General features: G+C 46.6%; 52 protein-coding genes. 27 read left to right on the top strand and 25 right to left on the bottom strand.

The features are described 5' to 3' along the window. Window positions 1–27 precede the first annotated feature (27 nt). The 5 genes from CLV25_RS07395 to CLV25_RS07375 all read right to left on the bottom strand — a co-directional run bounded on the left by CLV25_RS07395 (window position 28) and on the right by CLV25_RS07375 (window position 4939). Window positions 28–1290, bottom strand: coding sequence for a PDZ domain-containing protein (locus CLV25_RS07395; RefSeq protein ID WP_131839000.1), 1263 nt, complete (start codon window positions 1288–1290; stop codon window positions 28–30). 156 nt (window positions 1291–1446) lie between these two features. Further along, window positions 1447–1902, bottom strand: coding sequence for a cupin domain-containing protein (locus tag CLV25_RS07390; protein ID WP_131838999.1), 456 nt, complete (start codon window positions 1900–1902; stop codon window positions 1447–1449). Window positions 1903–2072: 170 nt separating this feature from the next. Continuing rightward, window positions 2073–3110, bottom strand: coding sequence for a RelA/SpoT domain-containing protein (locus CLV25_RS07385; RefSeq protein ID WP_131838998.1), 1038 nt, complete (start codon window positions 3108–3110; stop codon window positions 2073–2075). A gap of 386 nt (window positions 3111–3496) precedes the next feature. Continuing rightward, window positions 3497–3931 (bottom strand): hypothetical protein, encoded by a 435-nt coding sequence (locus CLV25_RS07380; protein WP_131838997.1) that lies wholly within the window; start codon window positions 3929–3931, stop codon window positions 3497–3499. 450 nt (window positions 3932–4381) lie between these two features. Then, complete coding sequence (locus CLV25_RS07375; protein WP_131838996.1) at window positions 4382–4939, bottom strand: thioredoxin family protein; 558 nt, start codon at window positions 4937–4939, stop codon at window positions 4382–4384. A gap of 541 nt (window positions 4940–5480) precedes the next feature. Here CLV25_RS07375 and CLV25_RS07370 point away from each other — a divergent pair. Together CLV25_RS07370 and CLV25_RS07365 are read left to right on the top strand one after the other, a co-directional pair. Continuing rightward, window positions 5481–6905 carry a M20/M25/M40 family metallo-hydrolase gene (locus CLV25_RS07370; protein WP_131838995.1) on the top strand — a complete coding sequence of 475 codons (1425 nt, stop codon included), beginning with the start codon at window positions 5481–5483 and terminating at the stop codon, window positions 6903–6905. 702 nt (window positions 6906–7607) lie between these two features. Continuing rightward, complete coding sequence (locus tag CLV25_RS07365; protein ID WP_131838994.1) at window positions 7608–9968, top strand: type IA DNA topoisomerase; 2361 nt, start codon at window positions 7608–7610, stop codon at window positions 9966–9968. 77 nt (window positions 9969–10045) lie between these two features. On the opposite strand, the gene CLV25_RS07360 is transcribed toward CLV25_RS07365, so the two are convergent. Together CLV25_RS07360 and CLV25_RS07355 are read right to left on the bottom strand one after the other, a co-directional pair. After that, window positions 10046–11578 (bottom strand): sulfatase, encoded by a 1533-nt coding sequence (locus CLV25_RS07360; RefSeq protein ID WP_131838993.1) that lies wholly within the window; start codon window positions 11576–11578, stop codon window positions 10046–10048. A gap of 13 nt (window positions 11579–11591) precedes the next feature. Beyond that, window positions 11592–12983: an alpha-L-fucosidase gene (locus CLV25_RS07355; protein ID WP_131838992.1), complete on the bottom strand. Its 1392-nt coding sequence runs from the start codon at window positions 12981–12983 to the stop codon at window positions 11592–11594. Between the two features lie 217 nt (window positions 12984–13200). Between CLV25_RS07355 and CLV25_RS07350 the strand changes: the two genes are divergently transcribed. Next, on the top strand, window positions 13201–13425 hold the full coding sequence (locus tag CLV25_RS07350; protein ID WP_131838991.1) for a DUF3820 family protein: 225 nt from the start codon (window positions 13201–13203) through the stop codon (window positions 13423–13425). A 131-nt stretch (window positions 13426–13556) separates the two neighbouring features. After that, on the top strand, window positions 13557–14843 hold the full coding sequence (locus CLV25_RS07345; protein ID WP_131838990.1) for a cysteate synthase: 1287 nt from the start codon (window positions 13557–13559) through the stop codon (window positions 14841–14843). 439 nt (window positions 14844–15282) lie between these two features. Here the strand turns inward: CLV25_RS07345 and CLV25_RS07340 are convergent, their stop codons facing one another. From CLV25_RS07340 to CLV25_RS07320, 5 genes are all read right to left on the bottom strand, one after another. Further along, complete coding sequence (locus tag CLV25_RS07340; protein ID WP_165877024.1) at window positions 15283–16803, bottom strand: TolC family protein; 1521 nt, start codon at window positions 16801–16803, stop codon at window positions 15283–15285. A 10-nt stretch (window positions 16804–16813) separates the two neighbouring features. Further along, the gene (locus tag CLV25_RS07335) at window positions 16814–17413 is read right to left on the bottom strand and encodes a TetR/AcrR family transcriptional regulator (RefSeq protein WP_131838988.1); all 600 of its coding nucleotides are present in this window, start codon (window positions 17411–17413) and stop codon (window positions 16814–16816) included. A 275-nt stretch (window positions 17414–17688) separates the two neighbouring features. Continuing rightward, entirely contained in the window at window positions 17689–18303 is a 615-nt protein-coding gene (locus CLV25_RS07330; protein WP_131838987.1) for a lipoprotein signal peptidase, read from the bottom strand. A gap of 190 nt (window positions 18304–18493) precedes the next feature. Then, window positions 18494–19600, bottom strand: a complete 1107-nt coding sequence (locus CLV25_RS07325; RefSeq protein ID WP_131838986.1) for a TlpA family protein disulfide reductase — start codon at window positions 19598–19600, stop codon at window positions 18494–18496. Between the two features lie 69 nt (window positions 19601–19669). Then, window positions 19670–21130, bottom strand: coding sequence for a S41 family peptidase (locus CLV25_RS07320; RefSeq protein ID WP_131838985.1), 1461 nt, complete (start codon window positions 21128–21130; stop codon window positions 19670–19672). A gap of 192 nt (window positions 21131–21322) precedes the next feature. Between CLV25_RS07320 and CLV25_RS07315 the strand changes: the two genes are divergently transcribed. After that, the gene (locus CLV25_RS07315) at window positions 21323–21796 is read left to right on the top strand and encodes a hypothetical protein (protein ID WP_131838984.1); all 474 of its coding nucleotides are present in this window, start codon (window positions 21323–21325) and stop codon (window positions 21794–21796) included. 362 nt (window positions 21797–22158) lie between these two features. On the opposite strand, the gene CLV25_RS07310 is transcribed toward CLV25_RS07315, so the two are convergent. Beyond that, window positions 22159–22404 (bottom strand): hypothetical protein, encoded by a 246-nt coding sequence (locus tag CLV25_RS07310; RefSeq protein ID WP_131838983.1) that lies wholly within the window; start codon window positions 22402–22404, stop codon window positions 22159–22161. Window positions 22405–22584: 180 nt separating this feature from the next. Here CLV25_RS07310 and ybaK point away from each other — a divergent pair, with 180 nt between their 5' ends. The 7 genes from ybaK (at window position 22585) to efp (ending at window position 28890) form a co-directional block, all read left to right on the top strand. After that, entirely contained in the window at window positions 22585–23076 is a 492-nt protein-coding gene (gene ybaK / locus CLV25_RS07305) for a Cys-tRNA(Pro) deacylase (protein ID WP_131838982.1), read from the top strand. Window positions 23077–23177: 101 nt separating this feature from the next. Continuing rightward, window positions 23178–24131: an SPFH domain-containing protein gene (locus CLV25_RS07300; RefSeq protein ID WP_131838981.1), complete on the top strand. Its 954-nt coding sequence runs from the start codon at window positions 23178–23180 to the stop codon at window positions 24129–24131. Then, entirely contained in the window at window positions 24131–24574 is a 444-nt protein-coding gene (locus CLV25_RS07295) for an NfeD family protein (protein WP_131838980.1), read from the top strand. The genes CLV25_RS07300 and CLV25_RS07295 overlap by 1 nt, the downstream gene beginning before the upstream one ends. Before the next feature lie 222 nt (window positions 24575–24796). Next, entirely contained in the window at window positions 24797–26158 is a 1362-nt protein-coding gene (locus tag CLV25_RS07290) for a TolC family protein (RefSeq protein WP_165877023.1), read from the top strand. Window positions 26159–26161: 3 nt separating this feature from the next. Next, window positions 26162–27493, top strand: coding sequence for an efflux RND transporter periplasmic adaptor subunit (locus tag CLV25_RS07285; RefSeq protein ID WP_131838978.1), 1332 nt, complete (start codon window positions 26162–26164; stop codon window positions 27491–27493). 66 nt (window positions 27494–27559) lie between these two features. Further along, window positions 27560–28255 carry a tRNA (adenosine(37)-N6)-threonylcarbamoyltransferase complex dimerization subunit type 1 TsaB gene (tsaB, locus tag CLV25_RS07280; protein ID WP_131838977.1) on the top strand — a complete coding sequence of 232 codons (696 nt, stop codon included), beginning with the start codon at window positions 27560–27562 and terminating at the stop codon, window positions 28253–28255. Between the two features lie 65 nt (window positions 28256–28320). Further along, window positions 28321–28890: an elongation factor P gene (gene efp / locus CLV25_RS07275; protein WP_131838976.1), complete on the top strand. Its 570-nt coding sequence runs from the start codon at window positions 28321–28323 to the stop codon at window positions 28888–28890. A gap of 68 nt (window positions 28891–28958) precedes the next feature. Here the strand turns inward: efp and CLV25_RS07270 are convergent, their stop codons facing one another. Further along, window positions 28959–31280: a GAF domain-containing protein gene (locus CLV25_RS07270; RefSeq protein WP_131838975.1), complete on the bottom strand. Its 2322-nt coding sequence runs from the start codon at window positions 31278–31280 to the stop codon at window positions 28959–28961. 159 nt (window positions 31281–31439) lie between these two features. Between CLV25_RS07270 and CLV25_RS07265 the strand changes: the two genes are divergently transcribed. Beyond that, window positions 31440–32213 (top strand): histidinol-phosphatase, encoded by a 774-nt coding sequence (locus tag CLV25_RS07265; RefSeq protein ID WP_131838974.1) that lies wholly within the window; start codon window positions 31440–31442, stop codon window positions 32211–32213. 341 nt (window positions 32214–32554) lie between these two features. Here CLV25_RS07265 and CLV25_RS07260 read toward each other — a convergent pair whose 3' ends face one another. Beyond that, window positions 32555–33313, bottom strand: coding sequence for an acyl-[acyl-carrier-protein] thioesterase (locus CLV25_RS07260; RefSeq protein ID WP_131838973.1), 759 nt, complete (start codon window positions 33311–33313; stop codon window positions 32555–32557). Window positions 33314–33496: 183 nt separating this feature from the next. Continuing rightward, complete coding sequence (locus CLV25_RS07255; protein ID WP_131838972.1) at window positions 33497–33820, bottom strand: transcription initiation factor IIE subunit alpha family protein; 324 nt, start codon at window positions 33818–33820, stop codon at window positions 33497–33499. A gap of 1006 nt (window positions 33821–34826) precedes the next feature. Between CLV25_RS07255 and CLV25_RS07250 the strand changes: the two genes are divergently transcribed. The 12 genes from CLV25_RS07250 (at window position 34827) to CLV25_RS07195 (ending at window position 45242) form a co-directional block, all read left to right on the top strand. Further along, window positions 34827–35177 (top strand): NADH-quinone oxidoreductase subunit A, encoded by a 351-nt coding sequence (locus CLV25_RS07250; RefSeq protein WP_131838971.1) that lies wholly within the window; start codon window positions 34827–34829, stop codon window positions 35175–35177. After that, window positions 35168–35716 carry an NADH-quinone oxidoreductase subunit B gene (locus CLV25_RS07245; protein WP_131838970.1) on the top strand — a complete coding sequence of 183 codons (549 nt, stop codon included), beginning with the start codon at window positions 35168–35170 and terminating at the stop codon, window positions 35714–35716. The genes CLV25_RS07250 and CLV25_RS07245 overlap by 10 nt, the downstream gene beginning before the upstream one ends. Further along, entirely contained in the window at window positions 35709–36164 is a 456-nt protein-coding gene (locus CLV25_RS07240; protein ID WP_131838969.1) for an NADH-quinone oxidoreductase subunit C, read from the top strand. The genes CLV25_RS07245 and CLV25_RS07240 overlap by 8 nt, the downstream gene beginning before the upstream one ends. A gap of 4 nt (window positions 36165–36168) precedes the next feature. Next, window positions 36169–37293, top strand: a complete 1125-nt coding sequence (locus CLV25_RS07235; protein ID WP_131838968.1) for an NADH-quinone oxidoreductase subunit D — start codon at window positions 36169–36171, stop codon at window positions 37291–37293. 116 nt (window positions 37294–37409) lie between these two features. Beyond that, complete coding sequence (nuoH, locus tag CLV25_RS07230; protein ID WP_131838967.1) at window positions 37410–38495, top strand: NADH-quinone oxidoreductase subunit NuoH; 1086 nt, start codon at window positions 37410–37412, stop codon at window positions 38493–38495. 11 nt (window positions 38496–38506) lie between these two features. Continuing rightward, entirely contained in the window at window positions 38507–38986 is a 480-nt protein-coding gene (locus CLV25_RS07225; RefSeq protein ID WP_131838966.1) for a 4Fe-4S binding protein, read from the top strand. Further along, a complete protein-coding gene (locus CLV25_RS07220; protein WP_131838965.1) occupies window positions 38983–39495 on the top strand; it encodes an NADH-quinone oxidoreductase subunit J family protein in 513 nt (170 codons plus the stop codon). Before CLV25_RS07225 ends, CLV25_RS07220 begins: the two co-directional genes overlap by 4 nt. 3 nt (window positions 39496–39498) lie before the next feature. After that, window positions 39499–39813 carry an NADH-quinone oxidoreductase subunit NuoK gene (gene nuoK, locus CLV25_RS07215; protein WP_131838964.1) on the top strand — a complete coding sequence of 105 codons (315 nt, stop codon included), beginning with the start codon at window positions 39499–39501 and terminating at the stop codon, window positions 39811–39813. Between the two features lie 3 nt (window positions 39814–39816). After that, complete coding sequence (gene nuoL, locus CLV25_RS07210) at window positions 39817–41748, top strand: NADH-quinone oxidoreductase subunit L (protein WP_131838963.1); 1932 nt, start codon at window positions 39817–39819, stop codon at window positions 41746–41748. Window positions 41749–41750: 2 nt separating this feature from the next. Next, window positions 41751–43244 (top strand): complex I subunit 4 family protein, encoded by a 1494-nt coding sequence (locus CLV25_RS07205; protein ID WP_131838962.1) that lies wholly within the window; start codon window positions 41751–41753, stop codon window positions 43242–43244. 17 nt (window positions 43245–43261) lie between these two features. Beyond that, entirely contained in the window at window positions 43262–44674 is a 1413-nt protein-coding gene (locus CLV25_RS07200; RefSeq protein WP_131838961.1) for an NADH-quinone oxidoreductase subunit N, read from the top strand. Window positions 44675–44939: 265 nt separating this feature from the next. Then, on the top strand, window positions 44940–45242 hold the full coding sequence (locus tag CLV25_RS07195) for a hypothetical protein (RefSeq protein ID WP_131838960.1): 303 nt from the start codon (window positions 44940–44942) through the stop codon (window positions 45240–45242). Window positions 45243–45578: 336 nt separating this feature from the next. Here the strand turns inward: CLV25_RS07195 and CLV25_RS07190 are convergent, their stop codons facing one another. The 8 genes from CLV25_RS07190 to CLV25_RS07155 form a co-directional block, all read right to left on the bottom strand. Then, the gene (locus CLV25_RS07190; RefSeq protein WP_131838959.1) at window positions 45579–45809 is read right to left on the bottom strand and encodes a YdeI/OmpD-associated family protein; all 231 of its coding nucleotides are present in this window, start codon (window positions 45807–45809) and stop codon (window positions 45579–45581) included. A 318-nt stretch (window positions 45810–46127) separates the two neighbouring features. After that, window positions 46128–46670, bottom strand: a complete 543-nt coding sequence (locus tag CLV25_RS07185) for a cupin domain-containing protein (protein WP_165877022.1) — start codon at window positions 46668–46670, stop codon at window positions 46128–46130. 354 nt (window positions 46671–47024) lie between these two features. Beyond that, window positions 47025–47567, bottom strand: coding sequence for a hypothetical protein (locus tag CLV25_RS07180; protein ID WP_131838957.1), 543 nt, complete (start codon window positions 47565–47567; stop codon window positions 47025–47027). 343 nt (window positions 47568–47910) lie between these two features. Beyond that, window positions 47911–48537, bottom strand: coding sequence for a hypothetical protein (locus CLV25_RS07175; protein ID WP_131838956.1), 627 nt, complete (start codon window positions 48535–48537; stop codon window positions 47911–47913). An 884-nt stretch (window positions 48538–49421) separates the two neighbouring features. After that, the gene (gene ygiD, locus CLV25_RS07170) at window positions 49422–50231 is read right to left on the bottom strand and encodes a 4,5-DOPA-extradiol-dioxygenase (RefSeq protein ID WP_131838955.1); all 810 of its coding nucleotides are present in this window, start codon (window positions 50229–50231) and stop codon (window positions 49422–49424) included. Between the two features lie 151 nt (window positions 50232–50382). Further along, on the bottom strand, window positions 50383–50946 hold the full coding sequence (locus CLV25_RS07165; RefSeq protein WP_131838954.1) for a YceI family protein: 564 nt from the start codon (window positions 50944–50946) through the stop codon (window positions 50383–50385). A 792-nt stretch (window positions 50947–51738) separates the two neighbouring features. Continuing rightward, complete coding sequence (locus CLV25_RS07160) at window positions 51739–52314, bottom strand: Crp/Fnr family transcriptional regulator (protein ID WP_131838953.1); 576 nt, start codon at window positions 52312–52314, stop codon at window positions 51739–51741. Between the two features lie 233 nt (window positions 52315–52547). Then, a complete protein-coding gene (locus CLV25_RS07155) occupies window positions 52548–53618 on the bottom strand; it encodes a serine hydrolase domain-containing protein (protein WP_131838952.1) in 1071 nt (356 codons plus the stop codon). Between the two features lie 589 nt (window positions 53619–54207). Here CLV25_RS07155 and CLV25_RS07150 point away from each other — a divergent pair. Next, window positions 54208–55131 (top strand): CPBP family intramembrane glutamic endopeptidase, encoded by a 924-nt coding sequence (locus tag CLV25_RS07150; RefSeq protein WP_131838951.1) that lies wholly within the window; start codon window positions 54208–54210, stop codon window positions 55129–55131. Between the two features lie 293 nt (window positions 55132–55424). Further along, window positions 55425–56654: a glycoside hydrolase family 27 protein gene (locus CLV25_RS07145; RefSeq protein ID WP_243649606.1), complete on the top strand. Its 1230-nt coding sequence runs from the start codon at window positions 55425–55427 to the stop codon at window positions 56652–56654. An 80-nt stretch (window positions 56655–56734) separates the two neighbouring features. Here CLV25_RS07145 and CLV25_RS07140 read toward each other — a convergent pair whose 3' ends face one another. Continuing rightward, entirely contained in the window at window positions 56735–57457 is a 723-nt protein-coding gene (locus CLV25_RS07140; RefSeq protein ID WP_131838950.1) for a hypothetical protein, read from the bottom strand. Window positions 57458–57671: the final 214 nt, after the last annotated feature.

The following is a 57671-nucleotide window of genomic DNA, read 5'->3' as shown; positions in this document are numbered from 1 at the left end:
GTATGCTACGCTTAGAAGAGGATTATATTAATGACAAATCAAAACAGACTTCATTCTTTTATTCCCTCTAAGATATATCAGTTCAACAGTACCTCTCGTTTTATATAGTCGATCCATCATGCTGATTAAGCTTTGCTCGGAAAGGTTATCGACGCTTATGCCATTTACCGATATAACCCTATCATTTGGCCTAAGTCCTCTATTATATGCTTCGGAATTTTCTATGACGTGCTTAACCACGATTCCTTTTTTTGCAACAAATAGGTGCACTCCCATTTCGTGCATATTCCGTTGCATAACAACAGACTGTATCTTTAAGTACATTATATTGTTCTTAAAATCAACTACTGGACTAAACATTTTAAAGAATTCTACACCTACTAGGCCCTGAACGATGCCCTTTGCCTCTTGGGGTAAAGAGGTATTGCTTACAACCATGGTTGGGTTTAGGAGTTTAGCTCCTCCAATGGATGCCTGGTTACATTCCATTCTGTAGAAATCTATTTCTTTGCCAAAATTCGATACGCCAAGAATCTTGTTTACCCTATATACCTTCCTCAAACTGTCAATAGTTCGATTGTTGCAGTAAAGCGCAATTAGCCCCCAATAGCCGGTATCAAGCAAAAAATTCCCGGAAACCTCAAAGCCATTATCTAAAGATGCCTTAACCGCAATCATTCGTACAAATCCGCGTTGAATAATCCTAATTTTTTGATACCCGCTACCACTAAACTCATGGTGAAAGATTATCTGCTTTTTATCAAAATTAAACTCTACAATACTATCCTTAAATATATGAACATTGAATAGGCCATCGTATCTTGCTCTGTCTGCGCTCGAAAACTTCAGCATTCCGTAATACCCTTCGGCAGCATACCCTCCTACTTTGATGCTTACTTTCGCCTTAGAAACATTCACCTGATGATCTACACCAATACCAAACATTTTATGCTTAGACGATGTGACTGGTAATGCCAGTTCCTTCCTACAAAATGTATCTGAGAATAGGTTATAGTAGGTTGTCAGCCCTGAATCGAATATAAATTCGCCTTCATGCCTCCCATTTACTACCGCTCGAAATGAAATTGTCTTGTTGTCATAGGTAAATGGAATAGCCATATCGGAACCTTCTTTTTTTTCAGATAGCGAATTCGGTAGAACTAGCGTACCTTCAGTACTTGTACCTACAAAAGAAAGAACCGCTTTAGCAACCAAAAAGAATAGAAAAGTATAACTCATTAATAATAATATAAAGTTATTTTTTCGTGCAAAAGGCAAGCTTATTCCCATGCTAAGCGCAAGCTCTGCCTACGCTTTCTACCTTTCGGCCTCTGTCCATAAACCTTAAGGCAAGAAGCTCTTTTAGGCAAAGGTTCTTGCCTTCGCCTATTCTATCATTGCAGGCTTTAGCATGCAATGATAGAATAGAGGCTGCTGGGCATTCTTTTACAAATCTTCGTAAGACCACACCTTATCTTGCCCAGATTCACCTGCGAAAAATAAAACCCTTCCATCTGCTGGCATAAATACTACATCAGGTAAGCTGGCTGTTCCAATGTCTAAATATTTTAGGGTTTCACTATCTGATGTATTCCTTAATTGGTGTACTCCTTTTTCACCAGCCGGAAATCGTAGGATATCGCCCGGCTTAACCTTTAGTACTCCACTATCCGCTAGCACTTCTCCATGCCCTTCTATAATGTAGAAAATTTCCTCGTTGCATGTATGGTAGTGGAGTGGCCAATTGGCTTTCCCCGGCTTAATCTCATATATATCGCAATACAGCTTGTTGATGTGCTCTTCAGCAATTACTCTTTTTCTACTATGTTCTATTTCATCAGCTTTCGACCAGCTATTCCATTCTACTTCCTTCTCGTTAATTTTTAGTGTTTCATGCTTCATATGAATTGTTTTAATGCAAAATTTTCTCTGTTAGGCAATGGCTCTTGCCTTAGCCTATTCTGCAGGCTATAGCCTGCAGAATAGATTCGACTTAGGTGCAGCCTTAGCCGAACAAGGGCTTCCGCCTACCACTTCACTCGCTTGTTGACTATACCGTGTGTTAGCAGGCGTTATTTTCTTATCAATTCAAGTTTCTCACAATTAGAATTTATCTTTTCCAGAGCATTAATAAATTCAGATGTGTCAAGAAAATAGCTAGGATAAGCCTTTTTTAGTGATAATATTGAAGATGCGGATACTAAAACTACTGCATTCTCATTTTCATTTATTTCTTTCTCTAACTTAATGTAAAGTTCTGTTGCAAGTTCGAATTCGCTTTTTTTAAAAGATACAATCTGGACATTTTTCTTTACAATATTGATATTTATCAAGTAATAGTCACCAGACTTTTTACCTTCAATTTGTTTTGCAGATATACGTAAACCTTTTAAAATAATAATGATATTTAATTTAGCAGTCATGTTGTAGCACATTTTCATTAACTCTTCCATTGTATAATTCTTATGTTGCTTCAACACTGCCATATTTTCTTTTATTGCAAATAAAGAACTTACTATCTTAAAAAAATCTAACCAATCGTCAGGCCCTTGGCTACTTTTTAATGATGTTTTAGTTAGAATACCTGCTGTTTCCACTGCAGTTGCCCAATTATGTTGAAGTTTAGTCCTGATTTGCAATTCTAATTGAAGCCCATTGTAATATTTACTTCTAGATTTATATTCGTATACATAATGTATACTTCTATAACCAGAGTCTTTTGGTTCATCTGTATAATCTCTTGTTTTCCTTAACCTATGGTATTGCTTATTATTTTCAATAATTGTTTTGAGTTTAATTAAATCTTTTGTGTCTTTCAGCACAGCTCGATATCCACCAATATCTTGCATTCCTCCAAGTCCCATGTTATCATTTAAATCAAGTTTATACTCAATTGAGCTTAATCGTTTTAATCTCTGAGAAACAAGAATTGGTTCTATCTGATTATCGACCATTAATTTCTCTAATGATTTTCTCATTACATTTAATGGATGCAAATGGTCTGTTCTCCATAAATTCAAAGTCTCAAGAGCAATTTCAATTTCTTCTTTACTTTTTGCTGAAATCAATGCCTTACCTGCATTTGTTATCTGCTTTTTGCTAAATCTCATGAGGGTCTTGATTTATTTAATGCCTGCTAACTCATTTATATATGCCCCTTTCTCCTCCAAAATCTGCACACACCCACCCAATTTTGTAGTGGTATATATACCTTCTCCGCAAAAGAGGTACATCTATCATCTAACCGCAAACCCATAACCCCGAACGAGGCGTAAACGAAGTAATCTTCTACTACCATGCTTACTTTAGGCTTACGATTATAAATTAGACCTGAAATATAGCTAAATATTCCTTCGAATATACCTTATAAGCTAATACTCTAAAAATGTGATGTGCTTTTGGCTATACGGCCTTCATCTAGCAGGTGCTGTGCTTTTTCCCGAGAATAACATGGTAGGCTTAGCTCCGCGAATACTCCTCTTCTACGATTCCCTAATTAGCTTCGAAGCACGTAAGTGGGGTTTCGACAGTAGCTTACGGAGCTTCTACGGTGCTTTACACCCTTTCGAGATAGGTTTACGGTGTTTCTAGAGTAGCTTACGCCTTTTCGAATATGGTTTACGTCATTCTGAAGATAGTTTTCTGCATTCTGAAGGTAGTTTTCTACATTCTGAAAGTAGTCTTCGGCATTCTGAAGATAGTTTTCTGCATTCTGAAGGTAGTTTTCTACATTCTGAAAGTAGTCTTCGGCATTCTGAAGATAGTTTACGAGCTCGTAAACCATTTTCAGAAGCTCGTAAACCATTTTCAGAATGGCGTAAACTTCTTTCGAAACGGCGTAAACATCTCTCGAAGCTCCGTAAACTACTCTCGAAGCTCCGTAAAGTATATTCAGAAAGCCGGAAACCATTGTCGAAATGGTGCACGGCAATTTCAGAGGGATTTGGAGGGCCAGCTAAAGAACGCTCGTTATACTTTTGGGGACAGCGATACGCTTAACCATATCGTTTACGTTAGCTGAAGATGCGTACTATTATGGTGATGGCAGATACTTTACTTTATCATTATACCCATTCTTTGTTTGGCGAAGGTTTCTGCTTATAGCTGTTAAGCGATGGGACGAATAGCCCTATTTTTGTAAGAAAAGACTGATTGTAAGCATCAACGCATGATTGAAATGGGTTATCCTTCCGCCTAAGCGGGTGGTAGAGGTGGGTTAAGAACGCTAAGTGGAATGGAAGATGCTTATTTAAACGAACAAGCCCATCCCCTGCCCCCTCCCAAAGCAATGTGGTTAACCAAACGACATCAACTAACAGGGCAATAGATGTCCATAGCATTATTGCATGGCCTCTATTTCTAATCGAAATATGCTACTAGCTTATCCTTTCCACTTAATGTTGCACCCGATGCTGGGCTGCTGATGCTCGTCCACCTTTTTGCCTGCAAGAACCGCATCAATGGCCCTACGCAGGTCGCTTCCATCAACCGGAATGGAGTTGGAGGGGCGCGAGCTGTCGAGCTGACCTCGGTAAACCAGCTTCATCGTTCCGTCGAATAGGAAAAAGTCGGGCGTGCAGGCGGCATGGTAGGCGCGCGCCACATCTTGGGTGTCGTCGTATAGGTATGGGAATGGGTAGCCTAGGCGTTGGGCCGTTTCGGCCATCTTTATGGGCGAATCATCGGGGTAGCTCTCTACATCGTTCGAGCTTATGGCAATTATGCTCACCCCTTGGGGCAGATAATCGTTGGCAAGGGCTACCAGCTGCGGATTTACGTGCTTCACAAAGGGGCAGTGGTTACATATAAACATTACGAGCGTTGCCTTTTCGGACTTCAGCTCGTCGAGCGAGCGAATTTGTCCGGTCGAAGGCTCAACAAGCATAAACTTGGGGGCTAATGTGCCTAGCGGTAGCATGGTTGATTCGGTTGCTGACATAGCTTTCGTATTTGTGTGTGTTATAAGGAACATAAATAAGAGGGAATAGTTCAGGCATGCTTAGGTCGATACGCAGGGATATCGCTTTTAAAAAAATCAGCTATCATAATGGAGGTAGACATAAAGATACCAACAGGTCGTAGCACAAAGCGTATCCCCCTTTGGAGGGGGCAGGGGGAGGAAAATAGACGTTAGAGGTAAAAACTTGATGCCAATGGTAGCTGTACACTTCTAAAAATCCACCCCCTATCCCCCGCCAGCGGGGGATATCCTTCGAAATAGAATAGTGTAAATCTTAAAGAGAAATACCAGAATCGATACTATTTTAGTAGTATTGTACAATTCTTTTTTAAAAAAAATTTCGATTTGTAACCTAATCTAAAAGTATGCGTCAAATGCCTATCAATTGGGAATACTGGTAAATGGAATAGTCAACATCAACCTCCGCATATTCATATTTCTATTGACATTTTGAGCATTCGTACAGGATGCTCGCAAGCTGTATTAATCTGCAGACATAAAAACAAACAAATATTCGATTATGAAGGTACGTATTCTAGTTCTTCTTCTTTTTCTTTCGGCTTCGGCCTTTGCACAGGAAAAGGCATCCGTTTCTAACCTCCGTAAGGTTGTAGAGGTATTGGCAGCCGACTCGCTAAGGGGTCGAGCGTACAAGAGCAAGGAGCTTTTGGTTGCTCAACGCTATATTTCGGAACAGTTTAAGCAGGTTGGCCTTAAACCAATAGGCAGCAGCTTTATCCAAAGCGTAGAGTGGCACGATCAGTATGGCGGCGAGCTGAAAATATCCAACATTGTAGGTGTGATTGAGGGTAACGATCCCGTGCTAAAGAACGAGTACATTGTTGTAGGTGCCCATTACGACCATGTGGGCTATAGCGCCGATAAGGATACGGTAATATACAACGGTGCCGACGACAACGCCTCGGGCGTATCGGGCATCATCGAGCTATCGCGCATTATTCTTGCCAGCGGAGCAAAGCCCGATCGATCGATACTGATTGTTGCCTTCGATGCCGAGGAGGCCGGGCTTGTCGGATCGAGAAAGTTTGTCGAAAATTCGCCCGTTCCCCTTAAAAGCATCAAGGCAATGCTAAGCATCGATATGATTGGCCATGCCAACCTTATTAAAGGCTTGGAAATTGCAGGCGTTGGCTCGCTAAAGGATCTTGACATACCCCAATCGCTCTTTACCGCCACCGACAGCCTAAGGGTTAAGCTGCGCAGCAACCCTTCCTTCCGTATAAACCATACCGATACCCAATCATTCTTTAAAAAGGGCATCTCAAACCTATACGTCAATACCGGTCTTAAGGCAAACTACCATAAACCAACCGATGATGCCAATACGCTCGACTATACGGGTATGGCATTTGCGGTAGATAACATCACATCGCTAGTTTTGTACCTTGCAAAGCAGCCCACGCTGCACTATACTAACCCTATTCCTCGTTTAGCCGTAGGGGTTGCCGCATCGTTTGGCACAAATCACTTTAAAATGATGAATGGGCCAATCGATAACAAGGCGATGCTCACCTACAGCGCAGGAATCTCTGTACTTTATAAGGCATGGAAGAAGGCATCCGTTAATGCCGATATCCTTTTTAAGAATAAGACCAGCCGAACGGAGCTAGGACAGGTAAATATGCCTAGCCTGTACATTCCTGTTCATCTTGTGCTTATAAATCCGTACAACACCGCCCGCTTTTTTGCTGGTGTTGGCCCCTACTACAGCTATTCCTTTGGGCGTTACGTAAAAGGCGATAAGCTAAAGCTCAGCAACCGCGAACGCGACGACTATGGCCTGGATATAATGATGGGCTGTGTTGTTATGAAGAACCAGATTGCTTTCCATAGCACCTATGGCCTAAAAAGGTTGATGGATAACCAGCCCTTGATGCACTATCGCAGCTTCGAGATCTCGTTTACCCGCTACTTAAGGTACTAGATTCCATGATATTTATAATAAAGAGGCTGTCTAAAAGGGGTATCACGTATCGCGATATGCGTATCACGACAAGTTAGACCATAATGCAGTAGGCTGTGGTAGCATTTCGTTATACGTGATACGTGTGTCGTGATACTTTTTAGACAACCCCTTATTTGTTTTGGATTGATATAAATGTGTTTAAATCTAGTTGGATAAACTATTGAAAGAATGTTTCAACGCAAGCTTAAACACCTCTGTGTCCTTACAGAAAAAAGGAGAATAAAGCAGTCAGATTGTACAAGGTATGTGTTTTAACGAAACAAAATCTCCATGTGACTCTGCGTCTCTGTGATCCTGTGTTGAAGAAATGAGTAGATAGGAAATTATATAATAAAAATTTCAGTTCTATCCTTTATAGCTGCTGTTTGCCCTATTACTTGCACGTTATCCCCTCCTTAGGAGGGGGTAGGGGGTGGGTAAAGAACGGCATGAGGAGTGAATAGTATTGATTTTAACGAGTAAACCCACCCCTTCCCCTCCCAAGGAGGGGATTCACAGCCTTGAATTGGCGGTGGCAGTAAATAGCATCCTTTCGCTTGCGTCAGCAATTACTTTTGTGTCCATTGTGCTATCCTTCGCGTCCTCTGTGCTTACCCCAAAATCAGTGTTCCACACAAATTTCCTATCTTCGTACATTAATTACCATTTACCGATACTCCCGTGAAGCTTTGTATTGCCGAGAAACCCAGCGTTGCCAAGGAATTGGCGGAAATCTTGGGCGCCAAGTCGCGCCACGATGGCTACTACGAGGGCAATGGCTACTGGGTTAGCTGGACCTTCGGTCACCTCTGCACCTTAAAGATGCCCGAGGACTACCACCCCGACCTAAAGCGGTGGAGCCTCTTTACCCTGCCCATTATTCCGCAGCGATTCCAGATTAAGGTGGTTGACGATACGGGAATCCAGAAGCAGTTTAACACCATCAAGCGCCTCGTGGGCGAATGCGACGAGGTAATAAACTGCGGTGATGCCGGACAGGAGGGAGAGCTTATCCAAAGGTGGGTGCTCTCGCTTGCGCAGAACACCAAGCCGCTTAAAAGGCTGTGGATTTCGTCGCTTACCGCCGAAGCCATTAAGGAAGGTTTTGAAAAGCTTCAGGAGGGCAGCAAGTACGACCTCCTTTTCCATGCCGGGCACGCCCGAGCCATCAGCGACTGGCTCCTAGGCATTAATGCAACACGACTATACACAACAAAGTACAGCAACGGCAAGGGAGTGCTCTCCATAGGGCGCGTTCAGACGCCAACGCTGGCGCTTATCGTTCGCCGCCACCTCGAGATCGTCAACTTTACCCCCGAGGCGTATTGGGAATTGAAAACGCTCTACCGCGGCGTAATCTTCTCGGCCACCCAGGGGCGTTTTGGCGCCGCCGACGAGGCTGCCGAGACCCTCGAGAAGATTCGCGAGAGCCTCTTCACCATCACCTCCTTCGAAAAGAAGAAGGGAACCGAGGCACCACCACGTCTGTTCGACCTAACGTCGCTTCAGGTGGAGTGCAACAAGAAGTTTGCCTTTACTGCCGAGGAAACGCTCGGCTATATCCAAAGCCTATACGAGAAGAAGCAGGTATCGTACCCTCGTGTCGATACCACCTTCCTCCCCGACGATATTTACCCTAAGATTCCCGGTATTCTCAAGGGACTTAAGCCCTACGAGACCTTTACAGAGCCGCTGCTGAAGTCAAAGATCAAGAAGAGCAAGAAGGTATTCGACGATAGCAAGGTAACCGACCACCACGCCATCATCCCAACGGGCGAGTTCAACCCCAACCTCACCTACAACGAGAAAAAGGTGTTCGACCTCATCATCCGACGCTTTATTGCTGCCTTCTACCCCGACTGTATCGTTTCCAACACCACCGTGCTGGGCGAGGCGGCCGAAATTCCGTTTAAGGCAACGGGTAAGCAGATTCTGGAGGATGGATGGCGCGTTCTTTTCAAGAAGAAGGACGATGAAAAGGAAAATGATGACGAAAATCCTGCCGATAAGGACGACCAGCTGATGCCCGAGTTCGTAAAGGGCGAAAGTGGTCCACACGAGCCGGGAGTTCAGGAGAAATTCACGCAACCGCCCAAGCCCTACACCGAGGCAACGCTCCTCCGCGCCATGGAAACCGCCGGAAAGCAGGTTGACGACGAGGAGCTACGCGATGCGCTCAAGGAAAACGGAATTGGACGCCCATCAACACGGGCGAACATCATCGAAACGCTGTTTAAGCGGAAGTATATCCGCCGTGTACGTAAGAATATAGAGCCAACGGTTACGGGTATAGAGCTTATACAAACCATCAACAACGAGCTGCTGAAGTCGGTGGAGCTTACCGGTATGTGGGAGCGCAAGCTAAGACAGATAGAAAAGGGCGACTATCAGGCTACCGATTTTCTATCGGAGATGAAGGAGATGGTAAAGTCGCTAGTAGTTGAGGTGATTACCGAGAGGGAGAATCGCAGCATCACCATAGAGGAAGAGCCTGCCGCTAAGGAATCGGATACCGATGCAGACGGCAAAAAGCCAAAAGCCAAGCGCGAAAAGAAGGCAAAAGACGATAAGCCTGCTGAGCTAATCTGCCCCAAGTGTAAGAAAGGGAAGGTGCTGCAAGGTAAAACCGCCTACGGGTGCAGCGAATACAAGAATGGATGCAGCTTTCGCCTTTCGTTCGAGCAGTTTGGCAAGAAGCTAACCGACAAGCAGGTTGAGGCGCTTATTGCAAACGGGAAAACACCCAAAATAAAAGGTTTCACCATCGACGATACCAAGTGCGATGGCATCCTAACGTTCAACGCTAACGGCGAAGTGGAGCTGCAGCGCGACGAAGCCCCTGCAAAGGAGAAAAAGGCCAAGCTTATAGAGGAGCTAATCTGCCCAACCTGCAAGCAAGGAAAAGTTCTGCAGGGCAAAACCGCCTTTGGCTGCAGCCGCTGGAAAGAGGGCTGTACCTTTAAGGTCTCCTTCGACGATATTACCGCAAAGATCCCCGGCAAAGAGGTAAATTTGACGTTGCTAGATGAGTATTTGAAGTAAAGCGAAGAATTAGCGATAAAAACAAAAACCGCAGCTTGATTGCTGCGGTTTTATATTCTACAGTTAATAGTAAATCGCTAAATCTCATCAGGCCAAGGCACAGGCTTACCTGTTGCCTTAAACGAAGGACGTTGCGCACCAACCTTACGCATGTAAGCTCCTAACTCTTTAGAAAGACGCTTAACAACGCTAGGATACTGTGCCGAAAGCTCATTCTTCTCCCCAATATCCTGAGGGATGTTGAAGAGTTCCTTCTTTCCCGTTTCGTAGTAGTAGATTAGCTTCCACTCCTGGCTACGAATGGTGCAGGTTGGGCCAATTCCGGGGCCGGTGTTTCCCCAAATGTTAGGACAATTCCAGTAAAGATTCCTGTTCTTCGAAGGGTCGCCCTTGCCGGTTAGCAATGGAACGAAGCTAATACCATCAATAGGTTGTACTGTGTGATACTTCTTCACCTGCGCCATTTCGAGAATGGTTGGGTAAAAATCTTCAATTAGCAGATACTTATCGCACTTTGTTCCGGGCTTTACCACTCCCGGCCAGCTAACAATCATCGGTTCGCGAATGCCACCCTCGTATGCCGACCCTTTTCCGCTGTTCAGCGGATAGTTTTGGGTATGCATGGGGCCACCGCGCCAATGCATGTCGCTGCTAAAGCCTCCATTATCGCTCATAAATATAATAATGGTATTATCAGCCTCTCCATTCTTTTCGAGCCAGCTCATCAGGTCGCCTAAGCTCTTATCCATTCCCTCAATCAGGGCAGCATAGGCCGCTTCACGATCATCCAAGCCTTTCTTCTTGTACTTTTCGAAAAAGCGCATATCCCTATCTATAGGAATGTGGATGGCGTAGTGCGCCATGTAAAGAAAGAATGGTTGATCTAATCGTTTTGCCTGATCAAGCGCCTTCATGGCCTCCTGCGTTAGCGCTTCGGTGGCAAAGATGTTCGTTCCCCAGTATTTCTCCAATCCGGGGATAGAAAACGGTGAAGTAGGCTTTCCATCTTTGGTATGACCATAGTTTTGCTCGCCAAGGTAGCTCGCCAACCCTCCGGCGGCATGTCCGGTAATGTTTACCTCAAAACCCATGTGGGTTGGGTTCTCTCCGGGAGTATCAATCGACCCGAAGTGCGCTTTTCCGCAATGAATGGTGTGGTAACCGCTATCTTTTATCAGCTCAACAAAGGATGTGGTCTGAAATGTATTATTTACGCCGGCCACCTGGCATACTCCGTTGTAGTTCCAATCGGGCAGCTGCAGAACGTCGCTTTTGCGGTCGGTTTGCTTGTTTTTTTGAAGCGTCCAGTTGGTAACCTTATGGCGCGAGGCATTTGCACCACTAATTAGGCTGCATCGGGTAGGCGAACTGATGCTGCTGGCATAGGCCTGCGTAAACATCATCCCCTTTCCTGCCAATCGCTCCATGTTTGGCGTTTCGTACGCCTCGTTGTAGTGCGTTTTTTGTGTCCAAAAAGGCAACGAGGTATCCTGCCAGCCCATATCATCAACCATAAAAAGGATGATGTTCGGGCGAGGATCAGGTTGCTTGCCTTCGGCGTGCGCTGCAAAAGGCAACAAGGCAGCAGATAGTAGCAACTTACTTTTCATTGATATTTGGTGTTTAAGGTTTTACCGAATGTGCGCTAAAGCGAATGATTTTGGGCATTTGTGTAGCCTCGTTTATGGTAAGGCGAAGAGCATTTGTGCTTACAACTGCAAACTTTTCGATACGCTTATGTCCTACAGATTCTCCTTGGCAGATAGTTGTCCATCTGCCCCTAATTTTTGCCTCTACCTTATACGCTCGAATGCGCTCGCCCTTGCTGATATCCTCCTGAATAACGCAGTAGCTTATCGGCTGTTTCTGTGATAGCTTTAGCACAAGCGTTTTGCTACTCCCCGATGTATTTGCGATTGCCTTTTCGGTTGATAGCTGCGAAGTCCACTCCCCCCATTCCTTTAGGCGCTGCTCATCAAGAGTAGGAATAAGCCCGGAGGTATCTGGTGTAAGTCCCATAATCAAAGTAGCGTTTCTCCCTACCGATTTGGTGTACATTGCTTTTAGCGTATCCAACGAGAGAACGTTGTTCTCATCTCCAGGTTCCCAGAACCACTCGTGCCTACCGTTAGCACCGCGTAGCGGAGCATCGGCCATGGCAGGAACCCAGTATTTGCCATCCTTATCGCCATGCTTTAGCAATTCGAGGTGATTTCGTTGTGTATCCGATTGCTTGTGGTGCGAGTATGGTTGCGGAAATGACGACCAGCATGGGTAGCTTACCGTTCCGGTTTCCGAACCTCCCCAACGAAAGTCGGCCCTGTCTACGTTATGGTAGAATAGGCAGTTGGGCTGATACTTATTTACAATAGGCTCAACATTGGGACCATCGCCTTTGGGATCATCGGCACCACCATCAAACCAAATCATGAAAAGTTCCCCATAGCGGGTGCATATCTCCTTCACCATACTTTCGCAAAGTCGCTTATACCACTGCTGACGGTTAGCGGCAAACTCACCGTTGCCCTCTGCCTTGAAGTTATGAATTCCCAGCAGCGAGTTCCATCGAATGCCGATATAAATTCCGGGCATAATGCCGTATTTGCGGCAGGAGTTTACAAAGTCGCGAACAATATCGCCTTTTCCATCTCTCCATTTTACTGCTTTAAGGCAGTACGGGTTGACATCGCTTTGCCAAAGGCCAAATCCAGTTTCGTGCGTAGCGGTAAGAACGGCAAACCTAGCACCTGCTGCTTTGGCAGCTAAAACCCACTGGTCGGTATCTAATTTTGTTGGATTTAAGATGTTGTAATCGGCAATTGGCTCGATTCGATTGTTTCCCTGTCCGTATCTTATTCCGTCGAAAACGTGCAGGTCGTAGTGGAAAACTACGCCAAGTTCCGATTCGTGCCATTTAAGCTGGCGAGCGGCAGGAACCGGGTAGAACCGTTCCTGAGCAGGGCATATAGAGGCCGCTGCCAATAACAGCAGCGCTATTAAGGCGAGATGTTTCATCGTCTTCTTACTTTACAAGGTTAACAAATGGTGCTTTCTTTTGGTGGTTGCTCTTTACTATAGCATGAACTACAAATGTATTATTTTGTACCATTCGTATTCTAAAACATAGGAGCAAAGGATACGCATTGAGTAGGACAACCAATAGTTTTTTTACCTTTGATTCAATAATCATCTGCCTCAAACAAGTTGATTGTGCTTGTACAACATTTATAGTATGAATTCTCCCGACCCCCGACAGTTTTTGCTAAAAATGGCCAACACCCGCATGCCTTTTGGAAAGTACGAAGGCCGTTTGCTGATAGAGCTTCCTGAACCTTACCTCGTTTGGTATAGACAAAAAGGCTTTCCCAAGGGAGAACTCGGAATGATGCTCGAACAGATGTACGAGATTAAGCTTAACGGCTTAGAAAGCATTATTTGGCCACTGGTAAAACGCTAACCGTATGCATAAAAACGAACTCTGCGTAAAGAAAATATAAAAAAACACCCTTTGAACTGTGTTCTTGGAGTTAGACGTTTTCAGCAAGAGCCAAAAATGCTAATTTTGGAATCCATTTGAGGAATAAAAAAATGAATACGGTGATAGGCAAAACCAGCTACGTTCTACAATCTGTTGCAACTGGATGTACATTTGAAGATTCCGGTTGGATACTCGATCCCCAGGGAGAGGAAAAGCCCAGCTTAGTCAGAGCAATTTATAAGGAGAGTCTGCTTAATGTAAAGGCGGACTCTTGGGGCATTTATAAATTTGCTGACTGGCTACCAATTGGAAGAACTCTTGCTGGCTCATCGGCCCCAATTACCTACAAGAGCGAAGGGCTGGCAAAAGAGCTTGGCCTATCGAATCTGTATGTAACTTTTACGGGATGGTGGCCTGAGCGTGGCGCTTACAACCGCACCTGCTCGTTTAAGGAAACGGAGGCATACTCGGTATGCGGAAGGCTTGCCGAGTCGTCAAAGACGCTTGTGGTTGCATCTGCCGGAAATACGGCTCGTGCTTTTGCCAAGGTTTGCTCCGACAACCGTATTCCGCTTATTCTTTGCGTTCCCGAAGACAACCTCGATGCCCTTTGGTTTGATGCACCCCTTAACGATTGCGTTAAGCTGATATGTCCAAAAAAAGGGGCAGACTACTTTGACGCAATAAATCTCTCCAACCTAGTAAGCCAGCTCGAAGGATATATCACCGAGGGTGGTGCCAAGAATATTGCCCGTCGCGATGGGATGGGAACCACAATGCTTTCGGCGGCAACATTTATAGGTAGGATTCCCGACTACTACTTTCAGGCCGTAGGAAGTGGAACAGGGGCAATTGCCGCTTGGGAAGCTAACCTCCGCCTTATTACTGATGGCCGTTTTGGCAATGGAAAGTCTAAGCTCATGGTGTCGCAGAATGCGCCATTCACACCAATGTTTGACGCATGGAAAGCTGATTCGCGTGCGCTTCTTCCGATGGAGGATGATGAGGCTCGCCAAAAGGTAGAGATCATTACGGCAAAGGTACTCTCGAATCGTAAACCTCCATACTCAATTACAGGAGGCCTATTTGATGCTCTTAAGGATACCAATGGAGATATTCTAGTAGCTACAAACGAAGAAGCTGCAGCCGCAGCTGCTCTATTCGAAGAGTTGGAAGGCATCGATATTCATCCTGCTGCATCGGTAGCTGTGGCATCGCTTATTAGCGAGGTAAAAAGGGGTGAAGTTGATAAGAATGCTACCATTATGCTGAACATCACCGGAGGAGGAGAGAACCGCTACAAAAGCGAGCATCAGCTATTCTACCTAAAGCCTTCTGCCATATTCGACTTTAACCCAACTCTAGAGGAGGTTAAGCAAGCGCTAAAATTGCTATAGAGTAGCAACTACAATACATAGCAAAAGGGGGAACGTTATCCAACGATCCCCCTTTGTTTTTCTTATCCCTTAAAAAGCAAAGGCGAGCGCTGTTTCGTCAACATTCTCGCCTTTTAGTATGTAAGGTTAACATAAAAACTAAAAAAACTTATTGATAAGACCCACTAACAATGCCTTCTTATTGAGAACATCGGTTCCTCCGTACAGATGAACTCTTGGCAATTGATTCTGTTATAATCCCTTTTTATTCCCTTTAGCATAAACACCCTTTTTTCAAAAGTGTTCTGCCCAATTCAACTTTTTATCATTCCCTTTTCGAGTAGTGATACAACTAACTTTTGCTTTACCCTACCAGAAATAATAAAAAAACTCCCGATGTACACCACATACCATCGGGAGTAGATAAAATTTGAAACAGGTTCAAATTCACATGGAACAGCTATCGCAGCTCGCCAAGTACTTTCTTTAAGTTTGTTTCGCTTAGCATGGCCTCGTTACGAGCCTCTATGTTTTCGGATATCGAACTTTGCCAAAGGGCTTGTGCTTCTAGTACATCGGAAGCCGAAAGAACCCCTTCCTTGAAACCATCATTGGCTACCTTTAGGTTTTCTTCGGCACGCTCAATGTTTTTCTGGGTCATGGCAACGCGGCGATTGGTCTCGTTTACCTTAAACATGGCCTGCTTCACCTGTAGCGTAATTTTTTCCTTTGCCTCTTCTGTTTTTAGGGTCGCAACCTTTTGTTCCAGTTTGGCAGATCGTAGCGTTTGGTGGCGTTCGCCCCAATGGAAAATTGGGATATTAACCACTACGCCAACATTCCAGTCTAATCCAAAATCGTTAGTAAATCCCTTGTATGGATTTGGATTAGCAGCCATGTAGCTTGCCGTAAGAACAACGTTGGGCATAAAGCGCGATTTCATAAGGTTCACGTTCGACTGGGCCAGCTTAGAAGCCAGATCAAGTGCCGCAATCTCGTTACGATGGTTGAGCGCATAGCTAGCATATCCGGTATCCTTTAGGGTTGTCAGCTGTGGCTTGGGCAGATCAGCAAGCGTAATGTCAGACTCTAGCGGAATTCCAATCTCTTGGCAAAGCGCCATCTTCGCTAACTCGAGCCCATTTTGTGCTTTGGTTAGGTTGAGCTCTACCTCGTTTACTTTAACCTTTACCTTTAGCAGGTCGTTTCGGGTAATAACGCCCTCCTTGTACATATCCTCAACATCGCTATTGAGGCGCGTAACCAGGTTGTTGTAGTCCTGTGCCAGCTTTACCTTTTCTTGAAGCGACACAACCCTCCAGTAGGCCTCATCAACTCCGTAAAGCACATCGGAATCCTCCATTTTCTTCTTTGTCTCCGAAATTTGCTTTGCATAGCCAGCCATCCTGTTAACCTCACGAACCTTACCTCCTAGGTATACGGGTTGAAGCAACGAAATGGCTCCAAGGTAGAAGTCCTTATGCTCTACCCTTGTTTGGTCAGCAGGAAGGTAGGCGTAGTTTTTCCACTCCAACTTTTCGGGGTTGGTTTTTGGATTAAATGGGGTTCCGTTCTTATCGAGTGGAGCAATGGTTCCGTCGGGGAGCTTTGTCCATGAGTTGTTCAGGCTCTCGGAGGTTATTTTACCTGTAGATGCATTGTACGTTGGCGTTGCAGGACCAAACGAGCCATCGGCATACTTAACCCCAATGGGCAAAAGCTTATTTTCGCTTAGCAGCTGTAGCTCGTTATTGGTGCGCAGATAGGTTCCGGTAAAGCTGATGTTCGGAAAGTATTGCGCCTTGGCGGCTTTGCTAAGCGCATCAGCCGATTCTACCTTTATCTCCGATATTTGCACGTTTTTGTTGTGCTCCAACGCCATCTTTCGGCATTGCTCCAGCGTAAGTGGTGTTGCTGAAGTTTGGGCCATTGCTGCCCACCCGCTTACTGTAAGTATCAAAAAGACTACGGTCTTCCTCATTGTTGTGCCTCTATTTTGATCGTATTCCATTAAAAATTATTGAAAGCAAATCGTCTATCCGATGGTTGATGTTTGTTTGGCTTTCGTTGCTGGTAAACAGCGGTATTTCGAGCCCTTTGAGCACAGTAAAAAAGCCTAACGATGCTAAATCTACATCCTTAATGCGAAATTCTCCAGCCTCTACCCCCTGGGTCAGAATCTCCTTTATGTGCTCTACCTCCTTCTCGTCGTACTTTCGGCGAAGCTTGTCGGTAAGCGAAGGGTTGATTAGTACGCCATTGCTTATTAGGCTGAAGTAGTTGGCCAGCTGAAATATGAGCGACATCCTCCTTTTGGTGTACTCCTCCAGCTTTTTGCTGGCGGGCATATCGGAGGTGAGTATTTGCTGAAACTTGCTGCGAAGCTGCTCTACCTCTCTATCGATAACCGCTTCGAACAAGTCCTCCTTGTTCTTGAAGTAGTAGTAAACGTAGCTCTTTACCTTACCTATCGACTGGCCGATTGACTCTAGCGTTGCCTTTTTATAGCCGTATTGGGCAAACATCTCTGTTGCTGCCCTTATTATGACTTCGCGCTGGTCATCTTTTATAGCTACGGCGTCCTCTTTCATCGCTACTTTTGAACAAAAATAAAATTTGTTCAAAAGTAGGGTAAATATCGATTCCTAAATTTCTAAATAAGATTAAAATGCTAAGGGTGGGATGGGGGAACTTCACAGCACCTTGAAATCACGAAGGTTGAATAAAACGGGTTTGCGGTATCAAGTACAATTGATGTAAGCCTCGCGATTTGAATGATACCGTAGGGCGCTATCAAATGGGTATGAACAAAAGAAAAAGCCTCCGAGGCAAATCCTCGAAGGCTTTTAGATTATATTGGAATACCCTAGTCTTGGGTAAACAGCTTTCGTTGGAACAGCAGGATGTACACTACTCCGATAGAGATGGAGGCATCGGCAAAGTTAAACACCGGACGGAAAAAGATAAACTCCTGACCACCCCATGCAGGAACCCAGCTGGGGAAGTGCCCCTCGATTAGCGGGAAGTAGAACATATCCACCACCTTCCCGTGAAGGAAGCTGGCGTAACCGCCACCATCTGGGAACAGCTGCGCTACCTGACCCCACGAATCGCTAAAGATTAGCCCGTAGAAGGCGCTATCGAGAATGTTGCCCAACGCCCCGGCCATAATAAGCGCCAAACCTATAATGGAACCGTTGCTTGCCTTGTTGCCGCGAATAAGATGGCGCATGTAGAACCCGATGGCCACAACAGCGGCTATGCGGAATAGGCTAAGGATGATCTTACCTACCTTGCCCCAAAACTCCAGACCAAATGCCATCCCATAGTTTTCGGTAAAGTGGATGTAGGCCCAGTCTCCAAAAATGGTGTACGACTCGCCTAGCATCATGTGGGTCTTAATCCATACCTTAATAAGCTGGTCGACGATTAGGATGGCAACAACAATAAGGGCTGCTTTTTGGCCAATGGTAAGCTTCATTCTCGATTATCTCTTATAGTTTGATGGGCAAAGATATAATTCATTCTTTGAATATGAAATCTGCGTGGTTCTTAGAAACGAGTAAGGAATAAAAAAGAATAGTTTTTCTGCTGTGTAAGACCTAACCGTTTTTTAAAACCTGTTAGGTCTGATTATGGTTCGCTCTTTTCCCCTCCTCTTTTAAGGATTACTACAGCAGTTGCTTAATCTCCTTTTCAACGTCATCTACCTTTACATCCCACCTTACAACCCTCATGGTTTGGGCATCTACCAGCACGAGGGTAGGAACATGCTGTATTTGGGTAAGCAGCGGGTGCTTCTTGGCTTTTTCCCAATCGGTCCAAAGTTGGGTGTAGGAGTGTGGCTTACCTTTTAGGTAGCTGGTCCAATCGGTTATATTCTTATCCATTGAAACTCCAACAACCGAAAGGCCCTTGGCTCCATACTTACTCTGTAATTCGGCCAACTTGGGCTGTGCCTTTTTGCAGGGGCCGCACCAGGTTGCCCAAAAGTCGAGGAGGATTAGCTTGCTTCCGTTGGCCGATAGCTTGGAGGGGGCTTTATCCTGCCCGGTTAGCTGCATATCGGCAAGGCTTGCCCCAACTGCCTTACCCGTATTCTCATATACCAGCTTTATTCGTTCAATGTCGGAGGCTAAACGCTTTCCCCTTTCCGATTCCTTAAAGTCGGCAGGCATGCTCTGGTATAGCGTGCTTAGCTCTCGGTACGATGCGGTATCCTTTGGTAAAAGCATTGTCGCAAACGAAATGTAGCCTTGATATATTGGAGATGTAGGGCACTCCCTTACGAGGTTGAGGTAGGCTTTAACCGCCTTTTGGTTGATGGCATCGGGGTTGGCTTTTTTTGCTTTGTACTCCTGAAACCTAACGCTATCAATAGCATTTATCCTGTTCTTATGCTCGTTTAGCACTCCTCCCCTTGCTATAAAGTAGTCCTTTGCGCTGTTATAGGTAACGCTTATTGGCCCTTCTTCCAGCACAAAATCGTGGCGTTTTTCCTTGACCCTATCGGGCATCCCAAAGGGTGCTTTGCTGGAGAAGTAGATAAAAATGGAGGTATAGTAGTACGAGCTTTGCGGCTGTGCAGGCAGCTCGAAGCCAAACGTTCCATTCTCAATCTTTGCCTGCATTCCCTTCGAATTGCCGGATGTAAACAGGTAGGCAAACTTTGGCGTAGGCTTACCCTTTGCTGCAAGGTACTCGCCCTTAACGGTGGTTTGTGCCGTAGCGCTGCTGCAGAGCGCTACCAATGCGATAAGCTGTGCGATTCTTCTCATAGGTGCTATGGGTTAGTGGGTAATGGCATGTATGCTGTTAGGCCTGCTTGAGTGAATTTCATGTTTGTGTTATCTTTTTAGGTTGATTATCTCTTCAACTTCATTATCGCTTAGGAATATGCCATCGGAATCTATCTTGACGTATCTATCAGGCTTTAATCCGCATGCAATATTGCCTGAAGGAAATTTGAATCTCCCTTGTGCTACCATAAAGTTTAGCTGACTATTGGGTAGCGTATCAATCAATGCATCACTAAAGCAGTCGGTAGGCTCTCCTGTTTCATCGCCTACAAGGGTTCCTCGCTTAGCGAACTTGAACCAGTAGGCAAAGTCAAGCGCTGACGAAAAGGTGTTGTACCCTTGAACAATAAATATCTTTCCCGAGTACCCTGAAGAATTAGCATTTACCCTTTCCTTGTAGCTTACCTTGTAGAGGTCTCCGACCTTACCATTGTATATTTTCACAAGGGCGTTGGGCATCCTTTGCCTATAGAATATCCTATGAAAAAAGCCCTTATCCCTATAACTGTTTACTTTAGAAGATACCTTTTCCTTATATTCTTTGCTTATTCTTCGTTCAGCAGACTGCCTTACCGTAAATGAATCATGCTTAATGTAGTCGGTTATGAAGTCGTTGCTGTCGGTAGAGCCGCCGGTGTTGTTTCGAATATCAATGATTAGTTTTTCAATTTTTAGGGAGTCTATTGTTTCGAAAAATGCCTTTACCTTTTGCTGCATAACGCTATCCTGCTCGATATCGCAGCTGTTGTAGTACAGGATGGCAAGAGAACGTGCTTTGTCGATCTTGTAATTTACCGACCTAACGGTGTCTGCGGTCGTATCTCTTTTATAAAGGGATGAAAAGTCTAAGCTATATCCAGTAGCTGTATTTGTATATGCGCTCTTTTCGGAAATATTAACGAGTTCTTGCTTGCCATCGTGTAGTAGCCCTATGGTGTAAGGTTCGGTTATGCCGAGTAGTGGAAGACAATACTTGAAGAGGAAGGTGTTGCTTCGTACCGATGATTTAATCTGCTCGTTGAGCATGTACTTCTTGAATTGGCTCATGATGGATGCTGCATCATGTCCGTTTATGCTTATAACCTTGCTTCTGGCGTTCGCATACTTCTCTTTGATGTATAGGCCATAGCTGCTGTCGATTTCAAAAATCGAAGGGATGTATACTCGGGATCTATCTTGCCAGGTAAAGTCGAGGAGAATATTGGTATGCCCATCGAATAGGTGGTTGAGGGTGCCGATCCGCTTGGCAAAGCCGTAGGTAGATAGCGAGTCGGGTAGGTTATTTACTATTCGGTTCTTTTCTTGTTCGACCGAGTCTTTAGAGCAGAAGAAGTAGGGGTTGGGGTGGTGCTGCTTAAGGCTGCTAAAGAAGTGGTCGATGTCGGTTTGCATCTCTGCCTTGCTCAGCTGCTTGTTTACCTGGGCTGATGCGCTAGCTCCCACCATGCAGAATAAGGCAATGAGTAGGGCTGCGAGGGCTTTTCGATTGTAATGTGTAATGGCATTCATTGTTAGTTCTATTTTTTATCCGATTCCACAAACCTACAAAACCCCACTCTACTATTCCTAGAGCCTACATCTTTTTTGTTAAAACATCACCTGTTTAAGCTAAATGTTCGGAATATATTTTATACATTCGAAATTAAGTAGGGGAAACGTGCCCTACGAAACAAAATTATTAACCTAAAACCTAGTTTCACTATGGCTTTAGACAACCTAATCTCGGTAACGTTTACGGAGGCGGAGCTAAAAGCAATAGACGATGCTTTGGCGGCACTCGAAACGGTGCTCAAGGGTAAGGCGGTAAACCTGACCTCGGAGCAGCGCGTTCAGTATGGCAAGGTGAAGTACGATATGGAGGTTTGGGTGGGTAAGGCTGCAAGCTACATCTACAACAATGTACCGCTAGTTCCAACGTACATAAATGTGGATGAGCTCCGGCTCGACATGACGGCCCATACTGCCCTTAACCCTCGTATCGACAGGATGTCCAGCATCCTTAAGAACATGGAGGATACCAACGCTGTTCTGGGAGCTGACATCTACAACTCCTGCATGAGCTTCTACCGGGCAATCAAAGTTGCTGCAGGTAGCGTGCCCAGCGCTTCGGCGATCTACGACGACCTGAAGCAGCAGTTCCCCGGTGCTCCAAGTAGGAAGGCCGCAGCTAAGTAGCATCCTTCCCGAATGCCTTCTAATCCTGCTTTACGGTGTAAGGTGGGATTTTTTTATGCCCCACGGGCTGGTTCGGGAACGATGGCAACCCCCTTCTCGCTTATTCATCTCTAACCGATTAGGCATTAAAAGTAGCCTAAGAATGGCAATAACCTGTTCGGAGCAGGTTGCTAACCTATTCGGAACAGGTAATAAGCTGCTCGGAACAGGTTGCTAACCTATTGGGGACAGGTTACTAACCTGCTTGGAATAGGTAATAAACTGTTCGAAACAGGTTACTAACCTATTTGGAACAGGTAATAAGCTGCTCGGAACAGGTTGCTAACCTATTGGGGACAGGTTACTAAGCTGCTCGGAACAGCTTATTGGGGCTCCTTAACCTCCTCGTACCCCAGCTTAAAGGCAATGGGGCGGGTGTAGAGGTAGGTCTTACGGCTGCGCGAGTAGGCAATGGGGCCACCCAGCTGCTTCAGCACGGCTATCAGCAGGTAGAGGTGGCTCTCGGCGATGCCGAGCTTGGCGGCAAACTCTACGGGGGTGCCGGTGGTTGCGCTGCTGATGTAGTGGTGGGCGCCAGTAAGGCGGTGGGCCAGCTTAAGGATATCCATAGGGGTAGGTTTTTGGGTTAATGTATGCTGCTAAGGTAGCAAAATGGGCAACAAATCTCCAATATAATGCTGCCTTGCAGCCCCTAGCAACAAGCAGCCCTGTTATGGGCGAGCAAACCGCATTTGCCGATGCCGGATTTGGGAAATATCAGCTATACTTGCCGAAAATTGGCAAGGAACATGGCTACGGAGAAAACAAACGCAGCACGGCTGCTGGATAGGGCAAAAATTGGCTACGAGCTGGTAGCCTACGAGGTAGACGAAGCCGATCTGAGCGCGGTGCACGTTGCCCAACAGCTCAACGAGCCCGTCGAGCAGGTCTTCAAAACGCTGGTGCTAAAGGGCGATCGGTCGGGGTACTTCGTTTGCGTCATCCCCGGAGCCGAAGAGCTCGACCTGAAGAAGGCCGCCAAGCTTTCGGGCAACAAAAGCTGCGAGATGATCCCGATGAAGGAGCTGCTGCCCATCACGGGGTATATCCGCGGAGCCTGCTCGCCCATAGGCATGAAAAAGCGCTTTGCCATCTACATCCACGAGAGCTGCAACGCCTTCAACCGAATCTACATCAGCGCCGGGAAGCGCGGGCTACAGCTCTACCTAAGCCCGCAGGAGCTGGTTGCCCTGGTAGGCGCTACCGTAGGATTTCTCATTCTGGAGCCCGAAAACGAATAGCCCCAAAGAATTTTAACAAAAAAGGCTCTCCATATCAACATAAATACTAAATTTAGCCACTGTTAAGCTCTATTATTTACTATTCTTTAATGTAGAAAACTATGATTGGTATGGGTTCTGGGGCGCTTATCGCCCTTGTAGCGTTTGCGCTACTTCTAATTCTGATGACGGTGAAGGTTGTTCCACAGCAATCGGCCTACATCATCGAGCGCTTTGGTAAGTTCCACGAAGTGCTAAAGCCAGGTATCAACTTTGTAATCCCCTTCTTCGACAAGGTAGCCTACAAGTACAGCCTCAAGGAGCAGGCCTTCGACATCCCCGAGCAGGTGTGCATCACCCGCGACAACGTACAGGTTATTGTGGATGGCGTGGTATTCCTTCAGGTTATCGATGCCCAAAAGGCCGCATACGGTATCAGCAACTACGTGTTTGCCGTAACGCAGCTCTCGCAAACCACCATGCGTAGCGAGATGGGTAAGATTGAGCTCGACCGCACCTTCGAGGAGCGCACCACCATCAACCGCGCCGTAGTAGAGGCCATCGACGAGGCTTCGCAGCACTGGGGCGTTAAGGTGCTTCGCTACGAGATCAAAAATATAACCCCTCCTCAGTCCGTTCTTCACGCCATGGAGAAGCAGATGCAGGCCGAGCGCGAAAAGCGTGCCCGAATCCTACAGTCGGAAGGCGAAAAGCAGTCGGCCATTAACATTGCCGAAGGCCAAAAGCAAAAGGTCGTGCTCGAGTCGGAGGGTATAAAGCTTCAGCAAATCAACACCGCCGAAGGTCAAGCCGAAGCAATCCGTGCGGTGGCCGTAGCAACAGCCGATGGTATTAAGGCCGTAGCCTCGTCTATTAAGAACGAGGGCGGATACGAAGCCATTCAGCTCCGCGTGGCCGAGCAGCTGGTAGAGCAGTTTGGCAAGCTGGCCAAGACCAACAACACGCTTATCCTTCCTGCTAACTTCGGCGACATGGCCTCTATTGTATCGGGAGCGCTAGCCGTTATCAAGCAGCAGGATGCCAAAGCACCCGGCAACCCAACACCTATTAAGTAATGATGGAGGCAATTAGTCAATCGCAGCTTTGGCTTATCATCGGCTTCATAATGCTGGTGATAGAGATGTTTAGCCTGTCGTTCTTCGCATTCTTTATTGCGATGGGCGCGCTGCTAACAGCCCTGCTCACCTACTTGGGCGTACTGCCAAGCATCGCATGGCAAATTGTAGCCTTCAGCGTAAGCTCTATCCTCTTCCTCATCTTCCTCCGCAAGCTGCTCCGACGAAAGTTCTCGCAAGCCAAAGGAGGCATGGACTACACCGAGTTTGTTGGCGATAGGGTTAACGTACTCCACGCTATTCCGGAGAATGGACGCGGCAAGATCTTCTACCGGGGAACCGAATGGGAGGCCGTAAGCATCGATGGAAAGCCAATAGAAAAGGATACGCTGGTTACCATTCTAAAAATGGATGGCATCGTAGCCATTGTAAAACGATCCTAGAAATTTTTTCGTACCATAAGCAAACAGCCAGCACGCTATTTAAACAGAAGAGGTGCTGGCTGTTATTTTGGCTCTTCGGCTACTCAGAATAGCCACGCAAGTCACTCTCCAGCACAGCATCCCGCATGGTCAGATTTATTTTACGGGAATTGATAAACCAATCTCTATTTTTAGCTAACTTGCGTAAGAATGCTCTTTAACCAAACTATATCAAAGATATCTATGAACCTACGAACCGTCGGCATGCTCGCCCTTCTACTCTCGGCTTCGACAGCAGCTCTTGCTCAAGAACCCTGGGGGCTGGAACGATGCATACAGTATGCCATCAGCAATAACATTACCATAAAGCAGCAGGAGCTTAGGGTGTCCTCTAGCCAGAATGCTGTAAAGAAGGCGCAATGGAGCCAAACCCCATCGCTCTCGGCCAGTAGCAACAACACCGTAAGCTTTGGCCGATCGCGCGACAACTCCAACTTTGCATCGGTAGATAAGACTGCCTGGAGCGGAAGCTTGGGGATAGGCAGCCAGCTGAACCTCTTTAACGGGTTTAGTATCAGGTCTACCATTGCAAAGAGCAAGCTCGATCTCCAGTCGGATTTGCTAGAGGTGGAGCGAACCCGCAACGACATCTCGCTTAATATAGCAGCAGCCTACCTTCAGGTGCTCTTTAACGAGGAACTGGTTTCCATATCCGAGCGCCAGCTGGAGACAACCCACCTTCAGGTCGATCGTACCCAAAAGCTGGTTGATGCCGGCAACCTATCGCAGAGCAACCTGCTCGAGATTCGTTCGCAGCAAGCCCAAGAGGAGGTTTCGTTGGTTAACGCTCAAAACCAGCTCGACATTGCCTATCTTACCCTAAAGCAGCTGCTGGAGCTACCAGCCGACACTGCATTTAAAGTTGAGCATCCGTCGAGGCTAACCGTAAACGAGCAGTACGCCCTAAGCACACCCGGCCTACTCTACCAAACATCGCAAAGCCTACCCCAAATAAAGTCGGCCGAGATAAAAGTAGCCAGCGCCGAAAAGGGAGTGGCGTTGGCAAAGAGCGGCTACTATCCTTCGCTGATGCTGTCGGCACAGTACGGAACCAGCTATTTTAACCAAGCAATGGAGCTAAAAGGCTTGAATCCCGATGGATCGATGATCTATGGTAAACAGGCAATACGCGACCAACTCGATAAGAACCAGAGCATCGGTATCGGGTTGAGCTTAAACATCCCAATCTTCGACAGGTTTAGCACCAAGTACGAGGTTAGCAATGCCCGTATTGGCCATACGCTAGCCCAACTCGATCTTCAGCAGCGTAAGAACACGCTTTATAAGGAGATATCGCAGGCTCATGCCGATGCTGTTGGAGCGCTAAAGAAGTATGCTGCCACGCAAAAAGCTCGTGAAGCTCTTGCCGAATCGTTTAGTAGCATAGACAAGAAATTCAACGTAGGAGCCGCCAACTCGCTCGACTACAATACGGCAAAGAATAAGCTGTCGCAATCGGAGTCGGAGCTGCTACAGGCGAAGTACCAGTTCATTTTTAAGACAAAAATTCTAGACTTTTACAAAGGAGTACCTATTAAACTATAAGCTATGAAAAAGAAGAAGCTTACCAGATACATCATCATCGGAGCCGTTGTCCTTATTATTTTTCTTATAGTTGGAAAGAAGGCCGGATGGTTTGGAAAAGACGAGCTGCAAAAAGTAGCCATCGAAAAGCCTGCCGATCGTCGCATTGTGGAGTATGTTTCGGCAAATGGTAAAATACAGCCCGTTACCGAGGTAAAGATCAGCTCCGATGTGTCGGGCGAAATAGTTGAGCTACCCGTAAAGGAAGGGCAAAGAGTAAAACGTGGCGATTTGCTGTTTAAGGTGAAGCCCGACATGTACATCTCGCAGCGCGACAGGGCAACTGCGGCGCTAAACTCAGCCAAGACGCGCATTAGCCAGGCTCAGGTGCAGCTGCAAAAGGACGAGCAGGCGTACCGTCGTAATAAAACGCTCTTCGAACAGAAGGTGATATCGAAAGCCGAATACGAAACCTTCGAAGCGGCCTACAACTCGTCGAAAAACAACCTACAGGCAGCACAGTACGACTTTCAAAGCGCACAGGCTGCTCTAAAGGAAACCAACGAGAGCCTATCGAAGACTACGGTTTACGCTCCTATGGATGGCATTGTTTCGAAGCTAAACGTAGAGCTGGGAGAGCGCGTTGTTGGAACCATGCAGATGGCGGGTACCGAGGTAATGCGCATTGCCAACCTCAACCAGATGGAGGTGTACGCCGAGGTTAACGAGAACGATATCGTAAAGGTAAAGCTCAACGATACCGCACTTGTAGAGGTAGATGCCTACCTAGGCCATAAGTTCAAGGGAATTGTAACTCAGATTGCCAACACGGCAACATCGTCGGCAACCAGCACCGATCAGGTAATCAACTTCGAAGTGCGCGTGCTGCTGCTCGAAGATTCCTACAAGAGCATCATGAAGGCCGGTATGGCAAGCCCATTCCGCCCAGGCATGTCGGCATCGGTTGAGATTCAAACCAACAGCATTAGCAAGGCGCTTACCATACCAATACAGGCCGTAACCAACTACATCGACACTACCAAAAAGATTGCTCAGGCCTCCAAAGCAAAAAAGAATGAGGAACAATCGGAAGATGAAGAGGTAAAACCTATTGATGAGGACGATGTACTCGACCGCTCGGGAGGCGAAGAGGTTGTTTACGTTTACAACGCTAAACAGAAAAGCGTTAAACGAGTAAAGGTAAAAACGGGCATTCAGGATAACACCTACATCCAAATCCTAAGCGGACTAACCAAAAAGGATGAGGTGGTAATTGCCCCATTTAGCGCCATATCGCGTAAGCTTAAGGACGGAACCAAAGTAGAGGTTGTTCCGGCAGATAAGGTATTTGAATAGCGGTCAAGATTTAAGTATCTTCGCGCCGGAAGCGCAACCTTAAGCGCCCAAGATACAGAAGATACCATGAGCATCATACTATGCATAGAAACGGGAACGGAGGTTTGCTCCGTTTCCCTTTCTAAAGATTCCAAGATCATCGACATCCGCGAAAGCGCAGAACCCCAAGCGCATGCCCGACAGCTCGCTGTATTCATCGATGAACTCCTTAAAAAGAATAGCCTTACCACTAAAGATCTTTCGGCAGTAGCCGTAAGCGAGGGGCCTGGATCGTATACAGGACTTCGCATTGGCGTATCTACCGCAAAGGGTATTTGCTTTGGTTCAGGAATCCCGATGATAGCCATCGATAGCCTTCAGGCGCTTACCCAAGGAGCCATCAACCAGGTGGGCGGCAACACGGGGAGCATCTTTTGCCCAATGATCGATGCCCGAAGAATGGAGGTTTACACCGCGCTTTACCATAGCGATGGAAGTCCTAAAACAGCAACCGAAGCGCTGATCATCGACGAGAATTCGTTTCAGAAAGAACTTGCCGAAAGCAAGGTTTACTTTTTTGGCAACGGTGCGCCTAAGTGTATAGAGATCATCAACCATCCAAATGCAGCATTTATAAACGTTACCCATACGGCTGCCAACATGGTTCACCTTGCCCATCGGCTGTTCGATGCCGCAAAATTTGTGGATGTCGCCTACTTCGAACCATTTTATCTGAAGGATTTTGTTGTGACAAAATCTAAAAAAAATTCGCTTGGCCTTTAGTAAAGTGCGATATTTTTTAGAATCAATGGCTTATATTTGCACCCAAATAAAATAGTAAACCCTTTATGGCAACTACAGCAGATATTAAGAACGGACTATGCATCGAGTTTAACGGCAAGCCCTGTTCGATTGTAGAATTTCAACACGTAAAACCAGGTAAAGGTCCAGCTTTCGTTAGAACTAAGCTTAGAAACCTTGAGAACGGACGCATTATCGAGAACACCTTTAACGCTGGCGTAAAAATCGACGTTATTCGTGTTGAGCGCCGTCCTTATCAGTTCCTATACGAGGATGAGGCTGGATACAACTTCATGCACAACGAAACTTTCGAGCAAATTTCGCTTGATAAGAACCTTATTGAGAACGCTGACCTAATGAAGGAAGGCCAGTACGTAGAAATGATGGTTCATGCTGATAAGGAAGAAGTACTAACCTGCGAGCTTCCTCCATTCGTAGAGCTTGTGGTTACCTACACCGAACCTGGTTTGAAGGGCGATACCGCTTCGTCGAATGCGCTTAAGCCTGCAACCCTCGAGACTGGTGCAGAAGTACGCGTTCCTCTCTTCATCAACCAAGACGAGAAGATTAAGATTGACACTCGCACTCGCAGCTATGTAGAGCGTGTTAGAGGTTAATTGAAAAATACTTTTATAAAAGAGAGGTAGCTGCAAGGCTGCCTCTTTTGCTTTTATGCAGTGTGCTACTAGCTATCGGCCGTTTCGAAAGTTACCGTTGCGGGCTTATGGCTTGGCGTTACGTCGCTCTCGAACGATTCGCCCACAACCGCTGCCGAAAAGAATACGTGGCTGCCCTTCACCTCAACTCCCCTTACGGGTTGGTAGCTGGCAGTAAGGTGTACTGTACGAGTTCCAACGAAAAGGAACAGCGGACCTACATAGGCTTCATTTCTTCGCAATGCCTCCCATCGCTTTAGCTCCTCCTCCTTGTTAATAACATGCTCGCAAAGAATCATGTTAAACAATTCGATGAAGTCTAGATCGACGCCAAAGGTTTGGCAGAATCGGCTATTGGCCCACTCTAGGTTTCCCTTAAGGTCGAACTCGGCAAGCAGGAATGCCTCCCCAAAGGCATCAATGGTTCGCTTGTGCACGGCTATCCTTTCCAGAAAGTTGGCTCGTTCGGTGTTGGCTTCGTTTCTAACCTGCTCTATTTGACTCTCCATATCCGCCATTTGCTGGTGTAGCAGTTCCTCCCTGTGCTCGAAAGCCTCCTGTGTGGCGTGCAGCTCCTCGAGATTCTGGCGCAGCTCCTCCTCCTGTGCGGCCAGCTCCTGCGCCTGCATCTTGGTCTGTTCCAGCAGGCGAGCTGTGGCGATAGACGTTCGCAAGCCTAGCAATCGTGCGGCAAGGATGCCTGCGGCTCGTTCGAAGAGCTCCACCTCTACCTTTTCGAAAACCCTAAACGAGGCCAGCTCCATCACCCCGATTGCCATGCTGTCGACAATAAGAGGGATAACCACCACGCAGCGCGGGCTTGCCTCGCCCAGCGCCGATGCTATTGGGCTATAGTCCGAAGGCACGTTGGTTATGTAGATAGTCTCCTTCTCCCAGAAGCACATTCCGGCTAGGCCGTCGCCAAGTTCTACTCGCTTCTGGTAGTACTTGCGGCGGTCGAAGGCGTAGGTGGCCACCATTCTAAGGTAGGATACCTCATCGTCGTCCTTCTCCTCGAGCATAATGCCCGCCTGATTTAAGCCCGAATACTTAACAACTCCTGTAAGAAACTCGTTGCAGAGCTCCTCGATATCGTCCTTACCCTTGTTTACAATGTCGTTTACCAGCGTAATCCCCTCGTTTATCCAGAGGCGAATGCGGCTATCCTCTTCCTGCCGATGCCGCTCTTGGGCTACCTGCGAGAGCTTATTTCGCATCTCCAAAAGGCTCTCGCCCACTTCGCCGGAGTTGTCGAAGACGCTAATGTTGGCCTCGAAGTTGCCGTTGCCCACCTCTACGGCAAAATCGCGCGTGTTGCTTAAGGCCCCGATTAGCTTATTGAGCGATGACTCCATGGCGGCAATCTCGTCGGAACCCTCAACGGCCATTGCTTGGGGGAGTTCCCCTTTGCCAAGGCGCATGATGTAGCCCTGCAGCTTCTTTATCGACTTTAGTATGTGCGATGAGGTGAGCAGCAAAATGGCCGCTACCAGCGACGATAGCAGTATGATTACGGCAAACAGCACGAAGAGCGAGCGGTTGCTCCGGCTCTGCTCGTGCTCCTTAACCTGAAGGCGGGCATGGTTGAGCGCCTGCTCGAAGCTGTCGGCGAAGCTATTCATTGTAGCAGAAGTGCCGCCATTATCGTTTAACCCGACCTTCACCCCAAGCGCTACGTACTCCTCAAAGTACTTCTGGTAATTCTGAAGCAGCCCTACCATAGTTGGCGACTTCACCTTGGTAAGCATGGCGGCCATCTGCCCCTTAAACTTGGAGAGGTAGGTGGTGTCGTTGCGGAGCATAAAGTCCTTTTCGTGGCGGCGGAGCATCAGCATATCGGTCATCAGCTCGTAGCTGCTGCCCTTCTTGAGCTCGCCCTCTACCTCGTGAATGGCCTTGCGCATGCTGCCTACCACGCCTTCGTCCTTAAACCCGACAACCCGTACGAGCGAGACCAGCTGCTTAAACGAGCGGCTGTAGCCGTTTAGCCCCTGCTGCATGGCGGCCATATCGGCCTGAAGTTCGGTGGAGGCAAAAGCATCGTTCGCCTTAAGCTCGGCAATGGTGCTCCGCGTAATGGCCAAGATGCTGTCGAACTCGGCTACGTATCGGCTTTGCCCGGTGGCAAAGAACTCAGGATTCTTGGTGTCGAGCTTTACAAAGTCCTTCTCGTTCTTGCGGAGCCGGAGTGCGCACTCGGCCAGATGGTCTATTCGGCTAAGCGTGGTGTAGTTTCCGATGGAGCTGTGGATGGAGGCATTGGTAACAAGAAGGATGATGCCCATGATAACGGTAATCCCAGCAGTGGTAAAAAGAAGGAGGGTTCGGATGGAGAGTCGGTGTAGTATCATTTTTTGAGTCTATTTTCTAGCACAAAGTTAGACGCGCCTTCCTGGCCTACCGAGAAGCCATCTTTACCATTGAGCTAAGAATACATCACCCAAAAAAAGCTTGCAGCTAACATTTGAGCCCTATATTTGCGGCAGCTTTAGGACAAAACTCGCACAACCATGCTGGTAGATCTACACTCGCACACCACCTTCTCCGACGGACGAAGCTCCCACTCCGAGATGGTTGAAGCCGCCATCCAACGGGGGATAGCCGTGTACGGCATCTCGGACCACCTCTGCTTTCACGACAACCCTTGGACCACGAAGCCCCACCTCTTCGAGGATATGCGCAGCACCATGGCCGCGCTGAAGACGGGCACATCATCCGCCAAGATCCTTTTTGGGATGGAGGTGGACTACGTGCCGGGGTGCGAAAGCCGCGTAGCCCTGCTGAAGGCCGATAACGGCTGGGACTACATCATCGGCTCGGTGCACTACCTCGGCGACTGGAACATCGACAGCAACGCCCCCGACTGGGAGGGCAAGGATGTGGATGCGACGTACTCCCGCTACCTCGATCTTTTAGAGGAGATGGTGGATACCGGCCTGTACAACATCGTTGGCCATCTTGATCTGCCCAAAAAGTACGGCCACTACAGCAGCATCGACCTTACCGAAAAATACCTAAGCATTGGGCAGAAGATAAAGGCCAAGAATATGGCCTACGAGATCAACACCAACGGCAGGATTAAGCCCTGCAACGACTTCTACCCCCACCGCACCATCGTTGAGCTGTACCACCAGCTGGGCGTAGACGTCACCCTCGGCTCCGATGCCCACCACCGCGACAACGTCGGGCAATTCTTCGACGAAGCCGCTGCGATGCTTAGGGCGGTGGGCTATACGCGCATCTGCTACTTCGAGAAGGGGGAGAAGCGCTACCTGCCGCTGTAGAACAAGGAGAAAGCTGTAGGCACATCGTCAAAAAAGGCAGGGTTTAGGCTGCTTTTTACATCCTGCACCCTGCAATTTGCAAGGTTCACCCTGCTCTTTGCAGGGTACAGGCTGCTTTTTGCAGGGTGTACCCTGCTTTTTACGTTCTCGACCCTGCAATTTGGAAGGTGTACCCTGCTCTTTGCAGGGTGCAGGCTGCTCTTTGCAGGGTCGACCATTCAAAAAGCATCCTCTAGCTTCGTTTGGCAGACGCCTTAGCCCATAGCCGGGTCTATCCAAGCTGTCTATAGTTGTTGAAATAGAGTTGAGCACTACGCGGGAATTCTGCAGCCGCAAAAATCCTAAATCGAAGCGTACTCGATCCTTCCGCGGAATGCCGAAGCGCCAGCCGTCTCGTTAATCCCCTCGAATTCGAAGATGCTGGGCTCTTTGGTGCAGCGCACCAGCTTTATGGAGCTGCCGAGCATCGTTTCCTTTAGGTAGTTGATCGAAAGCCTTACCGGATTTCGCTCGAGCAGGAACTCGAGAGGCAGGGTGTCCACCATCCAATCGATGTAGCGGGTGGAGGTTACGTGACGGTTCAGGTCGATATCGAAAAAGGTTGGGGTAACAAAGAACTCGTCGCAACCAGAAACCTCGTTAAGCCGCTCGGGGCTGTATCCCAGCGCGTGCTTCTCGCGAAGGTGAGTAAAATACTGCATTTGCTCGGGATTAAAGCGCTTGGGGCGCTTAGAGGTACGGTCGATGGCCAGCCAGCCCGAAGTTGCTCGGGCAACCACCCCACCCTTTCGGTCGCGCACCACAAAATCGCGGAGGTAAAGTATCCCCTCTATATCCTTTGGCCAGGTTTCCACCACCAATTCCTCGCTCCAGCTAACGGGGCGGTAAATTTCGACGGTAAGATTCCTAAGTACCCAGAAGAGATGCTGCTGGCTAAGGTCGCCAAAGCCAAATCCAAGCCTCTCGGCCGAGCCGATGGCCGATTGAATCAGCAGGTTTACCATTGCGCCCAAGCGAAGGCGGGCGTTCATGTCGGTGTCGGCCGATGTTATGCTATAGGGGGTAAAAAGGGTTAGCTGTTGTTCTGTAAGCTCTGTCATTTCCGTAGTTTTTTCAGCAACGAATGGTCAATCCTCACGGATGCACAAAAGTAGCCAAAAAGAGGGCTCGTGATGCCCGCTACAGTTCATCTCCTACTTCTCGAATTACACCTTTTGCAAATCAAGTGGGTAAAAATGAGCGCCACCTAATCCCAAAGCGCGCTATCGACAACAGACTAGCGGCTACTCGCGCTCCTTTGTCAGCACAAACCCCTCGAAGCTGGTAACAAAAAAATACCAAAGTAGAAAGGTAACGCCAAACACGATACATCCAAGCACAATTGAAACTTGTAGGTAGCTCATAATCCCTTCCACTATAAAATAGTTGAAGAATATAGGAAGAATACCCACCGCGATAAGAATTAGTCGCTTCCCGCTGTTAACAGCCAATTCTGAACCGCATTTGCTACAATTCCAAGTCGAGCCGGAAAAGTTGAAGATCACCTTACGGTAGTATTCGGAGAGCGAATACTTGTAGCCGCAATTTGGACATGTTCTTGATTTCATATTCCAAGAATTAATAAGGTTTACAGCTCCCATTAGCTCACACAACAGATTATTTCCCCGTGTAAATATATGTTTATTTATAATACGTTAAATGCCTTAAGTAAGCCTAATGCTGATTTAGTTCGAACGGCAGTAACTTATCTACTTCTGAAAATCAAACGCCGCCTTGGACGGGCAACACAATAGCTACAGCATACACCTTTTTATATGTTCCAAAATCTACACCCTTGCCCAATGCTGCTGATGATGGCATGTAAATACCGGCTGGGACGAATGCCGTAAGTGCAGATAAGAAGTCTACCACAAAGCTTCAGCATAAAATGAGAGGCTACAGATTTTCGAACAATATTTCCAATGCTAGCTTTCGACTATTTCAAATTAAAAATACCCAAAAAGAACATTACAGATAATTACAAATCGGCAAAAGCGTAAAATAAACCCTAAATAAAATATAATTATTACCTCTATTTGTGTAAATTTTCACATAATCGTTAGTGTTAACTTTATCACAGAAAAAGTCACACAAAAAAAGCCCAAAGTTAACCTTGTTTATATGTTTTGATTTGCATAGCCTCACTGATTATATGACAGTTAACAACAAACACCACAACAAGCTAAGTTGTTCAATATAGTGTTAACAACAAATTCTTGTTATTTTATTCACAACTTCATCTACCATCAAATCATGGTGTTTAAAGACATTTTTTATCCCTATTGTTCCACCATAACAGACTTTATATAAAGTAATATTTTTATTGCAAAACAGAATAAACCGTTTAATTTTGCGCCAATTCTAAAAGCCAAAATTTGATTACTAATTTAAACTCGATGCTTATGCAAGCAACGCTATTTGGCTACACATTTTCTCCTCCTGTTTAGAGATGCGCTAACGCATCTGTTTTTTAATCACCTTGGCACTAACCATCGATGATCCACTGCATGCGGCAGGCATTCGGTGGATGTGATGCTTGTATTTCTATTTCAACACTATAATTAAGGCTTATATATGGGAAGTGTATCACTCCTTTTGCTAATGTTCTGCGGCCTATTCTTCGCTGCTTTGGCTATTGGGCTGGGTAAAGCAATGTCGGTTAAAAAGCCAAATCCCCTAAAGGAAGAGGCCTACGAGTGCGGTATCCAAACCGAGGGAGCCACATGGATTCAGTTCCATGTTGGTTACTATCTCTTTGCCCTTGTCTTTTTGCTCTTCGATGTCGAGATCGCGTTTATGTACCCTTGGGCTGTGGCCTTTAGGAGCGTAGGCGTTGTGGCGCTCGTAGAGATGCTCTTTTTTGTGCTCGTACTGTTTCTCGGGCTGCTATATGCCTATAAAAAGAAAGCGCTACAATGGATGTAACTCAAAAACCTGATTTCCCCGGCGAGGTTTATGCCGACGAAACAGGAAAAACCAACTTCTTGGTTACCACGGTTGACAAGCTGGCCAACTGGGCTCGTAGCAACTCGCTATGGCCGCTTACCTTCGGGACAAGCTGCTGCGCCATCGAAATGATGTCGGCAGCATCGGCCAAGTACGACTGGTCGCGATTCGGATTCGAGGTGGCACGCGCTACCCCACGCCAGGCCGACCTGATTATCGTAGCAGGAACCATTACCTACAAAATGGCCCCCGTACTAAAGCGACTTTACGACCAAATGGCAGAGCCCAAGTACGTTATTGCCATGGGTGCCTGCGCCGTATCAGGCGGACCATTCTTTTACAACTCCTACTCGGTAGTAAAAGGTGTCGACAACGTAATTCCGGTTGATGTTTACATTCCCGGATGCCCACCACGCCCCGAGGCTTTACTAGAAGGGATGATGGCCCTTCAGGCGAAGATCATGAAGTCGAGAGCCTACGTAATAGACAAACCCAAAAAGAAACAGGACGATGAGTAGAGAAGAGCTAAAGGACTACCTTACCAGAACGTTCCCACAGTATACGGTAGAGGATACGTTCGATTTTCCGCTACTATGGGTTCCAAAGGAAGACCTCGTAAAGGTGCTTTCGCGCCTTAAGAACGACGACGCCACACTGTTTAACTTTCTAATGTGCGAAACAGCCGTAGATCGTAAAACCTACTTCGAGGTGGTTTACCACCTACACTCCTACCCTCACAAGCACGACATGGTACTTAAAGTAAAGCTCGAAGATCGCGACAATGCAGAGGTAGACTCAGCCATATCGCTTTGGGCTGGAGCCGAATTCTTCGAAAACGAGATTTTCGACCTTTTTGGTATCCGTTTTAACGGCCATCCCCACCTTCGCCGCTTTATGCTTGGCGAAGATTGGCCAGGATATCCGCTACGTAAAGATTATACCGATGAACATATGATATCGCTGTAACCCTATGGAGATCATTAAACATTTTTCAGAGTCTGAAGACGAGCAAAGTTTTGTCATCAACATTGGGCCGCAGCACCCCTCTACCCACGGTGTACTTCACCTAAAGATGAGGCTTAATGGCGAAACGGTTGTTGACGTAGAACCTAATCTAGGGTATATCCACCGTGGTATCGAAAAAATGAACGAGGCGCTAACCTATAAGCAGTGCGTTCACCTTACCAGCCGTATGGACTACCTCTCGGCTCACATGAACAACCAGGCAGTATCACTAGCCGTTGAAAAGGGTATGCAAATCGAGGTTCCAGCCCGTGCTCAGGCCATACGTATTATAATGGCCGAGCTGCAACGCCTTGCTTCGCACCAGCTATGGTGGGGATGTCTTGGTTTGGACATGGGAGCCGTAACTCCATTCTTTCTCGGCTTCCGCGAGCGCGAAACCATCCTCGAAATCTTCGAAGAATCGACCGGGAACCGCCTTACCATGAGCTACATTACCCCAGGAGGTGTTCTTCAGGATATACATCCTAACTTTGTGAAAGATGTGAAGCGTTGGATCGAGCAGTTTAAGAAGAACCTTCCCGAGTTCGACCAGCTGTACACCAACAACGTTATTGTTCAAAGCCGTTTGAAAGGAATCGGACGAATTAGCTTAGAGGATGTCATCAGCTTTGGGGCATGTGGTCCGGTTGCGCGTGCTTCTGGGTTAGCATGCGATGTCCGCAAGCGCTTCCCTTACGATGGATACGATAAGCTTCAATTCGAAGAGATCATCTACAAAGGCGGTGACTGCTGGGATCGCTACATGGTTCGCATGGACGAGATGAAGCAGTCGATAAGCATCATCGAGCAGCTGATTGACAATATCCCCTCGGGTCCCTACCGCGAAAAGCTGAAGGGTGTTCCTAAAGTGCCAGAGGGCGAGTACTACCAGCGCGTAGAAACCGCTCGTGGCGAACTAGGCGTGTACCTGGTGAGCGATGGAGGTTCTAAACCCTACCGCTTAAAGTACCGCACCCCAAACTTTGCCAACCTAAGCGCACTGCGTAAAATGTTTATCGGCCAAAAGATTGGCGATATGATCGCCATCATGTCGACGCTCGACTTAATAATCCCTGATATTGATAGATAGATGGGCGATATGGGATATGAGATAAGCGATGTGCGACGTGGGATTTTTATCACAAATCACCTTTCGCAATACGCAAATCACAAATCTCACTTTGCAAATCTTAAACAAGAACAATAATGTTACTAACAATCACACTAGCAGATATCATCCATTCGATTGATACTTGGCTCAACCAAACCCTAAGCCCCAATCTCGCGCTAGCGGCCGAGCTGGTGCTAGGTGGATTAGCCATTATCGGTTTGGTAATCGTAATGGCAATCGTAATGGTTTACGCCGAGCGTAAGATTGCCGGATTTATGCAGATGCGCTACGGTCCAAACCGCGTTGGAAAATGGGGATCGCTTCAGGCTGTGGCAGATGTGCTTAAACTCTTTATGAAGGAGTGCCTTACGCCCAAGAATGCCGATAAGCTCATGTTTGCCATTGCTCCATTCTTGGTTACAGCCGTAAGCTTTATGACCTTTGCACCGATGTCGTTTGCTCCAGGCGTTCAGTTCTGGGATATCAACATTGGCGTATTCTACATTGCCTCAGTAAGCTCACTTTCGGTAATTGGTATTCTAATGGCAGGTTGGGCATCCAACAACAAGTACGCACTACTTGGTGCTATGCGTAGTGGTGCACAAATCGTGAGCTACGAGCTATCATCAGGCCTTTCGCTGATTACCATCGTACTTATGGTAGGTAGTCTTAGCGTTAAGGATATCATTATGAGTCAGGGCGACCTATGGTGGATATTTAAGGGTCACATCCCTGCTGTTGTAGCCTTTGTGGTGTACATTATCGCAAGTACTGCCGAGCTAAACCGTGCACCTTTCGACCTTGCTGAAGCTGAGCAGGAGCTAACCGCCGGATTCCATACCGAGTATTCGGGAATGCAATTCGCCATGTTCTTCCTCTCGGAATACTGCAACCTGTTTGTGCTATCCATGCTTGCCGCTACCGTCTTCCTTGGCGGATGGATGCCGTTCCATATTCCAGGTCTCGAAGTATTCAATCACCTGATGGACTACATCCCCGGTGTAGTTTGGTTCTTTGGCAAAACGTTTGCCATTATCTTCCTAATCATGTGGTTCCGTTGGACGTTCCCCCGCTTACGTATCGACCAGCTGCTGAAGCTCGAGTGGAAGTATCTGCTACCGGTTAGCATCGTTAACATGGTAATTGCGGCCATAATCACCCTTATGAACTGGTTCCTATAATCCGCAACACAATGAAAAGCATATTCAACTACTATAAAAGCATATTCCTTGCACTTCGCTCGCTATGGCAAGGGATGAAGCTTACGGGCTACTACTTCTCGCATCCTAAAAAGATGCTGGTACAGCCTTACCCCGAAAACCGCGATACGCTGGTTATTCCTAGTCGCTTTAAGGGAAATCTTACGCTTATCCACGATGCTGAGAACCTTCACGCTTGTACGGCTTGCGGTATTTGCGAGATCAACTGTCCAAACGGTACCATTAAGATTCTATCTAAGATGGAGGAGCAGGAGGATGGTAAGAAGAAAAAGGTACTCGACAAGTGGGTGTACCACATGGGGCTTTGCACCTTTTGCGGCTTATGCGTAGATGCCTGTCCGAGCGATGCCATCGCCTTCGACAATACCTTTGAGCATAGCGCTTACAAGAGTACAACCCTCAACAAGGTGCTCAACAACCCTGGTTCTAAACTTAAATCGACCGTAAAATGAGCGCAGAGTCTATAATATTCTACATTTTGGCGTCACTTGCAGTTACCTTTGGTGCACTAACCGTGTTTTCCCAAAAGGTTTTTCGATCGGCAATATATCTGCTTTTCACCATGGTAAGCATTGCCGGCATCTACTTTCTAATGAACATGGAGTTTATTGCCGGACTGCAAATCCTGATTTACGTGGGAGGTATCGTGGTGCTCATCATCTTTTCGATATTCCTCACTCACCAATCGGGGAAGAAGCTGCCATCGAGCAAACGTAGCAACCTATTTTGGGGTGGACTTCTTAGCGTAGCAGGACTTCTGCTTACCCTTGGAGTAGCGCTATCGCATGATTTTCCACAGGATAGCCAAGAGAATATAGATGCTTCGGTAAAGACAATTGGCTTGCAGATGCTCGACTATACAAACCACGGATACGCACTGCTCTTCGAGGTGATTAGCTTCCTGCTTCTTGCCGCGCTGGTTGGTAGCATTGCCATCGCCATTAAAGAAAAAAACGAGTAAGAGATGGAACAAATTCCAATAACACACTTTTTGGTGCTTAGCACCCTGCTGTTTTTTATCGGGATTTTCGGCTTCTTCACCCGCCGCAACATGATCACCATGCTGATGTCGGTGGAGCTTATCCTTAACAGCGTTAACATCAACTTCGTTGCATTTAACAAGTACCTATATCCCAATCAGCTCGAGGGCGTATTCTTTACCCTTTTCGTAATTGCCATTGCGGCAGCCGAGGTTACGGTGGCCATCGCCATCATCATTAACCTCTACCGCAAGTTCAATACGGTTGATATGGACGAGGCTGATACCCTAAAACACTAAGCTATGAATTTGGATATTGCAGCAATACTTATTCCGCTACTTCCGCTACTCAGCTTTGTGGTGATTGGCCTTTCGGGCAAGCATATGAGCCATAAGATGGGTGGCATTATTGCCACCACCGCTATTTTGGCATCGTTGGCGCTATCGCTGGTAGTAGCAAAACAGTACTTCTTTGATTTTGGCAAGGTAAACGACGTTTACCAGCCTCATATAGCCTTTAATGCACAGTGGCTCGTGTTCAACAGCTCGCTGAGCATCAACTTCGGAGCAATTCTCGATCCTATTTCGGTGATGATGCTTGTGGTGGTAACCGCCATCTCGTCGATGGTGCACATCTACAGCATTGGCTACATGCACGGCGACGAGCGCTACAAGTACTTCTACTCGTACCTATCGCTCTTCTCGTTCTCGATGCTAGGACTAGTTCTTTCTGTCAACATCTTTCAGATGTACATCTTCTGGGAGCTTGTGGGCGTTTCGTCGTTCCTGCTTATCGGGTTCTACTTCACCAAGCAGTCGGCTATTGCTGCTGCTAAGAAGGCGTTTATCGTTACCCGCTTTGCCGACCTAGGCTTCCTTATCGGTATTCTAGTGCTTGGCTTTGGAGCCGATTCGTTTGATATCTCAACCATCATCGAGCGCTTAACCACCACCGGTTCGATGCAAATGCTCGGAATGAAGGCGGTAACCTTCCTCGGACTCTCGTCGCTATCGTGGGGTGCGCTGCTTGTCTTTGCAGGAGCTGCCGGTAAGTCGGCTATGTTCCCGTTGCATATATGGTTACCCGATGCGATGGAAGGTCCAACTCCTGTATCGGCGCTTATCCACGCAGCCACCATGGTTGTTGCAGGTGTTTATTTGGTTGCCCGTCTATTCCCTGTTTACTCCATATCGGCACCCGAAGTGCTTCACTTCATTGCCTACGTTGGGGTATTTACGGCAGTATTTGCGGCCATCATTGCCACTACGCAAAACGACATTAAGCGCGTGCTAGCGTTCTCTACCCTTTCGCAAATTGGCTACATGATGTTTGCCATTGGCGTTGCCGGTTGGGGAGCAGAGCAGAGCGAGGGCTTCACCGCATCGATGTTCCACCTGTTTACCCACGCGTTCTTTAAGGCGCTGCTATTCCTTGGTGCTGGTGTGGTTATCCATGCCATCCACAGCAACGATATGCAGGATATGGGCGGACTACGCAAAATGCTACCTATTACCCACATCACCTTCCTTATCGCCTGCTTGGCCATAGCGGGTATTCCTCCATTTGCCGGATTCTTCAGCAAGGAGGCAATCCTTAGCTCAGCCTTCCAAGCCGATAAGCTCATCTTTGTGCTAGGCGTATTTGCCAGCGGACTTACCGCATTCTATATGTTCCGTCTCTACTTCAACATATTCTGGAGTAAGCCTGCCGAAAACCATCACAACCACGAAAAGGGTGCAGGGTTTATGACACTTCCCCTTATCATCTTGGCTGTTGGTGCCATATTCGCCGGATTTATTCCATTTGGCGAGTACGTATCGGCCGATGGTAAGCCGCTCGAATTAGTTGTTCACCTTGGCTTCTCAGTTCTTCCGGTTGCAATAGCCCTTGCAGGCATCCTTATCGCCTACGTGCTCTACTTTAGGAGGAACGAGCGTCCCGACAGAATGGCCGCATCGCTTAACGGCGTATACAAAGCGGTGTACAACAAGTTCTACATCGATGAGGTTTACCTCTTCGTAACCAAGAAGATTATCTTCCGATTTATTGGCCGTCCTGCTGCCTGGTTCGACCGCAACGTGGTAGATGGAGCCGTTCAGCAATCGGGACTACTTTCCGAGAAGCTATCGTACGGCATCAAGCAGATGCAGTCGGGTAAGCTGCAAGCCTACACCATGTACTTCCTTGGAGGGGTAATTGTACTTGCCGCTATTCTAATCTTTAAATTCTTGTAACCATGAGCTTGCTAGTATACCTACTATTAATACCGCTACTTACTTCGCTGCTGCTGCTGGTTCCCAAAAAAGGAATTGCCATTAAGCAGATTGCGCTGGTTGGTAGCATCATCCAGCTGGGGTTTGCCTCATGGCTAACCGTACACTACATGTCGCTTCGCGCCGCCGGCGAAAAGGCGCAGATGCTCTTCACCCAAAGCATTCCTTGGTTTGCTCCGCTAAACATCAACTTCTCGGTTGGTGTCGATGGAATTGGCCTTGCCATGATTATGCTTACCGCAATGGTGGTGGTTGCAGGCGTGCTAATATCGTGGAAGATCGAAAGCCGTATCAAGGAGTTCTTCTTCCTGCTAACCTTTCTAAGCGTTGGAGCTTACGGCTTCTTCGTATCGCTCGACCTGTTCATGCTCTTCTTCTTCCTGGAGCTGGCCGTAATCCCCAAATACCTTTTAATTGGCATCTGGGGTAGCGGTAACAAGGAGAAGAACGCCATGAAGCTGGCGCTTATGCTTATGGGCGGGTCGGCAATTGTATTCCTAGGGATGATTGGCCTTTACCTTGCCTCGGGCTGGTACTTTGGCAACAACACCTGGGATCTGCAAACCCTTGCCGCCATGAACTTCCCTATGGAAATTCAGATACCCATTTACCTGCTCACCTTTGTTGGGTTTGGCGTATTTACCGCCATGTTCCCCTTCCATACCTGGGCACCCGATGGTCACTCGTCGGCACCTACTGCCGCATCGATGTTCCTTGCCGGTATTTCGATGAAGCTGGGTGGATACGGAGCCCTTCGCGTGGCTACCTACCTGATGCCAGGTGCTGCCGTACAGTACTCGTGGATCTTCATCATCCTTGCCGCTATAGCCATATTCTACGGCGCGTTTGCAACGCTTATGCAGCGCGACCTTAAGTACATGAACGCGTACTCGTCGGTATCGCACTGCGGTTTCGTGGTTCTCGGTATTGCCGTGGTAACCCAAACCGGAATGACGGGCGCCGTGATGCAAATGGTATCGCACGGTATTATGACGGCCCTCTTCTTTGCCGCTATCGGTATGATATACGAGCGTACCCACACCCGTATGGCCGATGAGCTGGGAGGCGTTTTCACCCAAATGCCATTCATCGGTACATCATTCATTATTGCTGGACTTTGCTCGCTGGGTCTTCCCGGCTTTAGCGGTTTCGTTTCGGAGATGACCGTCTTTGTTGGATCGTGGGAGCGTGCAGGCCTCTTCTACAAGGTGGCCACCATCCTTGCCGCATCATCAATTGTGGTAACGGCCGTATACATTCTCCGCGCTGTTGGAACCGCCATTTGGGGAACCATTAAGAACGCCGAGTTCAAGCAGCTTACTGACGCAACCTGGAACGAGCGCTTTGCCGTTATCCTGCTGGTTGCCGGTATCGTATTTATCGGCACAATGCCCTTCTGGCTAACCAACCTTATTGGTCCAGACGTGCAGGAGATCGCTAAACGCCTAGTATTATAACCCGAAAATTGAACGAAATGCTTCAATACCTTACGCTAATGCGCTTCGAATGGATGATTGCCCTCATCATCATTGCGCTTTTCATTTTCAACCTTACCGCGTTCGACAAGAGGGTTAAGTCGTTCCTTACGGTGATGAACTCGTTGCTTATCGCCAACTTTGTGATTGGGATTCTCCCCATGGCCGATGGAACGCTGTTCGACGGATTCTTCAACACCAACGGGCTGATTGTACTCGAAAAGAGCATCCTCAACCTTGGTCTTGTGCTTATATCGCTATCGTCTACTACCTGGCTGATGTACCTTAAGAAGCGATTCGAGTTTTTCGTGCTGATGCTCTCCAGCATCCTAGGGATGTACGTTATGCTCTCCAGCGGCCACGTGCTTCCGCTGTACATTGGACTAGAGCTGGCCAGCATTCCGCTTGCAGCGCTTGCCGCCATTCAAACCAGCAGCAAGGCTTCGTCGGAGGCGGGCATCAAGCTGATTATGACATCGGCCTTCTCGACAGGTATCACCCTATTCGGTATCTCGCTGCTCTACGGGGCTCTTGGAGGGCTTAGCTTTACCCATATCGAGTCGAGCATCCACGTAAACGCAATGGTGCTGTTGGCCTTTGTGATGATCCTTAGCGGCTTTGCCTTTAAGATGTCCATCGTGCCCTTCCACCTGTGGACGGCCGACGTTTACGAGGGCGCACCAACGCCCGTTACCACCTACCTTTCGGTGCTATCGAAGGGTGCCGTGGTGTTCATCTTCATTACCGTGCTCTACCGCGTGTTCGGCTCACTAAAGGACGAGTGGCTCTACGCCATCAGCATCCTTTCGGCCATCACCATGACTGTGGGTAACCTCTTTGCCATGCGCCAAACCAACCTTAAGCGATTCCTAGCCTTCTCGTCTATCGCTCAGGTGGGCTTTATCCTGGTGGGTATTGCTGGGGCTTCGCAAATGGGTATCGACTCGTCGGTGTACTTCATTATCATCTACCTGTTCAGCAACATCGCCCTCTTTGGCATAATTGCCGCCATTGGCGATGCAACGGGCAAGGAAGACCTCAACAGCTACAAGGGGCTCTTTAAGACCAACCCCTTCTACGCGCTGGTGTTTGCCATTGCCCTCTTCTCGCTGGCAGGCGTTCCGCCAACCGCAGGGTTTTTCGGTAAGCTCTTCCTGATTACTTCGGGACTAGGATCGAAGATCTATCCGTTGCTGGCCATTGCCACCATCAACATGGTGCTATCGCTCTACAACTACCTACGCGTAGCTCGCGTTGTTATTATCAGCGCACCAACCGAGGAGTCGATTCCAACCATAAAGAGCCCTACGCTTACCACGCTGGTGCTGGTAGTATCAACCATCTGCATCGTGGCGCTAGGATTTGTTGGTTCGCTCTACAAGCTCATCAATACGCTTAGTGCGGCGGCTTAAGAAGAAGTTAAACGAAGTTATTTCAGAAGTTAGAGGAAGTTAGACGAAGATAAAGCAAGATACTTGACCCATACTACTCACGTTTGACGAAGGCAAGAGACTTTGCTTAACAAAGTAAATTTCATGCGTCAGCCTTCGTTTAACTCCTGAAATACCTTCGTCTAACTTCGTATAACTCCATTGTTATTACCTTTATGGTTGCCGTTCCCAAACAGTTCGCGACTAATGTCTAATATCTAGCGTCTAATACCTATCATCTAAAACAATGTCATTAAACCCACACCATACCGTAGCGGAGCTCGATGGCAAGCCCTGCTCGATTGTTGAGAAGAACGTTACGCCCGAGCGTGCCAGCCACATTGCCGGCATCCTTAGCGCCAGCGGCCTAGAGGTTGTTACCGTTAACCAGGACGAAAAGGTTACCGTTGGCGTAACCGACATCCTCTTTAACCCCGTAATGGCCGTGTACAACCGCTACCTGAAAACCAGCGAGGGAAAGGTGGTAACGCCTGCCCTATGGTTCCACAACGACAGCGCTTATAAGGGGCTGTACTGGTTGAGACGATAAAACCTACATCGTACTATAAAACAATAGCCGCAGTAGCATTTACTGCGGCTATTGTTTTTTATACTATTCATCTATTCGGCAAGGCTACTGCCCATAGCCGTCAAGCTAAGGATTGTATAGTCCTATATTTTAGAAAGGAATGGATAGATAACAAGCACCTGAGCATGATTGAAACTGCTTATCCCCTCTTTTGGAGGGGCAGGGGTGGGTTAAGACGTTTTACCCACCCCTACCCCTCCCAAGAGGGGATAACGTGCTGCTATTGGGTATTTATCCTTTTGAATTCAAACTTATCTTGACAGCTAAGGCCTCCCACCTTAGTCGAACAAGGCACCTTCAGTATTTGACGGTTTTTAAAGTCTTTTGATTATTTCGGAGCATTAAAATGGCTTTCTCCGCTCTAGTCTGCCTTGTAGCTTCTTGCTTGGCAGACCCAACCCAATCACAATACCCTTGCTTATAGGATTTAGATAATGAATTGAAAAAGTCTTGTGCGTCTTTGTCGACATCGAGTAACCGTTGAAGCTCTTGAGGAACTCCTTCAATGTGATTTCCTTTTTCCATCATGATATTCTGATTTAATCGGTTTACATAACTTTGTCACTAACGTCTTCGCCAAGACTACTGCTCTTATTATATCCCATGTCGTAGTCTACATCAGCGTACAAGGCTAGGCGAAGACTGCTACTTATATTCTAGACCTCTACCCTCATCGTCTGAATCTCGGATTAAAAGCATTACTCAGATTTCACAGAAAGCACACCAAGTAATCAGCGATATTCTTCTTATAGTGAAAGGCTAGCCGTGCAATCCATTAATCCGTCGAATCCGTAATTCAGACAATGTTCGGCAATATCGAGCCTCGCTCTTCTTTTATGTATCTATTTATATCCCGTACACAACCCCTTTCCGTGCATCATCAGAATAGATATGTAACGAATAAGCAATATCGCTCAAACAGGTAATCCGATGAATATGGTTGGTCAGTACGTTGGCTTCTCCCAAAGCATAGAAACCTGTATTCTCGGCGGCTTCGGTTACTCTGGCTAGCTTAATTTTCCCGGTGCCATCTACATCTTCGAATAGCTCCAGCTGCAGCTTACCCTTTAGCAAGCTGTAGGCTGCAAATTCCGGGTGACCATGAATGCTGCTTTGCGCCCCCTTGTGCCAGGTCATAACGAGGGCTTCCCATCCCGATTCGTCCCTCCCAATGAGCGTACGCTCGTAAGGTTTATCGCTGACTATATTAAACTGGTCCATATCATGTTTGAACGGAAATGCCAGTGCCAGCTGCTTTAATTCCTCTCCTAGCTGATTGTTCATCTCCCCATTTCTGACTAAGCTCATGATCTCCCCAAAAAAATCTTCAAAACCTGGTTTAACAGGGATAGCTTCATTGGGGTTTCCAACAGTTGCCTTCAGCTCCATATCCATTAGTGTTTATTCTACATGAAGATACTATATTCTCTGTTCACTTTACTAAGTGGCGACCTACAGGCCGCAATCAAATGTAGCAAAAAACAAAGTGCAGCCGTGGTGTGGCTGCACTTATAAATTTGGTTCTGCTGGTTTGCCGTTTAATGGCGGTCTTAGACCGCTACTAATCTTCGACATAGTCGCAGACTATGCCGAGCCTTGGCCTTTGATTATACTACGCTTAGCAGAGGAGTTAAAGGCCAGCGGCGTTATCCCACGTTAAAACTATACTAAATTACTAAAAACTTTCGTATCTGCATCATCAGCCCCAGTAGGCTAAACCACCTGTTGTGTGCAGTTATTTTATCAAGACTTTGGTGGTTTTAAAAATTGTACAATATTTCCAGCTTCATTCCATAATTCTTTTGTAAAATCTTTTGCTTTAAACAAATTCTCAAAACTAATATTTGGGTCTTCACAAAGATTTATAATATCATTTCCGTTACCATACAAATCACTAATTACAGAAACGCAAAACTCAAAATCGTCATCTTTTTTATAGTTTTTTGTTTTTCCGAAAACAGATGTCAATCCAATGTCATTAGGAATATGTCCAACAAATGGTGATTCCGTTATTAGTAAAATTCCTTTAGCAAAATTCGTAGCATTTCCAATTTTCATTCTTAATTCTGTCCCTATCTTTTCGCTTGGTTTAACTTCGGCTAGAAAAGTATTCCCAGCTTCAGTTGTCAAACGAAAATCTGGGCTCCATTTCTCTAAATCATATGGTTCGTAAGTGTAATGCCATTTCATTAAATCAAAAAACGCAGCCCATCTAGCTTCCAATCTTGACCGAAATTGTATATTATTATAAAATGTAGGTATTGCTTTGTATTTATATTCGCTCATAATTGTTTCGATTTTGACTGGAATTGCACACAACTTGTTTATATATACACCTCCATTCTCCCAAAGGTGCACATATCCACCCAAATTTGTAGTGGTATGTATACCTTTTCCGCTAAAAGAGGTGCATCTATTACCTATCTCGTAAACCCACCACCCCGAACGAGGCGTAAAAGAAGCTTTCTTCCACAAGCTATACTTACAAAAGGTTTACGATTTAAAATAGGATAGCAATTTAGCGATTATCCCCTGTCGTTATGCAAAAAGAGCTAGAAAAATTAAACAAACGTAAAAAAAAGGCAGTAGCTGCTGCTCTGCCTTTTACTAGTCTTGTAGTGGAAGGTTGCTATCGGGCAATTACCATTAGCACGTCGCTAAATATGGGCTTACGGTCGGCGCTCATGTAGGCGCAGCGGCAGGCATACTCAACACCGCGCTTAAACCCTGATATCTGCTGCTTACGAGCGGTAGAGGCAACCGATTGCCAGGTGGTTGCATCCATAGAGGCTGCCGGAGCTGGAGTAAAGTAGAATATGTACATGCGGGCATCCTTATTGGCCTGAACCGAGAAGATGAGCTCGCCGTCGTTTACGCCGTACTCCACCTTAAAGTTGGTGGGCTTTGGGGGTTCCTTCCCCTTTTCGGGTTCCTTTACCAGTACGAATCCGGTGGTAGCCAGCTTCTCGCGATCGCCCTTAGCCTGTACGCTAATGTCCAGTGCCAAGTCGTCAAGATTAGCAATTAGCGCACTTTTGGCCTCATTTTTATACATTATATCGAGCTTGCTGCCGTTTATGCTCTTGGCCAATTTTGTCTGATAGCTATCCTTCAAAGTTTTTACGGTTACCAGCCGTTCGGCAGGTATCTCAAATAGCGTATTGCCGGTTAACCTTTGCAGTACATTTTCAGCAAATGGACCTACATCGTTATCCTTTAGGGAGGAATGGCAAATAATTAGACCGATTTTGTTCATGTCTCAAGTTTTTTAGTGGGTTGTTTAATTTTAATACCAATGCTAATATAAAATAATATTTACTAATTTAATATTACATATAACAATATATAGCTATACGTGCGTTATGGTCGTTTGCTTATTCGGTTCGTCCATTACTGCATAAAAGCTACATCATTTTGACAGAATAGCTCTGCATTTATGGGTCTTTTCTCCCTAAAAAGGGATTATTGCGCGCCATTTTGTATCCAGTTTAGCTCATCCGAGGGTCATTATGGTTCATACTGGATAAAGAATGGCCCATTTTATGCACAATTTGCGCTATACATTTAACATTTTCATTCATATCTTATCCAAAATGGAGCAAAATGAATCCAGTTTGCTCCATCCGAGGTTCAGTTTACTTCATAATGACCCTCAGATGATCCATTCTTTATACAAAATGGAGTAAACTGACCCTCGGATGATCCATACTGGATAAAGAATGAAGCATAGCAGATTTACCACATCGAATGCTATCATCTGTTTTTCTGGTATTTACAACCTTTTTATTCGTTTTTTATAGATCTAGTGTTATTAAATAGTGTTAACATGTTAGCTTGTGCGCAATTTTAGAAAAAAAGGAAGCAATTGGTATAACAATTGTGCAAATAACGCTCAAAAAAAAGGGTTTTTCGCAGAAGCAAAAAACCCCTTGTTAGGAGAAGGCTCCTCATTCGTCAATTCTATCATTGCAGGCTATAGCCTGCAGAATAGATTCGACTGAGGCGACAGCCTCAGTCGAACAGAGCATTCAGCAACCCACGGATTTCATCCGCGGTTATTGAGGGTTTGCTACTTCGTAGCATTTTATCGCTTAGCTTAATGGCTATGGGCAGGAGCTTCAGGGAATGGAGAAATTGATGCTAACCGATTTTTATCGAAGTCATAGCTAACGACCCACCAACAGGCTTGTCGTTAAAGAGCTTCACGCTGTCCGAGCTATCCCGTAGGGCAAGGGTGTAGAGCAGCGGGAGGTAATGCTCTGGGGTTGGAATTGACAGCTCGAAGGCTTTGCCCAACTTCGAATAGCCTATCAGATCGCGATGGTTTCCATCTAAGATAAGCTGCTTAATCCTGTCGTTCGCCTCAATCGCCCAATCGTACCCGTAGAATTCGTTCATCCTTTGCCAATTTACCATTCGCAGGTTGTGCACCAGATTTCCGCTCCCCACTACTAGCACGCCCTTATACCGTAGGCTACGCAGCTCCTTGGCAAGCTCGTAATGCTGCATTGGACTTTTGTAGAAATCGAGGCTTAGCTCAACTATCGGAATATTTGCCTTTGGGTACATCCTGCTTATTACCGTCCAAGCACCATGATCGAGGCCCCTCGTCTCATCCATTATAACGGCATCGTTGCTTACCATACCTTTTACAGCAGCTGCCAGCTGGGGCATGCCAAGTGCGGGGTATTCTATTTTGTAAAGATCATCGGGGAAACCAACAAAATCATACATGGTTGCTGGCATTTCTACAGCCGATACTTGTGTTCCTTTGGTTTCCCAATGGGCCGAAACAACAACTATTGCCCGTGGGGTTTCTATTTCGGCCGAGATATTTCTATATCCTTGAACGAACTCGTTTTCTTCAATCGCATTCATGGGGCTACCGTGTCCTAAAAACAGCACGGGCATTTTAGGGGTGTTCCCATCCAACGTTTTAATAGCATTCATGGCGTAAAGGTTTGAGCTGGTACTTTGGGGGAAGTGGCTGCTACCTAAAGCTACCGCGCCCCATATAGGGCATCCCTAATTCTAAAAAAAGTTGCCCGATAGCAGCCACTAGGTAGCAGCCATCGGGCAACAGCTAGCAGCAGCTATATAGTTATAGTACAAGCAGAATGTCGAGAATAAAGATATCGTCTATTGCCTTATCGCCTAGGTTGCCAAAGAAGGTGTTGGACCCGTAGCGCACATTAAACTTCGATCGGTCGATCTTAAGCTGCGCTTTATACCCCTTACCCTTTTGGGCAACAACAAAGGATATGTTCTCCGATTTACCCTTTATTGTTAGGATTCCGGATACCGTTGCTTTACCATTAACGAATTTACCGGCCTTTTTAACCTCGAATGTTGAGGTAGGGTAGCTGTCAACTCCAAAAAAGTCATCCGACTTCAAGTGCCCTACCAGCTTCTGATTGGCCCCCTCGTCCTTTATGTCGGTGTTGGTAATGGTGTTCATGTCAATCACCACTTTTCCACCTACAATTCGTCCACCCTTCAAATCGAGGTAGCCGCTCTTGATCTTTACCTCGCCGCTATGCGAACCTCCAATTTTGTTTCCGATCCAGTTAACAACCGATTGCTTCAGGTTTACCTCGCTCTTCTGAGCAGTTGCCGATAGCGTTCCTGCCAACAGCAGTACGGCTAGTAGTTTAGCTGTCTTCATATCGTAAATTTTATGTTTGTTACTAACGTTTACGATACAAAGATAGGCTGGCGCAAAGGCGAATGCACTTGATCTATGTTAAGAAATTGGCTCGATTAGACAAAAGCTGCAGCAACGATACCAAGGAGGGCTACCGCATTTTAGATTAAAAAAACAGGAAGACTAAACACAGAGTAACACAGAGCAATATCAACATTTATCTACCATAAGGTTCTAACAGGATAAATAGTCATTGATTTAACAGCGTTACTTTGCTCGCTATCTAAGCAGTGTAAGTAGTAAGCTACTTATAGTGAGAGCCACAGAGAAAAATACAAAAGTGCCTTTCACTTTTGTCCCTCGCAGCCGAAGGCTGCTCTCCATAGCCGTTAAGCTAAGCCTAAATCTAAAGAATAAGCGCCCAATAGCCGCACGTTATCCTCCCGCTTAGGCGGGAGGGCAGGGGGTGGGTTTGTTCGTTTATACCAACATTTTCGCTTCATTTAGCGTTCTTAACCCACCCCTGCCTCCCGCTCGGGCGGGAGGACAAGCTGCCTTGATTATGCATTTGAGCGTTGAACAAAATGCTTAGCTTGACGGCTATGGCTGCTCTCTGTGTCCTAAAGTATTAAAAGATCAAAACCATAAAACTATAAAAACTTCCTCTGTGAACTCTGAGTCTCAGTGTCTCTGTGTTTTGTTCTTCTTTTTACCTGGTTTCGATGTTCAGCTTTCAAAAAATTGGGAGGTACTATATGAGCCTGCTTGTTTACTCTTATATTTTTAATTGAGTTTGCCCTGTACCAAGCAGGGCTACCGCTGCTTTCTGATTCGGCTTAAGCTCTCGGGGGTGATGCCAAGGTACGATGCTATGTAGGCTAAGGGTACGCGCTGGAATATTTCGGGTTGCTCCTTAAGCATTTCGTTGTACCTATCCATGGCGCTCTCCCACATGGTTGCATTTAGACGGCTCAAAGCGTTTACGTAAGCCTTTTGGAATAGAATACGGAAATATCTTTCGAGGCGAGGAACGTCAACCAATAGCTGCTCCAGCTTTTCCTTCGAAATCTGTAGGAGCTGCGAATCTTCTATTGCCTCAATATGGTACTTCGATGGTTGCTGAACGAAAAAGCTCTCCAGATCGCTTATCCAGCTATTATCCATTCTAATCTGGTAGATATGCTCAACGCCCTTCGAATCGATATAAAACGAGCGCAGGCATCCTTTAGTAATAAAGTATAGGTATTTGCACGTTTGGCCGGACTCAAGCACACTCTTTCTTCGCTTGATCTCTACGGGTTCGAAGGCCGACAGGATAAGGAGCTCATCTTCGTCCGTTATATAAGACCACTTCTTAAAATAGTACAGCAGCTTGCCTACGTCCCTCATGTGCTTAATTGTTAGTTGATGGTTATACAAATTTAGCAAATTCGGGTTATGCTGCTTAAGGATAATCCGCTTAAGCGTAAAGATTATCGCCGGCCCGACGTAGGCAGAATATCTGCCGCTAAGCGTTGGCTCTGAATTCGCTTTCTAACATTCGTCCTTCGTCTGTAAACAGTAGGCTAGCGGCCTTGGCTGCTAGAGCGGAAAAAGGATTGTTTTATCTATACCTCCGATCGCTATTTTACAATGGCATTTATTTTCTCCCATAGCGCGTTATCAAAACCAGATACTGCAAAATTTGGATTTACAGGATCAGAGGCATCCCCCATTCTAACTACCACCATTTTCTTACTTGGAATAACGTAGATTCGTTGGTCGTTTGCTCCCATTGCCGCATACATATCAGCTGGTGCATTGGGTACCAAATAGCCTTGATAAACGGTTTGCTCGCCTGGAATCATAAAGCTTGACTTCCCATTTAACCACCATAGGTATCCATAAGAGGAGTTGATGCTTTGTGAGGGAGCTATGCTCTCCTTAAAATAAGATTCATTTATGATCTGTTCGTTTCCCCATTTCCCATTATTCAATGCTAGAAGACCAAACCGTGCCATACTTCTAGCGGTGCTATGATAGATGGTGAATATTGTACCAAAATTCCAAAATCCATCCATTCCTATTCTATTCTTTATCTTTTCGTTGAAATAGGTTTCGAACGATTTATTGCTTGCATTGGCAACAACATTAGTCAGCTTTTGGAAGATATTACTATAAGCCCACCTAGTACCCGCATCAGCAACATAGGTCAGGTTTTGTTTAACTACGTACTGCTTTGTATCATCATTGCCTGATGTCATTGTTAGAAGATGCCTTACTGTTATCAAGTTTTCCTTAGACAATGGCATACTCGTCCATTCTGTTCCCAGATAATCAGACACTTTACTACTAATATTCAACAGCCCTTCTTGTTGTGCAATTCCCGTAATGGAGGCTACCAAGGTTTTACCGGCACTATTCCATTCCCAGGTACCGGTTGCTGTTTGACCATTAAAATACTCTTCCATTACAATTCTTCCGTTGACAAGAATTATAAACGACTTTGTATGTTTTTGAATAAGGAAATCCTTTAAAGGTTGAACGGCGGCCTGATTCCAGCCTAAGCTCGAGAGCGACTTGGTTTCCCATGTAGAGCTTGAATTGGAGGGGAAATACATAGACTCAGGTAAAGATGGTTGAACGGCATCGCCATTTTTACTACAGCTGGAAACCAATACCAATAGCAATAAAGAAAGGGTAAAATGCTTCATAGTTGTTTCGATTCTAAATTCAACTAGCTGGAGATCTCATTCCCCAATTAGTCATTGTTTAAGTAATACCGCGAACGGGACATTAAAAACCTAAAGCAAAGCCATAATGGATACAAGTAAGAAAGTAAGCCATACTTTGTTCAATTTTATGTGCACCCATCTTGCTTTATTCCCGCTCCCCAAAGTCTGCATCAGCGTACAAGGCTCGACGAATATTGGCTACGCCTAACTCGAACTTTGTGCTCGGTTGTTGCTTTGTCTTTGCCAAGTTGCGGACTTCAGCCCGCAACCAAAAATAGTAAAAAAGTTAAGCGCAACGGTGGTGGGGCTGCGCTTAGGTATTATTTTGACGGCTTTGAGCTTAATGCCGCTTTAAGATCGCTACTTAAGGTCGAAGGCAACGAAGTCCGACGTAGTTAATTACAAATTACTCCGAATCGTGCTCTTCTATTAAGCTTCGCTTAGCAGAAGGAAAAGCTCTGTTTTGGAAAAAAATAGCCCTCACCCATCTGCTCTATGCATTATTTGCTACCTTACTCCGGTGTAAAACCTATAAGCCGTATAATATCATCTAATTCAATATTGATCTATGGAAACAACCGAAAAAGAGAGAGGGGCAGCCCTTCCCCTATGGGCCAGAGTGGTGCTGTACACCATTGGTTTTCTAGTTGCTACGGCAGTATTTCAGCTAATAGGCATGCTTTCGACAGGCTGCTCGCTTTCCGACATGGAAAGCTTCGATAAGCTTAGCCCTTTTCAGTTTTTTGTAGTCGAGATCTTTGGCCTATCGGCCACGTTGCTGCTTACGCTGCTTTTTCGCAGGTATATCGATAGAAAAACCTTTAAGTCGCTGGGCTTTTCTATTGCAGGTAGGGGTAAGGATATTTTAGCCGGATTAGCGGGTGCCCTACTCCTGTTTGGGGTGGGTACGCTGGTGCTCTTCCTAATGGGAGAAATCCGCTTTACGGGCTTTCAGTTCGATGCCGCAAGCTTTTTCATTAGCTTTGGCCTATTCGTAGTGGTTGCCATCAACGAGGAGACCCTAATCCGAGGGTATATCCTCAACAACCTGCTTACACGGATGAATCGGTATCTAGCGCTAGCCATCAGCGCATCTATATTCGGGGTGCTGCATATCTTCAACACGGGGATGGGCGTCCTTCCGCTGGTAAACCTGGTTCTTGCTGGCGTTCTACTTGGCTCGGCCTACATATTTACCCGAAACCTGTGGTTTGCCATTAGCCTCCACCTCTTCTGGAACTTTATTCAAGGACCTGTGCTGGGCTACTCGGTAAGCGGCACCAAAACCAGCAGCCTGCTAAAGATGTCGTCGCTAGGGGATACCACCTTAACGGGCGGCAAATTTGGATTCGAGGGCTCCATTGTTTGTACCATCTTAATGGTTGTTGCCATTGCTGGGGTATTCGTCTACTTCGAACGAAGGAAGAAGAACATGGAAGAGCCCCTGCTGGATGAGCAACAGCCAAAATTTGCAGATACAATAGGCGAATAGCAGCATAACAAGGAAAAAGGATGTCAATCTTCGACATCCTTTTTGATTATATAGCCATACAACTGCCTTGTTTAGCGAAGGCTCCTGACCATAGCCATCAAGTTAAGATGTAAGAAGCTACGAAGTAGCGCTTTAATGCAACCTTGGCTGCAATTTGGAGTCTTAGCTTTTCGGCTATGATCTCCTGCCTTCGTCAATTTTAAAAGCCCCCCTGTACAACCTCCACCAAATTGAGGTATTTCGCCCCATTTCCATATATTTGTAATCGAACACCATCATTTATTTAAGCAACTATGAAGTTACGCTTGTCTTTACTAGCAGCGTTTACAGCTGTTGGCACCTTTTTTAGCAGCGCAAAAGCTGCACCCGCCGATACGTTGGCGCTTACCCCACCGATGGGGTGGAACTCCTGGAACCTATTCGAAGATCGCGTAAGCGAAGAGCTAATTAAGGGCGTAGCCGACGAAATGGCCGCCAACGGAATGCGCGATGCCGGCTACCAGTACATCATTATCGACGACTTTTGGGTCGGCGGGCGCGACAGCCGCAACCAGCTCTTCCCTGATCCAAAGCGCTTCCCCAACGGCATTAAGCATTTGGCAGACTACGTCCATAGCAAAGGCCTTAAGCTGGGAATCTACTCCGATGCCGCACAGCTTACCTGTGGTGGCGTTACCGGCAGCCTCAACTTCGAGGAGCTCGATGCACAAACCTTTGCCAATTGGGGAATCGACTACCTTAAGTACGACTACTGTGGTGCTCCCGACGATGTAACCACCGCATTTACCCGCTACAAGAAGATGGGCGATGCGCTAAAGAAAACCGGACGCCCAATTGTTTACGCCATCTGCGAATGGGGACAACGCCAACCCTGGCTTTGGGCAAAGGCCGCAGGCGGACACCTTTGGCGTACCACCTTCGATTCGCGCGATGTGTGGCAAAGCAACGATAGCTGGTTCATGGGAATTGTTGAAATCCTAGATCTTCAGGAAGGCATTGCCCGCTATGGTGGCCCAGGCGGGTGGAACGATCCCGACCTGCTAATGGTTGGCCTCTACGGAAAAGGGAAATCGTCGTCTGCAGGACCAAACGGCCAAAAGTACAAGGGATGTACCGATACGGAGTACCGCACTAGCTTTGCGCTATGGAGCATTATGTCGGCTCCGCTAATCGTAAACCTCGACGTGGCCAACATGAATAAGGCAACCAAGGATATCCTCCTCAACAAGGAGCTTATTGCCATCAACCAGGATAAGCTGGGAAAGACAGGCGAGAGCATCATTAAGAAGGATGGGCTTCAGGTATTCCGCAAGGAGCTTTCCAATGGTCGCGTTGCCATTCTTGTGTTCAACAGAAACGAAAAGGCTACCGACTTTAGCTACTCCATTACAAAAGCTCTAGACCTATACGCCCCCTACTCCATCAAGGATGTTTTTGCCGGAAAAGAGTTCAAGGCAAAGGAGCTAAAGGGCAAGCTCGATGCGCACGACTGCAAGGTGTACGTATTCAGCAAGGCAAAGTAGCAGTTGAAGCTAACACCATAAAAGAAAAGCGGGCTATCCCTTGGGGTAGCCCGCTTGTATAATTATCAAACTAGCCTATTTTACCTAGCCGTGCCGGTTACACTAGATGTGCCACCCGAGGTTTTGGGATTATTCGTCTTGGTTCGGGGCTGTGTGGTTCTTGCTTTCTCCTTTCGATGGGCAGCATAGGACTTGTAAACGGATGGATGCTCCTTCTTAATGGCTTCAACAAACCTATCGCACTGGATTAGCACCTCGTTGCACGAGTTTAGCGCTTCCTCCATCTCTAGCTGCTTTAGCCTACGCTCTGCCACCGCTTTAGCCCTCATCGTATTGGCTTCCGAAACCTTAATTATGCTTTCCTCGAAGCTTACAAGATTAGCCATATCAATTTTGTAGCTGTCGAGCTCAGCAAGCTCGGCTTTTGCCTCATTAAGAATGCTGCTTGCACTCTGTATCTTGCCGTTGGTGCCTTTGCTCTCTAAATCCTGACATAAAATTCGCAACCGTTCTACCATCTTGGCATCACGCTTTACCCGACCTAAGTCTTCTAGGCTTTTACCCAAGAAAGAGCCTTGCTCAATCAGCCTTTGCGTATAGCCATCTATACCATCAGCACCATCACCACCAAAGCTGCTGCTTTGGGTTAAGAGTTCGGCTAGCTTAGCAATCTTCGCTAGGTGAGCATCGATGCTTTGCACTACAAACGCTACCTCTGGATAGCCCTGCAACGTTTCATTATCCTTTAGGAATGCCATAACTCGCCGACACATGCGCGAAAATGGTAAATGGGATGCTTTCATCTTTCTAAATATTGATTTACTACCTAAGAGCTTACAAGAAAACTATTTTACATATCCCGTAAATTTCGAGATTTACTTTTACATTTCAAACTTTTTTTAAAACAATCGTTAACCAACACTACAATTCTAGCGTTTGCTGCAAGATCAAGCATGTCTGATACCAAAACCGAGAAGCAATTCAAGGAATCCTACCAGTCGCCTTATCCCCCAAATT

Origin of the sequence: Acetobacteroides hydrogenigenes (genome assembly GCF_004340205.1) — a bacterium.
GTDB classification, from domain to species: Bacteria; Bacteroidota; Bacteroidia; order Bacteroidales; family ZOR0009; genus Acetobacteroides; species Acetobacteroides hydrogenigenes.
Note: the sequence above shows the minus strand (reverse complement) of the source record. Positions and strands in the feature narration are given on the sequence as shown.

Excerpts from the sequence above, each read along its gene's own strand:
- CLV25_RS07320 (WP_131838985.1), bottom strand. The coding sequence starts at position 21,130 with ATGAATGCCATTACACATTACAATCGAAAAGCCCTCGCAGCCCTACTC.
- nuoH (WP_131838967.1), top strand. The coding sequence starts at position 37,410 with ATGTTACTAACAATCACACTAGCAGATATCATCCATTCGATTGATACT.
- CLV25_RS07150 (WP_131838951.1), top strand. The coding sequence starts at position 54,208 with ATGGAAACAACCGAAAAAGAGAGAGGGGCAGCCCTTCCCCTATGGGCC.
- CLV25_RS07225 (WP_131838966.1), top strand. The coding sequence starts at position 38,507 with ATGAAAAGCATATTCAACTACTATAAAAGCATATTCCTTGCACTTCGC.
- CLV25_RS07370 (WP_131838995.1), top strand. The coding sequence starts at position 5,481 with ATGAAGGTACGTATTCTAGTTCTTCTTCTTTTTCTTTCGGCTTCGGCC.
- CLV25_RS07265 (WP_131838974.1), top strand. The coding sequence starts at position 31,440 with ATGCTGGTAGATCTACACTCGCACACCACCTTCTCCGACGGACGAAGC.
- nuoK (WP_131838964.1), top strand. The coding sequence starts at position 39,499 with ATGGAACAAATTCCAATAACACACTTTTTGGTGCTTAGCACCCTGCTG.
- CLV25_RS07285 (WP_131838978.1), top strand. The coding sequence starts at position 26,162 with ATGAAAAAGAAGAAGCTTACCAGATACATCATCATCGGAGCCGTTGTC.
- CLV25_RS07235 (WP_131838968.1), top strand. The coding sequence starts at position 36,169 with ATGGAGATCATTAAACATTTTTCAGAGTCTGAAGACGAGCAAAGTTTT.
- CLV25_RS07220 (WP_131838965.1), top strand. The coding sequence starts at position 38,983 with ATGAGCGCAGAGTCTATAATATTCTACATTTTGGCGTCACTTGCAGTT.
- CLV25_RS07140 (WP_131838950.1), bottom strand. The coding sequence starts at position 57,457 with ATGAAAGCATCCCATTTACCATTTTCGCGCATGTGTCGGCGAGTTATG.
- CLV25_RS07345 (WP_131838990.1), top strand. The coding sequence starts at position 13,557 with ATGAATACGGTGATAGGCAAAACCAGCTACGTTCTACAATCTGTTGCA.
- CLV25_RS07375 (WP_131838996.1), bottom strand. The coding sequence starts at position 4,939 with ATGTCAGCAACCGAATCAACCATGCTACCGCTAGGCACATTAGCCCCC.
- CLV25_RS07300 (WP_131838981.1), top strand. The coding sequence starts at position 23,178 with ATGATTGGTATGGGTTCTGGGGCGCTTATCGCCCTTGTAGCGTTTGCG.
- CLV25_RS07240 (WP_131838969.1), top strand. The coding sequence starts at position 35,709 with ATGAGTAGAGAAGAGCTAAAGGACTACCTTACCAGAACGTTCCCACAG.
- nuoL (WP_131838963.1), top strand. The coding sequence starts at position 39,817 with ATGAATTTGGATATTGCAGCAATACTTATTCCGCTACTTCCGCTACTC.
- CLV25_RS07330 (WP_131838987.1), bottom strand. The coding sequence starts at position 18,303 with ATGAAGCTTACCATTGGCCAAAAAGCAGCCCTTATTGTTGTTGCCATC.
- CLV25_RS07335 (WP_131838988.1), bottom strand. The coding sequence starts at position 17,413 with ATGAAAGAGGACGCCGTAGCTATAAAAGATGACCAGCGCGAAGTCATA.
- CLV25_RS07395 (WP_131839000.1), bottom strand. The coding sequence starts at position 1,290 with ATGGGAATAAGCTTGCCTTTTGCACGAAAAAATAACTTTATATTATTA.
- CLV25_RS07290 (WP_165877023.1), top strand. The coding sequence starts at position 24,797 with ATGAACCTACGAACCGTCGGCATGCTCGCCCTTCTACTCTCGGCTTCG.
- CLV25_RS07250 (WP_131838971.1), top strand. The coding sequence starts at position 34,827 with ATGGGAAGTGTATCACTCCTTTTGCTAATGTTCTGCGGCCTATTCTTC.
- CLV25_RS07260 (WP_131838973.1), bottom strand. The coding sequence starts at position 33,313 with ATGACAGAGCTTACAGAACAACAGCTAACCCTTTTTACCCCCTATAGC.
- CLV25_RS07270 (WP_131838975.1), bottom strand. The coding sequence starts at position 31,280 with ATGATACTACACCGACTCTCCATCCGAACCCTCCTTCTTTTTACCACT.
- CLV25_RS07255 (WP_131838972.1), bottom strand. The coding sequence starts at position 33,820 with ATGAAATCAAGAACATGTCCAAATTGCGGCTACAAGTATTCGCTCTCC.
- CLV25_RS07340 (WP_165877024.1), bottom strand. The coding sequence starts at position 16,803 with ATGAGGAAGACCGTAGTCTTTTTGATACTTACAGTAAGCGGGTGGGCA.
- CLV25_RS07385 (WP_131838998.1), bottom strand. The coding sequence starts at position 3,110 with ATGAGATTTAGCAAAAAGCAGATAACAAATGCAGGTAAGGCATTGATT.
- CLV25_RS07325 (WP_131838986.1), bottom strand. The coding sequence starts at position 19,600 with ATGAGAAGAATCGCACAGCTTATCGCATTGGTAGCGCTCTGCAGCAGC.
- CLV25_RS07355 (WP_131838992.1), bottom strand. The coding sequence starts at position 12,983 with ATGAAACATCTCGCCTTAATAGCGCTGCTGTTATTGGCAGCGGCCTCT.
- CLV25_RS07160 (WP_131838953.1), bottom strand. The coding sequence starts at position 52,314 with ATGAGGGACGTAGGCAAGCTGCTGTACTATTTTAAGAAGTGGTCTTAT.
- CLV25_RS07310 (WP_131838983.1), bottom strand. The coding sequence starts at position 22,404 with ATGGATATCCTTAAGCTGGCCCACCGCCTTACTGGCGCCCACCACTAC.
- CLV25_RS07190 (WP_131838959.1), bottom strand. The coding sequence starts at position 45,809 with ATGATGGAAAAAGGAAATCACATTGAAGGAGTTCCTCAAGAGCTTCAA.
- CLV25_RS07205 (WP_131838962.1), top strand. The coding sequence starts at position 41,751 with ATGAGCTTGCTAGTATACCTACTATTAATACCGCTACTTACTTCGCTG.
- ygiD (WP_131838955.1), bottom strand. The coding sequence starts at position 50,231 with ATGAATGCTATTAAAACGTTGGATGGGAACACCCCTAAAATGCCCGTG.
- CLV25_RS07145 (WP_243649606.1), top strand. The coding sequence starts at position 55,425 with ATGAAGTTACGCTTGTCTTTACTAGCAGCGTTTACAGCTGTTGGCACC.
- CLV25_RS07295 (WP_131838980.1), top strand. The coding sequence starts at position 24,131 with ATGATGGAGGCAATTAGTCAATCGCAGCTTTGGCTTATCATCGGCTTC.
- ybaK (WP_131838982.1), top strand. The coding sequence starts at position 22,585 with ATGGCTACGGAGAAAACAAACGCAGCACGGCTGCTGGATAGGGCAAAA.
- CLV25_RS07165 (WP_131838954.1), bottom strand. The coding sequence starts at position 50,946 with ATGAAGACAGCTAAACTACTAGCCGTACTGCTGTTGGCAGGAACGCTA.
- CLV25_RS07390 (WP_131838999.1), bottom strand. The coding sequence starts at position 1,902 with ATGAAGCATGAAACACTAAAAATTAACGAGAAGGAAGTAGAATGGAAT.
- efp (WP_131838976.1), top strand. The coding sequence starts at position 28,321 with ATGGCAACTACAGCAGATATTAAGAACGGACTATGCATCGAGTTTAAC.
- CLV25_RS07315 (WP_131838984.1), top strand. The coding sequence starts at position 21,323 with ATGGCTTTAGACAACCTAATCTCGGTAACGTTTACGGAGGCGGAGCTA.
- CLV25_RS07360 (WP_131838993.1), bottom strand. The coding sequence starts at position 11,578 with ATGAAAAGTAAGTTGCTACTATCTGCTGCCTTGTTGCCTTTTGCAGCG.
- CLV25_RS07185 (WP_165877022.1), bottom strand. The coding sequence starts at position 46,670 with ATGGAGCTGAAGGCAACTGTTGGAAACCCCAATGAAGCTATCCCTGTT.
- CLV25_RS07200 (WP_131838961.1), top strand. The coding sequence starts at position 43,262 with ATGCTTCAATACCTTACGCTAATGCGCTTCGAATGGATGATTGCCCTC.
- tsaB (WP_131838977.1), top strand. The coding sequence starts at position 27,560 with ATGAGCATCATACTATGCATAGAAACGGGAACGGAGGTTTGCTCCGTT.
- CLV25_RS07350 (WP_131838991.1), top strand. The coding sequence starts at position 13,201 with ATGAATTCTCCCGACCCCCGACAGTTTTTGCTAAAAATGGCCAACACC.
- CLV25_RS07180 (WP_131838957.1), bottom strand. The coding sequence starts at position 47,567 with ATGAGCGAATATAAATACAAAGCAATACCTACATTTTATAATAATATA.
- CLV25_RS07195 (WP_131838960.1), top strand. The coding sequence starts at position 44,940 with ATGTCATTAAACCCACACCATACCGTAGCGGAGCTCGATGGCAAGCCC.
- CLV25_RS07245 (WP_131838970.1), top strand. The coding sequence starts at position 35,168 with ATGGATGTAACTCAAAAACCTGATTTCCCCGGCGAGGTTTATGCCGAC.
- CLV25_RS07155 (WP_131838952.1), bottom strand. The coding sequence starts at position 53,618 with ATGAAGCATTTTACCCTTTCTTTATTGCTATTGGTATTGGTTTCCAGC.
- CLV25_RS07175 (WP_131838956.1), bottom strand. The coding sequence starts at position 48,537 with ATGAACAAAATCGGTCTAATTATTTGCCATTCCTCCCTAAAGGATAAC.